This window comes from Neobacillus pocheonensis, assembly GCF_050477905.1.
Taxonomy (GTDB): Bacteria; Bacillota; Bacilli; order Bacillales; family Cytobacillaceae; genus Neobacillus; species Neobacillus pocheonensis_A.
Map to the genome: position 1 here is coordinate 1 of NZ_JBCNAD010000013.1, position 57671 is coordinate 57671.

Genomic DNA, 57671 nt, shown 5'->3' on the forward strand with positions numbered 1-57671 from the left:
GGGAATGAAACCTCAAATAAAATAGTCTGGTAATTATGGCGAGAAGGTCACACCCGTTCCCATACCGAACACGGAAGTTAAGCTTCTCAGCGCCAATGGTAGTTGGGGCAGGCGCCCCTGTGAGAGTAGGACGTTGCCAGGCTGTTTTATTTTTAAAACCATACATAAAAACTTATGCTGAGACATAAGATAATATGGTGGTCAAATAGTAATATTTTTACCGTCGCGGGGTGGAGCAACGAGCGTTGCTTCGATGAATAAACTGCGAGTTGTATCAATCGAGCTGCTGCTTGAATATGCATTCTGAGATTGATACAGTCCATGTTACTATGGGCATGAACAAAATAAAGTATTTTTTACCGTCGCGGGGTGGAGCAGTCTGGTAGCTCGTCGGGCTCATAACCCGAAGGTCGCAGGTTCAAATCCTGCCTCCGCAATCTTGGTCTGGTAGTTCAGTTGGTTAGAATGCCTGCCTGTCACGCAGGAGGTCGCGGGTTCGAGTCCCGTCCAGACCGCCATATTTTTAAGTAAGTACGAAACATTGGTTTCGTCTTTTTTTTATCCAAAAAACATGCTTTTTTGCTTAAATGGAAAAAATCATGTAAACTACATAAAGAATAGGCATCCTTAGGAGAGATCCTAAGGTTTTTTTGCATCTAAAATTAGGTAAAATGAAGATAGAGAGTAAACAGGTGATGGAATGAACCAATTTGAATTAAATACAACGAATTCCGATGAAACATCCCAATTTGCAGAAAGATTGGCATCCTTTTTACAACCAGGTGATGTGATTGCCCTTGAGGGAGATTTAGGTGCTGGAAAGACCACTTTTACCAAAGGTTTAGCAAGGGGCCTCGAAATTAAGAAAACAGTGAACAGCCCTACATTTACTATCATTAAGGAATATAGTGGAAAGTTTCCATTATATCATATGGATGTTTATCGTGTAGCGGATGCCTACGAAGATTTAGGCTTTGATGAATACTTTGAAGGTGATGGAGTTACAGTCGTGGAATGGGCTCATTTAATTGAAGAGCAATTACCGTCTGAGCTACTAACCATTTACTTGTATCATAAAGACCAGGATAAGAGAAAAATTGTCCTTCAGCCGAAGGGTCAAAGATATGAGCATTTATGTAAGGAGATTTTTGCATGACAATATTAGCAATCGATACTTCTAATTATGCTTTAGGAGTAGCGCTATTAGAAGAAAATCAAGTACTTGGCGAATATATCACTAATCTAAAAAAGAATCACTCCGTTCGAATCATGCCAGCCATTCAGACGTTAATGAAGGATTGTGAACTAGTGCCGTCCGATTTAACAAAAATTGTAGTGGCAAAGGGGCCAGGATCTTATACAGGTGTTAGAATTGGGGTCACAATTGCCAAAACCCTGGCATGGACCTTAAATATTCCCCTTGTAGGTATTTCAAGTTTAGAGGTTTTAGCATCCGGGACCGGACGGTACTTCGATGGGTATGTTTCTCCATTATTTGACGCTAGAAGAGGACAAGTTTACACAGGCCTGTATCAGTTTAAGGATGGTCGTCTTGAAGTAGTAGAACCGGATCAGTTAGTTATGGCAGTGGACTGGGCAGGAAAACTAGCAGAGTTGAGTAAGCCAGTTCTATTTGTCGGAAATGACTTGTTAATCCATCAACCTGCACTAGAAGAAATAGTAGGTTCTAAAGCTTTTTTTTCAAATGTCACAGAACATAATCCCCGTCCGTCTGAACTCGCATTGTTGGGACGGGATAAAGATGGGGAAGATATTCACAATTTTGTGCCGAATTATATTCGTTTGGCGGAAGCAGAGGCAAAGTGGTTAGAGGCTAAAGGAAAAATTTCAAATGGATAGGAATAGAGAAAAATGGTAGATTCTTATGTTTTTCGTTATATGAGGGAAGAGGATATTGACCAGGTTTTAGCCGTTGAACATGCTTCGTTTACAGTACCTTGGAGTCGTGAAGCGTTTTATAATGAATTGCACAATAATAAATTTGCCGTCTATATTGTGCTTGAGGAAGACAAGAAAATCATCGGATACTCTGGGACGTGGGTTGTAATTGATGAGGCGCATGTAACGAATGTGGCCATTATGCCGGGATATCGAGGTAGGCAGCTTGGGGAAACCATGATGCGGAAATTGATGTCTGTTGCAAGGGAAATGGGGGCGAAGAGCATGACCCTTGAAGTTCGGGTTACCAATCACGTGGCGCAATCCCTTTACCGAAAACTAGGCTTCCAAAACGGCGGAATTCGGAAAAATTATTATTCAGATAATCAGGAAGACGCATTAGTAATGTGGGTGAATTTATGATAAAAGATCAATGGATTTTAGGAATTGAAACGAGCTGTGACGAAACGGCAGTTGCGATTATTAAAAATGGCCGTGAAATTGCAGCAAATGTTGTGGCCTCACAAATCGAAAGCCATAAGCGCTTTGGCGGTGTGGTACCGGAAATTGCTTCACGCCATCATGTGGAACAAATGACAATCGTGATTGAAGAAGCATTAAATCAAGCAAACCTGACATTGTCAGAGATTGATGCTATCGCTGTTACTGAAGGGCCTGGGTTAGTTGGGGCTCTGTTAATTGGGGTAAATGCAGCAAAGGCGCTCGCTTTTGCTCATAATAAGCCGCTTGTACCCGTTCATCATATTGCTGGGCATATTTACGCTAACAGGCTTGTTGCTGAAATGAACTTCCCTCTGTTAGCCTTGGTCGTTTCTGGCGGGCATACAGAGCTTGTATACATGAAGGAGCATGGGCATTTTGAAGTAATCGGGGAGACCAGAGATGACGCCGCAGGAGAAGCTTATGACAAGGTAGCGAGGACGTTGAATATGCCGTACCCAGGAGGACCGCATATTGACCGTTTAGCACACGAAGGAAGCCCAACAATTGATTTACCGCGGGCATGGCTGGAGGAAGGCTCCTATGATTTTAGTTTTAGCGGGTTAAAATCGGCTGTTATAAATACTGTGCATAATGCGGAGCAACGGGGTGAGACGATTACACCTGAGGATCTTGCTGCCAGCTTTCAAGCAAGTGTTATTGAAGTGCTGGTGAAAAAGACGGAAAAGGCTGTAGCTGAATATGGCGTGAAACAGCTATTAGTCGCAGGCGGTGTAGCAGCCAATAAAGGTCTTCGTAGTGAATTACAAAGAACTTTTTCGGAAAAAGATGAGGTTGAATTGGTGATTCCGCCATTATCGTTATGTACCGATAACGCCGCTATGATTGCTGCTGCTGGAAGTGTGATGTTTGAAAAAGGAATTAGAGCTGGGCTTTCGCTTAATGCCAATCCAGGACTGGATATCGAAATTTATAATAAATAACCCTTCCTTTTTGGAAGGGTTTTTTAGCTAATTTAAGCTAATCAAACGATTGATTAAATGAGGCTTAGGCCATGATAAGGCTAAGTTTAGAATACTAACTAAACGATTGATTAGTATAACAACAAAACTAATCAATCGTTTGATTAATAAAGATGGAGCCAATGGAATATAGCTTAATAAACTAATCAATCGATTGATTAACTGGGGGCAAACCTTGGTATGACTAAGTTAGAAAAACTAATCAAACGATTGATTAAAAGAGAATGCCTGATAAAAAGTACTTTTGAAATCATACCTTCAAATCATACCTTCAAATGAATGTTAGAAGTACTTTTGAATAGCATCCGGGGCATCTTGCCGATAAGCCAATTTCCAAACCTTTAAGATATTTTCTTTTGTTACTTTCATCGCTGGTACCACATAGAAAGGAGCTACTTCCTTACCAAGCAATGAATATCCAGCAATAATGGCTTGAGCCACTCCATTTTCATAAGGCAACTGTGCTCCAAGACCTTTTACATTTCCTCCAGACGCAATTTGAAGCGCGACATTTGTTCCTAAATCAACGGTAGTAATGACCAAATCATTTTTCCCCGCTTTGCGGGACGCAGCAAGCACTCCTTCCGCCGGCTCATCCCAAATCGCAAAGATACCTTCTAAATCCGAATTGCTTGCTAACATGTCAGCGGCGGCTTTTTCCGCTTCTTTTGGAGTAGTTATCCCAGATCGTGCGACAATTTCTATATATGGATATTTTTCTTTAATCGTCGTTTCGAATGCTTCGACCCGCTGATTATTGACAAAGAAATCTCCATTGTGAAAAATTACCCCAATTCTGCCTTTCCCTTTCAGTGCGTCCCCCATAACCTCACCGGCAAAGATGCCATTTCCATAGTTATCTGAAGTTACAACACTTACATAATCTTCGCCAAATTCAAATTCCTTCGGCATGCTGTCCATAAAGATTAGTTTGATACCTGCTTCCGAAGCCTTTTTAAAAGCTGGAGCAGTTGCAATGGGATCGACCGGCAAACTAACAATGACATCTGGCTTCTTGGCGATAATGGTTTCGATATCTGAAATTTGTTTTTCAGCCTTAAATTCTGCATCCATAACAGCTACAACTTCAATCCCCATTTTCTCGAAGGTATCCTTTAAACCATTGATGGTTGCGGTTGAAAAATCATTTTCCGTATAGTGCATAGCAATGGCTGCTTTATAATTCTTTTCCTTCAGTTTTTTTAGGTCTTTCAATGATAACTGAAGCGTTTTGGCAGAAACAGCCTCCTCTCCATGAGGCCCTGTACTTAAAATTTTATCTTCTGGTATATTTTGATTAATCGTACTATGCAGGGTCTCTTTTATGATGGTTAAAAACTCTTTTACATTGAAGGGTTTCGTCACATAATTATCGAAGCCAAGGTCTAATGTATACTGAATATCTTGTGGAATAGCATTTGCACTTACTGCTATAATCACGATATCCTTTGTTTTTTCACAGGTTTTTAAACGTTCAAAAACATCGTAGCCGTGAGAATCTGGTAGATTGAGATCAAGCAGTATCAAGTCCACCTTTTCGCTGGCTGCCATTTCCAAGCCTTCTGTTCCAGTCCGGGCGGATAAAAGTGTATAGGAAGACTGCGATTTTATGATGTTCTTAACTAAGTTCAAGTTCGATTCGTTATCTTCGATATACAGCAAACAGTAATGATCTTCCTTTCGGCCATTTCCACCAGTAAGTTCAACTTCTTCCCCCCATCTTACAGCAGTCTTTAAATCATGGGGGAGTGGAAGGCTAAAGGAAAAATCACTTCCGACTCCTCGTTTGCTTGTCACACTAATATTTCCCCCCATTTGCTGGACGAGCTGTTTCACTAATGACAAACCAATGCCTGTCCCTTCCTCCTGTGTCCCTTCAATCCGATAAAAAGGAACAAAGACCTTCTGGTATTCTTCAGCGGAAAGTCCGATGCCAGTATCTACGATGTGCACGAGCTGCTCATTTCTTTTCACATAAGAGAAAATCATGACTTTGCCGCCTTCGTGGTTATATTTAATTGCATTATCGAGAAGATTCAGAAGAATTTGTTTAAGGCGTTTGGGATCGGCAAGCACGAACAGGTTTTTCCATTGGTCCATTTGGTTATGGATACTAATGCTTTTCCTTTTGGCAATAGGTTGTACGAAGTTGATACATTCATTGACCACGCCAAGTAAATCAATCTCTTCTATCGAAACCTTTAATTGGCCTGTCTCAATACGTGATAAATCTAAAATATCGTTTATTAAACTTAATAAATGCCTCCCACCGCTTAATATTTCCTGGACAAAATCCTGCTGTTCCTCATGTAAGTTTTCATCTATTTCCAATAGCTGAGCAAAACCGAGGATCCCATTCAGGGGTGTGCGGAGTTCATGACTCATTTTGGAAAGAAAATCCGATTTGGCCATATTGGCTTTTTCCGCCTCTTCTTTTGCTTCAATAAGAGCGTTTTCCATTTTTTTTCGTTCGGTGATATCGGAAATCGTCACAAGGGCTGCCTGCCCGCCGTCCATTTTAAGTGGTGTTGAATTAATGGAAAGCCATTTCAAGTTGTGATTTAGATACTTTCCACCCACTATAAAATCTTTAAAAGGAATACCGTGTTCAAGGGTGAGGACACTAGGCAGCTCGGAATAAGGTAAATCGTTACCGTCTTCTCGAAAAAATTCAAATTGTCTTAGGGTAGATTCTGTTAAAAATTCCTCTGTAACTCCTAGTATTTTTTCAACATTATCATTCAGGACGACCATATTTCCCGATTTTTCATGGATAATCACGCATTCTGACATCGTCCGAAGCACTTCTTTATATAAGTTGAGATCCATTTTCCTCCCTGCCTTTTTACATGCGTATTTTTAGCTTTATTATAGTCTAGTGGTTCATGTCTAAATCAATTTTTTTAAAAGACTTTCTATGCAGGATAAACTGCCTTATACTGTTTGTAATGAATTTTCTATGCGTTTTCAAAAAGCAGGCTTTGGGGGATATCTTATGAGAGTTTTGATTGCAGATGACAATGCATCATCCAGGAAATTGTTGAAGCATTTGATTAAAACGATTCCAAACCTTCAAGTTGTTGGAGAATCAGCAAATGGAGAAGAGTTAATCAGCAAGGTTATGATAGAAAGGCCGGATATCGCTTTAGTCGATATTAAAATGCCATTATTGAATGGTATGGAAGCCGTGAAATCATGTAAAAAAATTGTCCCTTCTTTGCAGGTGATTTTTATTACAGGACATGATGAATATGCATTAGAGGCTTTTGATGTAAATGCAATCGATTACATAGTCAAGCCAATCGACCGTACCAGGCTGTATGCGGCGCTTGAACGAGCCGCCGCATTTTCGAAGCCGCCCGCCGCCCGGCAGCCGCCATCAATGAAAAAGGATCTAATGATTAAACAACACAATCAGTATTCCTTTATCCCTTTGGATGAGATTATTTTTATTGAAAGAGCTGACCGGAAAGCGGTTATCCATACGATGGAACAAAAAATCGAGGTAAACGAGGCGTTAACGAATCTAGAGGAAATTCTTGATTCACGATTTGTGGCCTCGCATCGATCCTTTATAATCAACTTGCAGCATTTAAAAAAGATTGAAGCATCCGGTCAGTCCTATAAAGCCTATTTTAAAAATTACGACGAGACGGCGAAGGTTTCCAAGAATAAGCTAGCAGAATTACAAAAAAATAAATCATTATGAGGTCCAGTTTAACTGGGTCTCTTTTTTTATTTTTTGAAAATTTATGAATATTTTGTCTGAATGAATAAAAGGGTCGTGCAATTGAATAGAAAGCGGTTCCGAATGAACGAAACCCTTGTCCGAAGCACGTTAGACGACAATTTTGTAATCGATTACAATTCGGTTATAGAGATCAGAAAGGAAACGAGAAAGATGGTTGGGATTGTCGATGTAGCAAAAATGGCCAAGGTTTCAACAGCTACCGTTTCGAGAGTTTTATCAAACAACATGAACGTGACTTCAAAAACACGTGACAAGGTTTTAAAGGCCATTAACCAACTGGAATATAAGCCAAACCGGCTGGCGAGTAACCTAAGGAAAATGTCTTCAAAAACCGTAATGGCAGTCGTACCCGATATCACCAATCCCTTTTTCTCAAGTATTCTTCAAGGGTTTAAGGATGTTGCCTTAGAGAATGGCTACCATGTGCTGCTAGGCGATACTGGTAATAGTCTTGAACAGGAAAGGGATTATATCAATCTGGTAAAAGAGCGTGTGGTCGACGGTTTGATCTTAGCAACGGCAAGATTATCAAAAGAAGAAATTCTGGCAGCGAGCCAGGAAATCCCGGTGGTTTTAGCATGTGAATATATGGATGGTTTTGATATACCAACTGTTGCGATTGATAATGTCAGCGCAGCTCGGGAAGCAGTAGAGCACTTAATCCGTCTTGGTCATCGGCGGATTGGAATGATTACCGGACCTCTAGACGTCATACTGAGCAAGGATCGAGTGAAGGGTTATTATCAGGCATTGAATTTAAATGATATCCCAATAGTGGGAGTGTTGATTCAAGAAGGTAATTTTTCGGTAACCTCGGGATATGAAACGATGCTAAAGCTCCTGGCGTTAAAGGATCCGCCTACAGCAGTATTCGCAACAAATGATGAAATGGCTGTTGGTGCAATGAAGGCGATTAAACAAAGAGGACTGCAAGTTCCAAACGATATATCGGTTATCGGATTTGACGATATTCCACTGTGCGGGTTGGTCGAACCGGAACTGACATCTGTTTCTCAGCCGAGGTATGACATGGGTTATCAGGCTATGCAAATGCTGCTGTCAATTATTAAAAAAGAAGAGTTGACTCGCAACCAAATTGTATTACCTCATCGCTTGATGCTTAGAGACACATGCTGTAAGAGGTCATCACCCATGTTGTAAATGAATTTCGCAAATAACAATTGTTTTTAAGGAGGTGGTTCCTGGAGTTTTCCGCCATTATGATTCCTTTATAAAATGAGCACATTATTTGAAGTTTGTTGTATTCGATTACAATAAGGAAATTAAATCAAATAATTTGCCTAATTATCCAAAGCATTTTATAAGATCGGGACCCATTACTGCTGGAAAAGACGATCTGGGTCTATGAAAAAACCTATAACGGAGAGGAAGAAGTTTATGAAAAAAAATTCAAAGTTCTTTTTAATATGCCTCATCGCAGCTATTTTTAGTATTTTTGCTGTCGGATGTTCTGCAAAGGAATCTCAATCTACTTCAAGTTCGTCGAATTCATCTAGTAGCAAATCTTCAAATGATAAGCAAATTACAATTGGATTTTCAGTTGGTATGAATATGGTTAAGCACTGGAATCTTGAAGTAAAAGGTGCCGAAATGGCTGCCAAAGATAATGGAGCAAAACTAATTTGGAAAAGTGCTGATTTAAACCAACAATCCCAAGTTGCTGATATCGAAAATATGACACAGTCTGGTGTAAAAGCCCTAATCGTAGCACCAGTCGATTCACAGGGGATCGTCCCAACTGTAAATGAAGTAAAAGGTAAAAATATACCTGTATTTACTAGTGATATCGGTGTAAGCGGAACAGACGTTCAAGCACATGTCTCTTCTGATAACGTTAAGATCGGAGAAATGGCAGCAGATGAATTAGCAAAATTAATGGGCGAGAAAGGTGATATCGGAGTTATTACTTGGACGACTGTTTCTGCTACCAAAGACAGGGAAAAAGGCTTTTTAGACGGACTTAAAAAATATCCTAATATCCACGTCGTTGCTTCACAAGACAGTGGCGGTGACAGAAACCAAGCACTTTCAGTTACTGAAAATATGATCCAAAAGCATCCTAAACTTGATGGTATTTTTGGAGTAAATGCATCTGCTGCAATGGGAGCTTATGGTGCAACTACAGCTGCAAATATGAAACTTCCGATTATGGGCGTTGACTCTGATGAGGATTTACTTAAAGCCATTAAATCAGGTGGAAACTTAAAAGCGACTATCGCTCAAAACCCATATGAAATGGGCTATACCGTAGTAAAAACAGCACTTGCGGCACTTAAGGGTGAAAAAGTAGAACCTAAAATTGCCATTCCTGCAGAGTTGGTAACAAAGGAAAATGTCGACAAGATACTTGAGCGTGATAATGGATTTTTAGCAAAAAAATAATTGCTTAGAACCCATAATATGTCTGGTATTCAAAAGATACCAGACATATTAATCGGTGTGTGAAGGGAGGCAATCCACTTTGAGTGAAGAAGTTTTAAAAATGCAAAAAATATCGAAGAGTTTTTCTAGTGTTAAGATTTTGGAAAAAGTCAATTTTGACCTTAACAAAGGTGAAGTTCATGTATTAATTGGTGAAAATGGGGCTGGAAAGTCTACTTTAATGAAAATATTGACAGGTGTTTATCCTAAGGATGAAGGTGAAATTCTCCTGAAAAATAAAGAAAGCGGCCAGCTTGAACCCATTGATATTCCTAATCCTAATGCTGCCATACAGCTTGGAATCAATATGGTTTTTCAGGAAACGAACTTACTAGAAGAAATGACAGTAGCTGAAAATATCTTCATAGGATATGAACCAACCAAAAACGGTTTCCTTGATAAAAAGGCTATGTTCAATCAAACAGTGGAGTTGCTAAAAAGAGTTCATTTAAACATTTCACCAAATATCTTAGTTAGCAGTTTAACTGCAGCACAACGACAATCAGTAGAAATTGCCAAAAGTCTTTCCCATAACGGAAGGATTCTGATTCTGGATGAACCTACATCCAGTTTAAGTGAAAGAGAAGTCCGCACACTATTTGCAATTATTGCCGACTTAAAGGCACAAGGAGTTAGTATTGTTTATATTTCCCACCGGATGGAAGAATTATTTGAAATTGGGGATCGCATCACTGTTTTGCGGGATGGGACTTTCGTGGGAACACTCAATGTACATGAAACAAATGAAGAAGAAATCGTAAATATGATGATTGGAAGAAAACTGGAGGATACCCAAAATAACTCTAATCGTGGAAAAAGAATCAATTACTCGAAAGTCGCCTTTGAATGTAAGAATGTTACGATAGGAGATTTTAAAGACACAGTAGATTTGAAGATTCATAGTGGGGAAATTGTAGGCGTATATGGCCTTGTTGGTTCCGGACGGTCAGAATTAGCGCAAATTTTTTACGGCATTGATCCTATTCGGAAGGGTACTGTGGAAAAGGCAGGCAAAAAAATCTCCATACGTAATCCGGAACAAGCAATCAAACATGGAATTGCATTATTATCCGAAGATCGAAAAAAATATGGCTTTATTACAGGGAAAAGTATCCGAGATAATATTGTCTTAATGAAATTAAGAGAATTGTCGTATTACCGCCCTTCTTTAAAAGAAGAGACTGATATCGCCGTAAAATATATGAATGATTTAAAGGTTGCTGCATCAAGTGAACATCAATCGATTTCCAGTCTTAGTGGGGGAAATCAACAAAAAGTAGTTTTATCAAAAATCCTGGCTATGAATCCCGATATACTCATCCTTGATGAGCCAACGCGTGGAGTCGATGTCGGCGCCAAAGCTGAAATTTACGACATTATCTATGGACTTGCTGAATCCGGGAAAGCCATATTAATGATTTCTTCTGATTTGCCCGAAATATTGAGAGTTAGTGACCGGGTAGTTGTAATGCATGATGGAAGTATCAAAATGGATGAACCAAATGTTGATCTTAGTCAAGAAAAAATTCTGCAGGCTGCATTAAGCTAATTTTATAAGGTGGTGGTTTCTAAATGGCTCAACAAGTTTTAGCGAATAAAATAAATGAGATAATCGATATTAGCAGTGAACAAGCCAAGTTAACAAAAAAGAATAAGAGAAAGGAAATATTACGACAGTTTTCGCTTCTCTCTATTCTTGTACTACTAATCATTTTATTCTCTGTCACAACAGCTAGCTTTTTTTCAGTGGACAACTTTACAAATATTTTGAGGCAAGTGGCGGTGACAACCATAGCCGCAATTGGTGTTTTTATGATTATCTTGTTAGGGGACATCGACTTATCGGTGGGGTCGTTATATGCATTAATTGGCGTTATGGCGGCCTTCGTTTGGCAAGGAACCGGAAATACCGTTTTAACACTATTAACAGCACTGGCTGCTGGAGCCATCATTGGATTCGGAAATGGATTTATTACCGCTAAAGGAAAAATTCCCGCATTCGTCACAACGCTTGCTACTATGGGGATTGCTAGAGGAATTGCCTATATCGTAACAAATGGATCCCCAATTGGTATTGTAGAACCTGGATTTACGATCTTTGGAACAGGTTATGTTGGCGGCATTATCCCAGTGCCAGTTGTGATCATGATTATTGTATTCATTTTGGGATATATCTTCATTAATAATACGAGATTTGGTCGATATATTTATGCAGTTGGTGGGAATGCCCAAGCCAGTCACTGGTCTGGTCTTAATACTAATAAAATACGAATTATCGTATTTACCATCGCAGGTTTGTTATATGGGTTAAGCTCTATTATTCTTGCAGGCCGTTTAGGCGGTGCCTTACCAACTGCAGGACAAGGCGCAGAAATGGATGCCATTACAGCAGTCATTCTTGGTGGTACTAGTTTATCTGGAGGTAAAGGTAAAATAAGCGGCGTCCTAATTGGCTGTTTAATCATTGGTGTTTTAAACAATGGTCTGGATTTAATCGGACTTTCATCTTATTGGCAACAAGTTATTAAAGGAATCATTATTATTGCTGCTGTACTTTATGATACAAAATCAAAAAATAAAAATTGATTTTGGATTTTAAATGTAGAATTTATTGAAGCAAAAGCAATAAAGAAATAAGTCTTATTACACTTTTTAAAGAAAATAGGGTGATAGAGAAATGAAAAAAATTAAAGTAGGAATAATCGGGACAGGTTTTATCGGCCCTACACATATAGAAGCTATCCGACGGCTTGGCTTTGTAGAAGTAGTGGCATTGGCTGAAACTAGCCAGGAAGCTGCTGAAAAAAAAGCAGCCGATCTTGGTATCCCAAAAGCCTATGGCGATTACCGTGAGATGCTGAAGGACAACGATATCCAAGTGGTGCACAATTGTACTCCAAATCACCTTCACTTTGCGATTAATAGAGAAATTATTTTAGCAGGAAAGCATGTCGTTTCCGAGAAACCGCTGGCAATTAACAGTCTAGAATCGGCTAAATTGCTGAAGCTTGCTGATAAACACGACGTGATCCATGCGGTGAACTTTAATTACCGTCAGCATGCCAGTGTACAAAACTTACAGGCAATGGTGGCCAAAGGCGACCTCGGAAAAGTGAATCTGGTTCATGGAAGCTACTTGCAGGACTGGTTATTGTATGAAACCGACTTTAACTGGAGACTAGCTCCCGAAGTGGGAGGCAAATCCCGTGCGGTTGCTGACATTGGTTCACATTGGTGTGATACCGTTCAATACGTAACTGGGAAGCGGATTGTCGAAGTGTTTGCTGATTTAGCAACGGTTATCCCAGAAAGAAAGAAAGCGAAAAATACAATTGCTACGTTTAGTACACAGAATGCAGAAGAACTAGAATATGAAGTTGTTCCAATTAATACAGAAGATTATGCATCTGTTCTTGTCCGTTTTGAGGATGGCTCAAGAGGAGTCTTTACGGTATCGCAAGTAAGTGCCGGTCGCAAGAATAGATTAAGCTTTGAAATTAACGGCAGCAAGAGCTCTGTTTTCTGGAATCAAGAGGAACCGGAAAAATTGTGGATCGGACACCGAGATAAAGCGAATGAAGTTCTATTAGCAGATCCTGGCTTATTCTTATCGGAGGCAAGAAACGCCATCCATCATCCAGGAGGCCATAATGAGGGCTGGCCGGATGCATTAAAAAATATGATGCTGAACTTCTACTCATTCGTTCGCGAAGGCAAGAGCCTGAAAACAGACAAGCCGAAGTTCGCGACATTTGAAGATGGACATGTCTCAATGAGCATTACAGACGCCATCTTAGAAAGCCACAAGCAGCAAAAGTGGGTGAAGGTTCAGGCTGTTAAGGAGGTACTTGCATGAAACTAGGTGTATTTACCCCACTGTATCAAAACCTGTCATTTGAAGAAATGCTCGATAAGTTAGCAGGTATGGGTGTTGAGGCGGTTGAATTAGGGACTGGTAACTACCCTGGCAACCATCATTGTAATCCTGATGAATTATTGGAGTCTCCGGAGAAAGCGAAAGCTTTTCTCCGTGCAATTGAAAGCAGAGGGTTAACGATCAGTGGTTTAAGCTGCCATGGCAATCCGCTGCATCCCAACGTGCAAGTGGCAAAAGAGTCACACGATGTTTGGCGTAAAACAGTTTTGCTTGCTGAATTGTTAGAGGTACCTGTTATCAATGGCTTTTCCGGCTGTCCGGGTGATCATATCAGTGCCAAAAATCCAAACTGGGTGACCTGTTCTTGGCCGCCTGAATATTTAGATGTCCTGAATTGGCAATGGAACGAGGTTGTGATTCCGTATTGGAAAGAGGAAGCAAAATTCGCTAAATTGCACGGCATCAATCAAATCGCCTTTGAAATGCACCCTGGATTTGTTGTCTATAATCCTGAGACCTTGCTGAAGTTAAGGGAACAAGCCGGAGAAAACATCGGCGCAAATTTTGATCCTAGCCACTTGATCTGGCAAGGAATTGACCCTGTCGAAGCGATTAAAAAGTTGGGCCGTGAAAAAGCGATTTTCCATTTCCATGCGAAAGACACCTATATGGATCAAGCCAATATTAAGATCAATGGTGTTTTAGATACTAAGCATTATAGCCAAATTTTAGACCGCTCATGGACATTTAGATCCGTCGGTTATGGCTCGGACGAAAAAATGTGGAAAGACATTGTAAGTGCCCTAAGAGCTGTCGGATATGATTATGTGATTTCCATTGAACATGAAGACATGCTTGCTTCGACTGATGAGGGATTAAGTAAAGCGATTTCTTTATTAAAAGGGGCTATGTTCAAGGAAAAGATCACCCAGATGTGGTGGGCTTAAAACTGCTATTTATCGAACCCAGGGGATGGGATTTCATAGATCAACACATGGGGTATTAAAAAATTGTGTAAAGGGAGATGTTCTAATGATTAAGTTCTCTTACAACACGCTAGTTTATGCTGGAGAAGACATCGAAGCAGGTATTGCTAGATTGGCTAAATTTGGTTATGACGGTGTTGAGTTCGTCGGTGAACCAGAGAAAATGGATACTAACCGCATTAAGGAATTGTTAGATCAATATAATATTGAAGCCTCAACGATTTGTGCGATTTACAACGCTGAAAGAGATCTCGTTTCAAGTAACGAAAATATTAGAAAAAATGCCGTTGAATATATTAAAAGCTGTGTAGATTTTGCAAGCACAATCGGTGCAAAGGGTATTTCTTTAACTCCAACAGCGTGCATGAAAATCTATGGAGAAGCTGATCGGGAAACTGAGCTAAATTGGGCAGTTGAAGGAATAAGAGAAGCTGGTCTTTATGCGGGAGAACATGGTGTCCGCTTGACAGTAGAAGCATGGAATCGCTACGAAAACTATCTTATCAATCGATTAGAGCAAGCACTTGAGCTTGTAAATCGTGTGAATCTGCCAAACGTAGGAGTTATGGGCGATACGTATCATATGAATATTGAAGAAGTAGATATTGCGGACACAATCAGAATGGTTGGAGATAAACTATATCACCTTCATATAGCTGATAGCAACAGAGCAGCACCAGGCAGAGGACATATCGACTTTGAACCAATCGTTCAAGCTTTACGTGATATTAACTACAGAGGATTCTTAACGATGGAGCTATTGCCTCCGTTTGCAGATCCATTTAATGGTTCGAAGTGTGAAGAGTTTTATGATCAATATAGCGAAGAATCTATTACTTTCTTAAAAAACTTATTTAAGGAGGAAAAATAAAATGGCACAAAATACAGTAGTAAACAATCAGGGTTTAGGAGCAGAGTTTGATCAAAAAGTAATGAAAGCTGCTGTGTTGTATGGTAAAGAGGATTTAAGATTAGAAGAAGTACCGGTTCCTGAACTTGGGCCTACAGATGTATTAATAAAAGTGAAGTATACCGCAGTATGTGGTACTGACCCTCATATTTATGAAGGTCGTTTTCCAGCGAAGCTTCCACTCATCTTAGGTCATGAATTTTCCGGTGAAGTGGCAAAGGTTGGTTCTCAAGTTAGCTTTGTAAAGCCTGGTGACCGTGTTACAGCTGATATCAATATTGCTTGTGGTACATGCTATTATTGCCGTCATGGCCAAAAATTACATTGTGAAAAAATTACTCAATTAGGGGTACATGTTAACGGAGCGTTTGCAGAGTATGTTAGAGTTACAGAGAACAATATTCATAAACTGCCTGAGTCTATGTCTTGGATCCATGGAGCTTATATTGAGCCGCTTGCATGTGCAATCAGCGGACAGGATAAGGCCAATGTTCAATACGGTGACACAGTTGTCATCATTGGCGGGGGCCCTATGGGTATCGCCCATGCATTACTTGCACAACTCAAAGGCGCAAGCAAAGTAATCCTTTCGGAACTAAATCCCGCCAGAATTGAATCAGCCAAAAATATCGGTGTAGAATATGTCATCAATGCAGGTGAAGAGGATCCAGTTGAAGCTGTTAAAGGATTAACAGACGGACGTGGTGCTGACATTGTTATTGAAGCTGTAGGCTCTGCCTATACTTACGCGCAAACGTTTAAATTAGTAAGAAAAGGCGGAAAAATCCTTGTTTATGGAGCAGCGCCTGCAGATGTAACGATTCCAGTAAGTCCATTTGAAATTTATAGCCGCGAATTGACCATTGTCTCCTCCTATGCAGGAACATATGATACATTCTCTAAAGCTATTGATTTAATTGCAAGCAAACGTTTTGATCCAACTCCAATCATTACAAATCATTTTGAATTTGCAGATGTGAAACTAGGAATTGAAACTGCAGAGCATAATAAGGATATTCTTAAAACTGTAGTTAAAATTTCCGAATAATTTAGCGGTAAACAGAGTTCTTTGCGTTTTCTATGGGAACTCTGATTTTTTCATAATCTAAGAGGTGAATATAAATGTATAAATACAGTGCTACACAATGGATTTTCGGAAATGAAAGTCTCGAAGAAAGTTTAAAAAGGCTGAAAAAATATGGTTATCAGGGTGTTGAACTAGCCGGAGAGCCTGACTCCATTGATGTTGAGGAAACTAAGGAACTTTTAAAACAGTATGAAATGGAATGCAGCTCGATTTGTGGAATTTATACGCCTGAAAGAGATCTTTCCTCATCAAACGTTGAAATTAGAAAAAACGCTGTGGAATACGTAAAAAAATCGGTTGATTTAGCGAAAGCTCTAAATGCCGCTACCCTTATTGTAGTTCCTACATGTGTTGGTAAATTAGCCCCAGAAACGAATCTTGAGGAAGAATGGCATAATGCAGTTTTGAGCGTGGAAGAGGCGGCGCTATACGCAAAAGAACAAGGAATCACACTGGCAATTGAAGCATTAAATCGTTATGAGACGTACCTAGTTAATAATCTCACTTTAGCTTTGCGTTTTGTTGAGGAAGTGAATGTAGAAGGCTTAGGAATTATGGCTGATTTGTTCCACATGAGCATTGAGGAAAGAAGTATGACTGAATCAATCAAGAAAATTTCACGTTTTCTTGCCCATGTACACATCGCTGATAACACAAGGGAAGCAGCAGGACTAGGGCAAACGGATTTTGGACCAGTGATTTCCCTGCTTAAAGAGCAGGATTATAAGGGCTATATTACGATGGAGTTCCTGCCACCGGTGTCAAATCCTTACGCGGCTTCAGCTTTTCAAGGTGAATCTAATATTTTTGATGAATTCACGAAGCAATCTATCGAACATATGAAAGAACTCGTTTAATAAATTAAAAAAATAATAAGGCAAAGAAGATAAATCTAAGAGAGACAAATCCAAAATAATGTATACTATTTCGATTTGAAATAAATTACTTAGATTTATTTATATCTTAGTTAGTCCTTAACGATGCCAAGTTGACAAAAATCTGCTTGGTTTTTTTGATTAGGTGGTTATTCCTAGTGTAACGATAAACTCAATACTTAGAAAAATCTTGTTTTTGTAATTGGGTATAAGATTAATTTAAAAAACTTGTATTTAAGATTCTCTATCTTGGCGAATAGGATAGTATTGTCCAAAATCATATGATTGTTTGATAGGTTTAATTAAAAGAACCTAATTTTGCTAAAGGAAGGAGAATATATAATGGTGGTTTTGCAAAGTCCGTTACAAAAAGATCTAATGATTAAACAACAAAACAATATTTCATTTATTCCATTGGATGATATCCTTTTCATTGAAAGAGTAGATCGTAAAGCAGTTATTCATACATTTAACAAAAAAATTCAATTTAATGAGTCATTAACTAGTCTGGAAAGTAAACTTGATTCTAGATTTTTTACACCACACCGGTCATATATTATTAATTTACAATATTTAACTCGAATTGAAGCCATTGGACAAATGTATAAAGCACATTTTAAAAATTATGAAGAGACAGCTAAGGTTTCAAAGCATAAATTAGTAGAGTTACAAAAATATAAATCATTGTAAATTATATTAGATTTGCCTAGTAATTTATTGCTAGGTTTTTTTGTTTTTATTTTTAAAAAATTGTGATTTTTTTGTTTATTAGGACAAATAATCTGCGCGAGAGAAATGTAAACGATTGCAAGTGGTTCAAAAGCTTGTCTAAGGGTGGTTAGACAACATTTATGTTAACGTTTACACTTTGTTTATAGTAATTAGAAAGGAAACACATACATGGTAGGAATTGTGGATGTCGCAAAAAAGGCAAATGTATCTACCGCTACAGTTTCAAGAGTAATAAGTAAACCCGAAACAGTAAAAGAAGCAACTACTAAAAAAGTGTTAAAAGCGATTGAAGATTTGAAATACCAGCCCAATATACTTGCTCGCCAGTTGAGAAGGCTTGAAACAAAAACCGTAATGGTAGTTGTACCTGACATAACAAATCCATTTTTTTCAAATGTATTAAGAGGAATAGAATCGGTAGCTGTTTCTAAAGGATATCAGGTACTGCTTGGGGATACGGAAAATAATATCGACAGAGAGAATGGCTATTTAAATAATCTCAAGCAAAAGAAGGCAGATGGAATGGTGTTATTAACAGCCAGAATGAATTCATTTGTAGTAGAGGAAGCGGCTGATCACTTTCCAGTTGTACTCGCATGTGAATATATTGAAGGATCAAACATTCCTACTGTTTCTATCGATAATATTAGTGGAGCCCGAAAAGCGACAGAATATTTGATTAATTTAGGTCATAAAAGGATTGGTTGTATAACTGGACCTCTTAGTATCGTTTTAGGAAGAGACCGGTTAAGGGGATATAACCAAGCAATGGCTCAATATAATCTGCCAATGGATCATAATTGGGTGCAAGAGGGTGATTTTACTTATGAAAGTGGTTTTAACTTGATGAAGAAATTACTAGCTCTTCAAAAATCCCCAACAGCCATCTTTGCTGCAAATGATGAAATGGCAATCGGAGCAATAAAAGCAATAAACTCAAAAGGGTTGAAGGTACCAGATGATTTTTCTGTAATTGGTTTTGATGATATAAAAATATCGTCAATCTTTGAGCCACCATTAACAACCATAGCTCAGCCTGCCTTCCAGATTGGCTTAAGAGCCATGGAATTATTGATTAAGTTAATGAATAAAGAGCAGCTCAACAAAGACCAATTTATTTTAGAAGACCATCTTATTATTCGGAAAACATGTAAAGAATATTTTTGAAATATTCTAAATTTACAAATCGAAATGTAAAGGGTTACATATTAATGGCGAATATTTTTTTGTCAATAAATGTAATCCGTTACATAGGGAGGTGATTAATAAAGAATAGGCTTATTAATTTAGTAATCTAAATTATTTTAAGAAGCAATAGAAAAAATTATTATTTGGAGGGTCAAAAAATGAGGCACAAGAAGGTAAAGTTATTTAGTCTTATTGCCATTATTTTAGTTAGTGTGGCACTTGCAGGATGTGGGGTAAAAGTTCCTGGGAAAAATGAAAGTGTTTCCGGCGAAAAAGCTTCATCTAAGAAGGAAGACGGAAAATATACAATCGCTTTTATTCCTAAACTCGTAGGGTTTCCGTATTTCACCTCAATGAATGAAGGTGCTCAAAAAGCAGCAAAAGAATTTGGAGTTAACGTTATATACCAAGGATCTACAACTGCGGATGTTTCGGAACAATCTAAAATTATTAGTGGATTAATAGACCAGGGTGTAGATGCAATAGGGGTTGCCGCTAATAGCCCTACAGCTTTAAATCAACTGGTTTCAAAAGCTAAACAAAAAGGCATTATGTTTTATACTACTGATTCAAATGTAGACAGTTCGGATAATTCATTGTTTGTTCAACAAGCATCAGATAAAGATCTTGGGTATGCTATGGCGGATAGCATTGCTGAGCAAATTGGTGGAGCGGGAGATATTGCTCTACTATCTGGGGGTTCAACTGCTACCAATTTAAATGCATGGATTTCTTTTATTAAAGAACGCTTAAGTGCAAATCATCCAAAAATCAAAATTATTGATGTTCGTTATGCTGGAGAAGATACTAATGCTTCAACACAAATGGCGGCTCAAGTGATTGCAGCAAATCCGGGTCTAAAAGGATTTATCGGTGTTTCTGCAGCTAATACCCCTGGTATAGCTGAAGCAGTTAAACAAGCGGGAAAAACAGGGAAAATTGCAGTTACAGGTATCGCACTTCCTAACGTAGTTAAACCATATATTCTTTCTGGTGTAGTTAAGGAAGCTATTTTATGGGATCCTGTAAAGCTAGGTTACCTTACTGTCTGGGGAGTTCTTCAAGAGTTAGAGGGTAAGCAACTCGCGGAAGAGAACGAAGTACCAGGTGTAGGCAAAGTACACTACGATAGTAATACAAAAACATTACTTTTAGGTCCGCCGCTTATATTTGATGCATCAAATATTAAAAAATATAATTTCTAAGCATTATTAATTGGTTGGTAAAATTCGAGTTTGCTCTATAAAACATTATTGAATTTAGTAGGAAAGTTTAGTAGAGCAAACTCTGATCTTTATTAAAGTAAAAAAGGAGCCTATTCAATGACAGAATTGTTGAAATTGGTGAATATATCAAAATCATTCGGGGGTACTCATGCGCTAAAAAGTGTCAACTTAACACTTGAAGCAGGAAAACTTCATGCAATCGTTGGTGAGAATGGTGCAGGCAAATCAACGCTGATTAAAACTATTATGGGAGTGCATCAGCCAGATACAGGACAAATTATTGTTGAAGGAAAACAGGAAGTTATTGGTAATCCATCGATTGCAAAGAATCTTGGTTTTTCAGCTGTTTTTCAAGATCCATTAATTTATCCACATTTAAGTGTACTAGAAAATATTTTTTTGAATGGGCCAATTCTCAATCGATTCGGGAATTTAGATTTCCGACAAATGGAAAATAAAATCACCCCTTTTTGTGAGGAATTGGGATTTGATACGAAGTTATTACGTAAACCGATGAGTAGTTTACGTTTAGGTCATAGACAACTTGCAATGATCCTTAAAGCACTTGTTGAAGATGCAAGACTTATTATCTTTGATGAACCTACTGCAATTCTATCTGCAGGAGAAATAGAAAATCTTTTTAATATTATTAGTTATTTAAAAAGATCAAATAAAGCAGTTGTTTATATATCACATCGTCTTGAAGAGCTTATGAGAATTGCCGATGAAGCAACTATTCTTACTGATGGTAAAGTAGTTGGTTATCAAAAGAAAGAAGAACTTAATGTAGATACTCTCATATCAATGATGTCAGGAAAAGAAGAACGGGAATATCAGCATGACGTGAAGCTTTATCAACCTGATGTAAAAAATACTCCCGTTGTTGAAATAAATAACATGTGCAAAGAGGGTACTTACGAAAATATTTCTTTAAAGATATGGCCTGGTGAAGTTCTAGGAATATATGGCCAGGTTGGAGCTGGACGAAGTGAAGTTGCATTAAGTTTATTTGGATCGAATCCAGCCGATTCCGGAGAGATTTATGTTGATGGTAAGAAAGCTAATATCCAAAAACCATGGGACGCAATAAGACAAGGGATTGGATATCTGCCTGAAGATCGGAAATCACAAGGTGTTTTTTCATTTCAATCAATAGAAAATAACTTAATTAGTGTTATTTTTAAAAAACTAAAAGGTCCGTTATCATCATTAAGCAGAAAAAAATCAAGTGATCTTATTACAAAGTATCAAAAAATCTTAAATATAAAATATGGAGATCCTTCCAATCCTATATCAAGTCTATCTGGTGGGAATCAGCAAAAAGTAATCTTTGGGCGTTGGATGGCTGAAGATCTAAAATTGCTGATCTTAGATGAGCCGACTCAAGGAATCGATATAATAACCAAACGACAAATTCATGAACTTATTCATTCTCTTGCTAAAAAAGAAGGATTGGCTGTACTTGTTATAACATCTGATTTGCCAGAATTATTGTCTGTGAGCTCCCGAATACTGGTCATGAATCGAGGACAAATTGTCGCCGAATATGATGAAGCTCAAGAAAATTTAGCAGAGAAATTATTACGAAATGCAGTTGGAATAGGGGGGAAATAGATTGCCTGAATCAATTTTAAGTCCGAATTCCAGTCAGGTTCAGAGTACGAAAGTAAATGCAGTAAAAGGAAATATATTTTTGAAGTATGAGGTGATACTTTCGCTCCTTATTGTCGCGATTGTTATCAGTATGACAATTGCGGATCCTCAAGGATTTTGGAGCCAAAGTAACATTAACAGTCTACTAGTAAGTATATCAATAGTTGGTATCGCAGCTATTGGAGCAACCCTTGTTATTTTGACCGGTGGAATCGATATTTCAGCAGGATCAGTACTAGGTTTAGTTTGTACTGTCGTTGCAGTGTGTGGTCAATACAATTTACCTTTATTTTTAATTATCATTTTGGCTTTAGCTACTGGTTGTATAGCGGGTTTACTTAATGGATATTTAGTTGCTTTCATAAAACTTCCCGCTGTAATTGTTACGTTAGGTACTCTTAGTATATGGAGGGCGGGAGTATTCACCTTATTGGGAGGGCAATGGGGTACAAATATCCCTGATGAATTTTCGAAATGGTTCATTATGACAAAAATATTAGGGATTCCTTTATGTTTTTGGTTGGTAGTCATTTTGGTCCTAATCTTTGGGTATTTAATGCGTAATAGAAAATGGGGGCGTTATATCTATGCCCTTGGTAATAATGAAGAAGCAACAATATTTTTTGGCTTGCCAACAAAAAGAATTTTGCTCTTAGTATATTTCCTTTCTGGTTTATTAGTTTCGATTGCAGCCTTCTTTTCATTAGGGCAATCACCCACAGTACAGCCTTCAACTGGCCAGGGTTTTGAACTTTCAACCATTGCGGCTGTTGTAATTGGTGGAACAGCTATAACTGGAGGACGCGGAAGTATTATTGGAGGATTACTAGGTGCAATATTAGTAGAATTGGTAAAAGATGCGATAATCCTTTTTCATATTCAACCGTTCTGGACAGGGGTAGCGATTGGCACGATGATTATAGTTGCGGTGTTGGCGAGTCTGTCTACGAAAAAAGGAGGAGCAAATTAGAAATGCGATTTCGACCCTTTTTTAAAAACTTAAATCAATATAGTTCATTGATAGGACTAATCATTTTAATAGTAGTTGTTTCTAATATTGTATTTCCTGGAGCTACATCCTTAGAAAATATTGCCTCCATGAGTATGTTCGGGGTAGAAGTTGGGCTTATTGCATTAGGGTCGGCTTTAATCATATTAGGTGGTAATGGAGGAATTGATTTATCCGTAGGAGCCATATATGCACTGACACAAATTATTGTAGCCCAGCTAATGGTACATGGAGTAAATATGTGGTTGTCAGTTTTAGTAGGGCTAATCGCTGGTTTATTACTAGGAGGGATAAACGGATATATAGTAACAAAAGTTGGGATCCCTGCTATCATTACAACATTAGCTACAATGTATGCGTATAACGGAATTGGCTTAATTTTTAGTAATGGTGTAAATATCTCTAATCTTCCTAAGGAATATGCGATTTTTGGCCAGGGAATTTTATGGGGTGTACCATTTCAATTAATAGCTGTATATTTGCCAGCTCTTTTGATTTTTTGGTATTTGATAAGCAGATCGGTCTATGGCTATCAATTATATTTAACAGGAACAAATGACTCGTCTGCAAGACTTTCCGGAATTAATACGGACAGAATTCGTTTGGCAGCTTATATGATAACAGGATTATTAAGTGGAATGGCTGGAATCATTGGAAGTTCTAGGCTGTTAACGGCTCGACCTGATGGCGGGGACATCCTTAATCTGCAGGCGATAACTATAGCGGTTCTTGGAGGAACAAGTATATTCGGAGGGCGAGGTACTGTAATAGGCACCTTTTTAGCAACCATTGTTATTACCATGATTTCCTACATTTATAATCTAGTTAACATCAATTCGGTAATTCAAACGGGAACAATTGGATTAATTCTAATTTTAGTAACATTAAGTCAAAATCGAATTAGTGAATGGGCAAAGCTTTTAAAAAAAATACCATCAAGAACATGAAAATTATCAGATTAAAGTCAGGGTAATTTAAAGTCTAAATTATCGTTCATTTTCTTATAATTCGCTTGTACCAGGGAGGTGTTTTAGTGAAAAGGAAGACTATTACTGGAACAGAATTAAATTGTTCTGTACTTTCACTTGGAAGTTTATATTTTGGCAGTAAGATTGATGAAGTGGACTCCTTTCGTTTATTAGATTCGTATTTCGATAGAGGTGGGAATTTTATTGATACTGCCCATTGTTATGCCAATTGGCTCCCGGTTGAATCAAGTATCAGTGAAAAAACGATTGGCAAATGGATGAAGCAAAGAAGAATTAGAAATCAAGTAGTAGTAGCAACAAAAGGTGCACATCCGAAATTTGAGTCTATGGATGTATCCCGAGTAAGACCGCAAGAGATTTTACAAGATTTGAATGAAAGTCTTCGCCATTTACAAGTTGATACGATTGACTTGTACTGGCTCCATCGAGATGACCCAACTTATCCTATCGAAGAGATATTAGGATTACTAAATGATCAGGTTAAGGCGGGGAAAATTCGATATTTTGGCTGTTCAAATTGGACAACAGAAAGGATTCGTCAAGCAACACAGTATGCTATAGACCATGGTATTCAGGGGTTTTGTGGGAATCAAATGATGTGGAGTCTCGCGGAAGTTGATCGAACAAAATTAGAAGATCATACATTAGTAACTATGGATGAAGATATGAAGCAATTCCATGAAAAGACACAGATGTCGGCTATTCCTTATTCTTCACAAGCTCAAGGAATGTTTACAAAGTGGGAAAATAAAGTTTATTCATTACATGATGAAAAAATTAATAGCATTTACCGTTCTCAAGAAAACTGGGAGCGATATGAGAGAGTACACAAGGTTAGTGAAGAACTCTCGTATTCTGTAACACAAGTTGTACTTGGATATTTACTATCACAATCTTTTAATACTTTTCCAATTATTGGATGCCGGTCACTGGAACAGCTGGAAGAAAGCTTAAAAGCCGTAGAGGTGAATTTAGATAATAGGCAACTTAGCTATTTAGAAAAGGGGGTGGTTTCTAGCATTTAAAAATTTAGGACAAATTAAACATGGTGATGAATGTTTTAATAATTATTATAAAAAAAATCTTGAAAATGATTATTACAATTTTGGGAGGAATAATATGTTTAAGTACAGTTTTTGTAATCTCGTTTGGTTTAAGGAAGAATTATCAAAAAGTGTCGATCGCTTGGCTCGATTTGGGTATGATGCAATTGATTTGTATGGGGAACCAAGTGCATATAAAAATGATGAGGTAAGACAAATACTTAAAAATAATGGTTTGGTAGTTTCTTCAATTTGCGCTCTTTATTCAAATGAGAGAGATTTGGCACACCCAGATCCAAAAGTTCGTAAAAATGCACAAGAATACGTAAAAAGTGTCATAGATATGGCAGCTGAAGTCGGGGCTTTAACCTTGGGGATTGCTCCAACAGCCTGCATGAAAACGGAACCATTAGCTAGTCCTGAAGATGAATTGAAATGGGCAGTGGAAGGGATTCAGCAAGCAGCAGAACTTGCTGAAACACATGGAATTAAGCTGGTCTTTGAAGCTTGGAACCGTTATGAACATTACTGGTTAAATCGTGTCGATCAATGCCTAGAGCTTATGAAACAGGTAGATCGTAAGAATGTAGGAGTCATGGGGGATGTTTTCCACATGAATATTGAAGAGACCTCAGTGGCCGATGCACTTAGGAATGCTGGAAGCAATCTATTAAATATCCACTTAGCTGATAGTAATCGAGCAGCTCCAGGTGTTGGTCATTTTGACTTCGTTCCAGTCATGCAGGCATTAAAAGATATTAATTATCAAGGATATGTATCGTATGAAATTCTACCAGCAGCAGCAAATCCATTTGGTGTACTTGAAAAAGGTGTTGGAGAAGAATGGCTTGATCAATATGCAGAACAATGTATTACTCATATTAAAAATATCGAGAAATCTCTATTACAGAACACTTTAACTATTTAATTACTAGGAGGTAGTTTAATCATGACTAAACAAAAAACATTAAAAATTGTACAAGTTGGTATTGGTGCTTGGGGATATAGCTGGATAAAGGTCATTCAAGAATCTTCTGAATGGGAATTAGCAGGGATCGTTGATCTAAATAGTGCATTATTGGAGAAGGCATGTGCGGAGTATGGAGTTGATCCAAATACAACTTTTACTAGTCTATCAGAAGCAATTGAAAAACTTGATGCAGATGCTGTTCTTGTTACGACTCCGCCTGAATATCATGCCCCTGTCGTCAATGAAGCACTTGAAAAAGGCTTAAATTGTATTGTTGAAAAACCTTTGGCAGATACCGTTGAAGCTGCAAAGAGTATGGTGGAAACGGCAGAACGCACAGGGAAGAAATTAATGATCAGCCAAAACTATCGTTTTAAAAGAGCTCCTCGTACTGTAAAGGAAGTTCTAAAATCAGGTGTTGTTGGAGAAGTAGGAAACGTATTTATCAATTTCCATAAAGCTCCTGTGTTCGAAGGATACAGAAGCGAAATGGATGAACCACTTTTAACTGATATGGCCATCCATCACTTCGATCAAATTAGAAGTATTTTGGGAGTAGAGCCAGTAAGTGTTACTGCGACAAGCTGGAATCCAAAATGGAGCTGGTTCAAAGGAAATGCTGTAACACAGGTTAGATTTGATATGTCCAACGGATCAAAAATTATTTATAACGGTAACTGGGTTTCTACAGGTTCTACCACGACTTGGGATGGGGATTGGAATATTCAAGGTGATGGTGGAGAAGTTTACTGGTCAAACAATAAAGTTGTTGTCCGTACGAACGATCTGTACAAAACTGTATTTATGAAGGGCGCAGTTGAAGTAAACGGCGAGCTTCACTATGATCTCGTGAATCTTCCATCCGAAGAAAGATTAGGCAGCTTATATGAGTTTGCTTCCGCAATCAAGGAGGATCGCCAGCCGGAAACATCTGGAGCAGACAATATGAATAGTATTGCCATGGTTTTGGGTGCTCTTCTTTCTGTGAAAACTGGAAGAACAGTGACGATTGATGAAGTGTTAGGCAAGCCTGCTTTAACAACTGTTTAATAGATGTGATTTTTAATATGAATAAAAAAGGAACGTAGAAGCTGCTTCCAAGTTCCTTTTTTATTTGTCTATTTTTTAATAAGAGTTTTTGAATGTAGAATGGTGGAGCGCCGCAGGGATTGGGCGAATGAAATTTTGTTAGAAGATCCTTCTCTGTTTATTGTAGAAGCAAGATCTGCGATTTATCATCCGGGCGGACATAATGAAGGATGGCCGGATGCTTTGAAAAACATGATGCATGTTATTTATGGCTTTCTAAGATCTTTAATACACATAGAAATGTGTCCATCTATTAGGCTTGTCCGTTTTCAAGCTCCTGCAATTACGGACAAATAAGTATAAATTCAACCTCCGACTAAAAGGAAGATATTAAAGGAACATTTTAATTGTAAATACATCTATAATTTATCTTTTCTTTTAAATTTTTAAAGCATCATCAACAGAAGGGGGTGAGTGTAATGTCGTATGTATTGTATATACCAAAAAAATATATTTTGCCGCAAGAGCTGGTTATGAAAATGGTTGATGCTGCTATAAGTAAGGCTAAAGAGCTGGATATAAAAATATGCATTGCAATTGTTGATGACGGCGGGAATTTATCAGGATTTATTAAAATGAATGGAGCTAACATTCTTCCAGCTCAAATCGCCCAAACTAAAGCTTATGCAGCACTTGGGTTTGGACTGCCTACAGCTGATTGGTATCCAATGATTAAAGATAATCCGGCTGTATTACATGGACTAGTACAAGCTGACAGAATGACCTTTTTAGGAGGAGGTTTACCCATTTTTATAGAAGGCGAATTGGTTGGTGGTATTGGTGTTTCTGGTGGTACATCAGAACAGGACATTGAATGTGCACAAACAGCTCTTCAAGTAGTCAAAGATCATTAAGACCAAATCGGTGATACCAATATGTTTCGATAAATTTACCCGACAATCCATTAAACTTCTAAAAGAAATCGTTGAAAACGTTAAAAAGTTATTATACACAGATGACTTGGGGATTGTATCGAGGGAATCTGATATAATCCCCATTGGGAAAAATGATTATTGAATTCAACGATTCTTTCTCTCCTAAAACTTAGGAGCCTTCAACCCTTTAATAACTTGTTTTTGCACTTCTAGGACTTTCTCTGTATCTATTATATGATCCAGGAAGTTTCCAAAATTTGATTCCTTTTGGGTAACAATAACAGACTCTGTACATTTTGATAGGATGCCTAATGCCCGAGGATTACGTAAAGGAATCATCTTAAGCGGAAGATTTTTTTCCATAATCTCATCTACATTCCATACTGCAGCATCAGCTTCCCCGCGCTGCAGCATGAGGGGTATTTGCATATAGCTGACTTCTATGAATTCAACAGACAAATCGCTAAACTCAGCTTGGGTAAGTGAGAGCTGATCAATGGAATCTTTGTCTACACATACTTTAATTCCATCAGTAAAAGTATTTTCCGTATTTTCAGGGACTAACACGACATGGTTGGATACATGGCTTCCGCTTCCGAAACCACACCAAATCTCCAGATCCGGATCTTCTGAGCATAGTTTCTCTCCTGAAAATCTGGAACAGACCATAAAGTCAGTCCGGTTGTCTTTCAAGGATTGTGACCTTGACAGGACCCCACGCATGAACGCCAGGGCAAAGGGGATGTTTTGTTCATTAAAAACATGCTTAAGGCCTGTAGCAAGGCCAGAAAAACGGTTAGTGTAAGGCAGTGCCATTGCTCCGAATACTACTTCTCGTCCGGTAGCCTGCCAAAGTATTGGGTAATTGATTTCTGCAATATGAGTACCCTTATGTCCTTTGGCAGCCAATCGTAATGCTCCCATATCCGACAGGATTTGGAATGCAGCTTGAATTGTGCCATTTCCTACACCGAACTGAATGGAGTAATCGGTAATCCGGGGGATCCTGTCTCCTTCCTGAAACTTTAAGAATTCTTTTGCTAACTCCGCGGCGATTGCACCTTGCTTACTAAAAAGATATTTTGGCAATTTGGTCAAATAAGTCCCTCCTCTATGAAAAGTATACAACATTTACGTTTTTCTTAATTATAGGGTAAGAATCCTATCACAGGAATATTTGCAAACCAAAAGAAACCTAATAATGTAGACGATGGAAATTACCTGGTCAAGTTATTCTAAGTATTGCTTGTTTGCTTGTTAATATTTTCCGATTCTATCATAACACATTAACCAATATCCTGAAAATTGTAAATAAAAATTCTGATTTTTTAAAAAGTTATATTGACTCAGTAAACAGAATACTGTAAATTGGTTATATACCAAATGGAAGCGTTTTTTAGTCTTGTGGATGATTGATCCGTCAGACAATCAACGTGACCAAAATTAAGGAGGGAAAAAGTATGGAACACACATGGCCTATTTTTGGGCTGGAGCCAATGGCAGCAAAAATCTTATTTTGTGTAGTGTTTGGTGCATTCAGTGCGTACCTGATGAACAAGTCGATCGCAACTTTTCATGATGGTTTACGTCCAGTTTTACCGGAATTTATTGAAGGGCGTATGGGACGTGCACAGCTGACTAGTATTTCTCTTGCCATCGGTATTGGGTTTGTATTAGGATGGGCTCCATTTACACTGACTACTGGACTTATTCTTGTTGGTCTTATTCTTTTACCTGTAGACTCGATCGGAGCCGCATCTCCTAAATGGTGGATTGCCCTAATTGGTGGCGGTGCCTGGGGCGCCTTAATCGCTAGTAGTCTTGGAGGAATACAAGCAGCTTCGAAAATGCTTCCAGTGGATATCCTCGGTGCGCTTGCCGCTCTTGCAACTCCATTGGTCTTCGCTTTTGTTGCCTTTCCTGTGGTTGCGGTTGGGTTTCAATTCGGATGGAAGAAAGGTTTTATTGCACTGACGGTGGCTGTTGCAGCACGCCAGCTCCTAAGCGCTTTTGGAACCTTTACCTTGATGGGAAGTAAGATTTCACTCAGCCCTGACGGTGCAGCGATGTTGTTTGGTATGGGTATGTTAATTGTATTTGCTATTCAAAAAGATAGAAAGATTAATAGAACTGTACAGGCAGAAGTTGCAGCAGCTGCTGCCGAAATGGACGGAGCAGGAGAAGGATTCTTTGGTGAGCGTTCAGCAAGAATATTTAAGAGTCTCCCATTACTTGCTATTCAAGGAGCAATCATAGCTTTCGGTATCAGGGCAGGAATCATAGCCTGGCAGCCAACGGATGTCATGTCTGCTGCGGCAGGAAAAATGACTGAGTCAGGAATTCTCTCGTTGGCACTTGCATTTGGTTTCGTACCTCTCATTGCTACAACGGCTCTGACAACAGGCGTTTACGGAACTGTTGGTCTCTGTTTTGCAGTTGCCGCTGGATATTTTTCTCCAAACCCATATGTGGCATTGATTGCTGGTGCCGTGGTTGCCAGCTTGGAAGTTCTTTTACTTCGCCAAATCGGTAAGCTTCTTGATCAATATCAGACATTGCGTGAATCTGCAGAAAGTCTTCGGCTTTCTATGGATAAAGTTGTGACTTACGCACTTTTAGCCGGATCGATGGTGGCAGGAAACCAATTAATTCCTGGAGGAACAGGTTACTTCTTAGTCGCAGGTTTGTTTGTATTAAATGAATTCTGCGGACAAAAGTTAATGCCAATGGCAGCGGCTCCTGCAGCAGCTATTATTACAGGTATCCTTGCGAACGTTTTCATGCTTTTAGGATGGATGTAGCTGTAAATAAGGGGAATCTGTATATGAGATCTCTGATTCCCTAATTGTTATTAAATGAAAGATTCATAGATTATCAAAATCAGGAGATCATTTTGAAGTTTTATCATTCTATTTAACTAAAAAGGAGTGAAATGTATGTCTGAAATCAAAAAAATCCGTATTATGAGCACTGGTTTCGCCAAACAGGCTATTGCTGATGCTGCTAAAAAAGCAGGCGGTGAACTTGTGGAAATAGAGATCCATTCTGATATGGCTGGAGCACGCAAGGTGAAGAGCGGGGAAGCAGATTATTACATCGGTTCTTGCTGGAGTGGTCATGGTGGAGCACTTAGCATTGCAATCGGCGTTCTGGGGTACAGCAATTGTACAATGGTGACGACAGCGTCAGGGCATCCGACACCAGAACAAATTAAGAATAAAGTAAAGGAGAAAGACTGGAAAGCCTTCGGAATTAACGCAGGTCATGCACCAACGGCCGTTCCTCACATCATTGATGCTCTGTTAGAGAAGAATGGATTAAAGTAGTGAAATTACTAAACTATTTTTCTTGAAAAAAAATTGATTAATAAATTCCAAACGATGATTCATTCATTATAGACAACAACACATTAATTATGGTCAAACCTTAGGGGGAGAATAGGATGTTTTTAAATATGACAGTGCAGCGGAATCCTGATCTGATCCGTACGGCAGCGCTGTTACATCGGGAAGGTGAGATACCTGCCAATACTTATGTACTCGATGTGGATGCTATTTACGAAAATGCAGCTGCTATTAGGGAAGTGGCCGATGAGTATGGTGCTTCTCTTTACCAAATGACGAAACAACACGGTCGAAATCCAATAGCGGCTCTTGCAGCGGAAGCCGCTGGTATTAAAGGAGCCGTATGTGTGGATGTGGATGAAGCCCGGGCTTTGGCCTATTACGGCGTTACGATTGGCCACGTAGGCCATCTGCAGCAGATTCCAGACCATTCGATTGCAGATGTGCTTTCTTATAAGCCGGAAGTGTTTACGTGCTTTTCAGTAGAGAAGGCGATTCGTGTTGGCCAAGAGGCAGTTCGGCTCGGAAGGGAACAACAGGTGTTGCTTCGGGTTCGTGCAAACGAAATTGAGCAAGACGATTTTCACCCAGCACAGGAAGGTGGCATCCGCCTCGCTGATCTGGAACAGGCCGTTCGAACTCTTGACGGGATTCCCGGAGTGCGTCTGGTTGGGGTGACGACACACCCAAATTTTCTTTACCAAGCAAGCAGTGGGAAAGTTACTCCTACAAAAAATTTCGATACGCTGCTCCAAGCTGCAGAAATCCTGCGTCGGTGCGAAGTGGATGTCATACAGGTGAATGCGCCTGGCGTAACGTGCTGTGCAACTATACCCGAGGCAGCTTCGCAAGGTGTCACACATGTGGAACCGGGCAGTGCCCTGATTGGGAATACTCCACTTCACGCTATCAAGGATCAGCCTGAAATCCCAGCCATGTGCTATGTAACGGAAGTCAGTCATTTAGTGGAGGACAGCGCTTTAACGATCGGCTACGGATTTTATCCGCGCTCCCACTTAAAGGAGGCACTGGTCGGTTCTAATCCGGAGGTGCTCTTGGAACAAAGGTATCCAGCCAGCAAATATCCTGCAGAGGCAATCGATTACTACGGAAAACTAACGATCCCGTCAAATAGCCGGAAGCCAAAGGTAGGAGATACAGTCGTATACGCCTTCCGCTCCCAGGTTTTTGTCAGCAATTCCTTTGTGGCGCCCCTAGTAGGCTTAAGTGAGGGTAAACCGAGATTGGCAGGATTGTGGAATTCCGTTGGATATCCTGTCGACCGTCAAGGCCGTCCCCTCCCGTTAGAAGAAGGGGAGAAGATGATTATTCAAGCAGGATATAATTTTTCAAATACCAAAACATTAAGCCGGTAAGAAAACTGTTCTACAGTGAAGAAGGAGAGAAAGAAATTTTATGAACAAGCAAGAAATTAATATAAATGTCGAACAGCAGTACCGTACTAGATACCTTGAAGATGTATTGACCCAACCTCAAGCCCTTCGGGGTCTTATTAAAGACAACGGCACAATACAAGTGTCTATGGACAAGTGGGGAGATGAATGGGAGGAAACAGGTAAACCACTGATTGTCTTCACGGGTATGGGGGCATCCCTTTTTGCGGCGGAAATCGCTCAGTCCTACTTATCACAGAACGGAGTATTCTCCCTTGTGTTACCAACGTCAGACTTAGTCGACCGTCTATCGAGTATTCCGAAGGATGCTTTTTTGATCGCCATCTCGCAATCAGGGGAAAGCATTGAGATGAGAGAGTTAGTGGATATACTAGGGCCGCGTCGCCTTTATGCCGTAACCCGAGTGCCGGTCAGTTTTCTTGCCCAATCTGCACATGATGTTGTTTTGCTGGATCTGCTTCCAGATTTGTCTGTGGCGATTAAAACTTATACAGGTACACTAAGCCTGCTCATGCTGTTTGCTGCACGGCTAGTAGAGGGTAAGGACAATAAAATGTCAGAACGTATCCTCCAAGCTGCAGATATCATCGAAGATCAGCTTCCAGCATGGGAAAGTGAGGCCGTAAATCTTGCGAACAAGATGGGACGTCCTAAGTATACAAGTTTTCTTGGCCGCGGCATCGACCAATACTCGGCTAGGGGGGCAGCTCTGTTGTTTAAAGAAGGGGCTAAGCTTGCGGCAGAGGCCAGTTGCGGTGGTCAATTCCGTCATGGAGCAGTGGAGGTAGTTGACAGTGAGCATTTTACAATCTACTTTGTTCCTCCTAATACAGACCGACGTTATAAACGGGTTAAGGCTTCTGTGGAAGAACTCCTTAATTTGGCAGGCAGAGTAGTAACGGTTGGAACAAATGTGCCAATTCAACAAAATGAAAAATATTTATCCCATTTGTCCGTTCGCGATACAGAGGATCCAATTATAGCTGCCATTGCGGGAATCGTTCCTGTGCAGCTGCTGACTGCATATTTAGCTAAGCTAGCAGGATTGGAAGCTGGAGAATTCCGTAATACTACTCCCGTTATCAATCATGATGCATAAATGGCTCTGCATGAAATCGAGTGAAAAGCAATGAAAAAAAAGCACCAGCACGCATTTTTCAATGGTAAAGCTTTTTTGGCAAATATTCAAAGGCTAGTGATGGGAGTGAGGAAAATATGAAGGTGAAACTATCTCCTTCAATGGCGTGTGCCGATGTCAGTTCACTTGGCCAACAATTACTGGAATTGGCGGAGGCTGGCGCTGACTTGTTTCATTTCGATATTATGGATGGGCAGTTCGTGCCGAACTTCGGCTTCAGTATCGATATAATTCGAGCTCTTCGGCCGCTTACGCAGGTACCCTTTGAGGTGCACATGATGGTGGAAGATCCTGGGCGTTTCACAAGTGAAATCGTAAGGGCAGGGGCCGATATAGTTGTTGTACATGCAGAAGCCACTCGTCATTTGCACCGAACTTTACAAGAAATCCGTCATCATGGTGCGAAGGCAGGAGTGGCAATCAACCCGGCAACCCCATTGTCTTTCATTCAACATGTGCTGCCGTTGCTTGATGAGGTTGTCATTATGACGGTTAATCCAGGATTTGCGGGCCAGCCATTTGTACCTGAGGCAGTTCCAAAAATTACCGAACTGAAAGACATGATCAAATTTCAGCAGCACCATATTGACATTGAAGTGGATGGACACATCGGACCAAGTACAGTTTCAACACTCCTGGAAGCGGGAGCTAATGTATTCGTTTTAGGAACGGCGAGCATCTTTAAGTCTGGTTCCACTCCCGCCGAACTATTACCGAAATTTAGGAACATTATGGAGAAAACAGCTGCTGAAATAGTATGAGAGGGTACGGTGGAGTTACTAGGCATATGAATTTCTTCATCATGTATAAATTTGGTCACTAGATTTAAAACAATTTTTTTCTCATTATTCGAAGCTTCTTTTAGGCCATTGTATCTGATTCAATGGCCTATAATTATTAGCTATATTATCCGATGGAGGTTTGTAAATGGATAGAGTTGAGTTAAAAGAAAGGTTGGAACTGTTATTACCTGCTGGCGTCATTTCAGAAAAGGCCGCGGATATTACTACTAGGGCATTTGAAAACTTAGCATCCATTATGAATAAGACAGACATTTTACAAAGTGAGATGCTATTCACTCATCTTCCTTCCGCTCTTACACGATTGGAAAAAGGAGAGAAAATAGAAGGGCCTCCCGAAGCGTTTTTGGACGAAGTGAAAGAAGCGGGTTTTATGGATTTGGTCGAAAAAGAAATTAATTTTATTGAAAAAGAATTTGAGATGATTTTACCTATTGAAGAAAAGAACTATTTACTTCTCCATTACACATCCGTTTTTCAACAAAACTTGATTGGCACTAAAGCCTAATAAAACCGAGGCTCGAGGCTTGATGATTGCAAGTAATCGCCTCCCATGGTTATCCAGGTAATTCGCAATTAGGAGGATTTTAAATGAGCAATAAAATAAGAACAGTCACTGGCGATCTAACTCCGAAACAGTTTGGAGAAACGATGATCCATGAACATGTGGTATTAGACCTGTCTCATATTAGACAGGATGATGACCCAATCCTTGCAAATTCAGAAATGTTAGACAGGGAACTGGAGCGCCTAAAGGCTTCTGGCTGCGGTGGTATTGTCGAGGTCACAAACCACGGAATGGGTAGAGATGTGAAATCCTTACGTGATATTTCATTAAAACACCATATACCGATCGTTGCGGCTACAGGATATTACATAGAAAAATATTATCCTTCGGAAGTGTTTGAAAAAAGTGAAGATGAGATCGTGGAACTATTTGTTTCCGAAATAACGGATGGGGTTGGAAATTCGGACATTCGTGCTGGAATTATTTCAGAAATTGGAAGCAGCTTACATGAAATGACGAAAACAGAGGAAAAAGTGTTCCGGGCAGCCTGCCGGGCACAAATAAAAACAGGAGCACCTTTAAGCACCCATTGCGAGATGGGAACGATGGGTTCGGCGCAATTAAAAATTTTTAAGGAATTGGGTGCAGACCTTTCCAAAATATCTATAGGCCATCAAGATTTGAACGGGAACCGTGAAGAATATGAACATTTACTAAATTCCGGAGTCTATATCCAATTCGATACCATTGGAAAAAATACCTATCGTCCTGAGGAAGAACGATTATCCGATTTGCTTTATTTATTGGATAAAGGGTACGTAAAACAGTTAATGCTCTCATGTGATATTACAAAAAAATCTTATTTAAAAGTAAATGGTGGATTCGGATATGAATATTTATTCACTCACTTTATCCCAGTTTTAAAAGAAAAGGGGACCTCACAAGAGGAAATAACAACGATGATGGTCGATAATCCACGAAGGTTCTTATCTTTTTAGAGAAAGGATGTGTTAAAAATGAGGAAAAGGGCGATTGTATTAATTCTTGACAGCCTTGGTGTTGGCTATATGGAGGATGCCAAGAATATCCGGCCGAGGGATGTCGGTGCCAATACTTTCTACCATATTCTTGATCAAGCAAAAGAAATGGTCATCCCACAGTTTGAAAGATTGGGGGTGAAAAACATTGTGAATCATCCCCGCTTAGAGAAAAATGGCGGTTTTGCCAGTTATGGAAAGATAAACTTGAAACACTTTGGTGCTGATAGTTTCCAAGGCCATAACGAAATTATGGGAACAGACCCTAAAATTCCGTATACAATGTGTATCTCATCGGTGATCGATGAACTGAGAAAAGCCCTGGAATTCGAAGGATATCGGACTGAAATACCTAATCCTGAATTGCCGTATTTGCTGGTAAATGACTTAGTGATTGTAGCCAATAATATCGAAACCGACTTCGGACAGATTTATAATGTTACGGCTCCACTGGACTACATTTCATTTAATGAGGTTTTAAAAATTGGGAAAATCGTCAGAGCCAATGTGAAAGTCAACCGCGTGATCGCACTTGGCGGAGAAAATATTACTCCTCAGCAGCTTCAAGACTCCATTGAAAGGCGTAAAGACGGATTAGTTGGCTTAAACTCACCAAAATCGGGTGTTTATAAACAGGGTTATCAATGCCGTCATTTAGGATACGGCATCAATCCTGAGACTCAGGCAGCAAACATTTTGGTTCAAAAAGGCATAGATGTCACGTTAATCGGGAAAATGCAAGATGTCATTGATTGCGACGAAGCAACGAAAATTCCCGCAGTGGAAACGGATCTTGTTATGAATAGTGTGCTCGAAAGTATGGATCAGATGAATGAAGGATTGATTGCGGCAACGGTACAAGAAACCGATATTGCCGGACATTCACAAGATGTAGACCTTTATGCACAAAAAATCATGTTAGTCGATCAATATTTGAGTGTTTTGTTAGAAAAAATGACAGAGGAAGATTTACTGATCGTGAGTGCCGACCATGGTAATGACCCTACAATTGGACATAGCCAGCATACAAGAGAAAAAGCCCTATTGCTTGTATACGGAAAAAAATTCCGGCCAACAAATTTGGGTGAACGTGAAACCCTTTCAGATATTGCGGCAACAGTAACTGACTTTTTTGGAGCCAAGTCCCCAGAAAACGGAAAAAGCTTCTATCGACTATTACAGGTGCCTAGTAAAGTAAATAGGTCAAATAAATAGAAAAAGGCCACCGTTTTCATTGTAAAATGGAAGTACCTATCACAAAACTTCCGATATTCCCAAGGAGATGAAAACGATGGCATCTTCATTATTTAACCATATTCAAGGTAGCAAAAGGAGTCGATGGGCAGAGTTTGTAAGAGAGACTGGGACAGAAAATCTAATGTTGGTTGCGATCGATGCTGCAAAGTTTACACAAAAAGCACTGATTTGTACGATTTATGGGGACATTTTAGTGAAGCCCTTTGAGTTTGATGCGTCCATGACAGGTTTTAAATACCTTAAAAAGGTAATTCACACCGAAAAAGAAGTGAACGGACTTAAGGAAGTAGTGGTTGGGATTGAGACTACGGGTCATTTTTACGAGGATCTTGTTCGCCGATGCCAGTCAAATGGCTTCCATGTTCGAACTCTGAATGCAGTTAATACAGCCCAGGAAAGACAAGCCCTATTAAATTGGTCTAAGACAGATAACCTGGATTTAATGGCGATTGTTCAATAAATGAGCACGGCCGGGGGACATCTAATGAGTTAGCGTCAGGTTAGGTGATATTCAAAAACCCTACAAAAACAGTTCTTACAAACGAAAAAAACCAAGAAGACTTTGTGTTGTTGTTAAACTAAAGTTCACGGAAACAGAATGTTAAGATAAATGGGAGAGCATATGACTTATTATCGGATAAAATGATTGAAGAAAAAGTAATAGTTGAACCTTTTGGGGTTATGATATTAATCATATAAGTAAAGAAGTACTTGTTTACAATAATGTGTAATAAAATTAAAAGGACCAAGTAGTATAATAACTATGAGGTCCTTTATATTGAATGAAAGATTATATATATACGGTGATAAAAGCCTTAAAGAAAAATCTAGTATATAGACTTAAGTTGGAGATTAAAGACCTTATTTAATGCCAAAATTACCCCATCCTGATCATTATCCTCTGTAACAAAATCGGCTTTTTCTTTTACGCAATCAGGCGCATTCCCCATAGCAATGCCAAGTCCCGCCGCTTCTAACATCCCAATGTCATTTGCGCCGTTCCCAATCGTTACGACTTCTTCAGGGGATATTCCCAGGTGGGTGATGACCGGTAAAATCCCGGTCCATTTTGATCCCTTCGGAAATACTTCCAAGCGATCTCCTTCATCAAAAGGCGCTGCAGCATCCTTTGCTGTTTTCTGTAAAATGGCCCGCTGCATCTGGTTTACATAAAGTACTAACCGATGTGCATCACGATTTGTATCGTTTAATTCGGAAAGCTCCGCTTCTGGGAGCAAGTACTCGATTCCTTTTGCCGGACGATTAGAACAGGATGATCTGTAAGAGAAATGGATATAAGTATTACCCAATTCTTCCGTTGCGCTGCATAACTGATAGGCAAGGGCAGCAGGTATTTTCTCATCATGTATGATTTCTCCATTAATAAGAGAAAAACCGCCATTATAAGTGACGAAAATGGAAGTTCCGAGCTGCTCTCCATATTTTTTAGCACCATCATAAGATCGGCCTGTCGCTAATCCAACAATGATTCCCTTTTGCTGAAGTTGCTTTACGGTTTGCACCAGCTTCAAACTTAATTCTTCTTTGGAGTCCAGGATCGTTCCATCTATATCAAGAAACACTATGCGATACATCTTTTCACCTCGACGATCATATTTTTATTTCATACTCTATAATAATACAATATACTGATTTTTGTATATTAAAAAATACATTAAGTAAAAGATACAATAACTAGAAAAAATTTCTTTTAGAAAAGTATTGTAAACGGTTTAAATAGATGTTACATTATGAGTGTCGAAAGTACAGAAAATTGTACATTCACATTTAACACAACAACACCTTTCAAAACGCATTGAGCGATTTTATTTTTGCTAAATTATACAAAATACTGTACATTGAACGGATGGTGATCGATGGACCAGCTAGAAAACCTTTTTACGAAAAAGGGCATCATATTACAAAAGGTCGCCGAAGATCTATTATTCATTGAAGTGAATGAGCGTTTGCCGAAAGTTGGCGATTTTGCCGTTAAGTATCAAGTAGGTCGTGGCACTATTCAAGCTGTGTTAAAAAAATTAGAGGATGAAAGCTGTATTCGGTTAGAAGCAAGAGGACATCTTGGGACTTTCTTGCGAAACAAAAATATATCTAACTTATTAAGGTTTTCGGGGGCAAATCAAATTACCGGCGTCATGCCGCTTCCCTATTCCAAAAAGTATGAGGGACTCGCGACAGGAATTACGTCGCAGTTTGAACAATTAGGCATTTCTCTCAATATTGCGTTTATGAGGGGATCAAAACCAAGGCTTAATGGCGTTAAGGATGGGAGATATGATTTTGCGCTAGTATCCAAATTTTCAGCAATAGAAGAAATGAAAAAAGATCGTTCATTAAAAATTGCGTTAGAATTTGGCTCAAAGACCTATGTATCTGAACATGCCGTCATTTTTTCCGACCCGGACAAGAAAAACATTAGGGACGGAATGAAAGTTGGAATTGACAGTTTCTCGACCGACCAACAAATCCTGACAAATGCAGAAGTTCAGGGTTTAAACAACATTGAGTACCTTGAATTCAACTATATGCATTTACTTCAGCATTTAAAGGCACAAACGGTGGATGCGATGATTTGGAACGTGGATGAAATTGACCATTCGACATACAATATTCAGCCGCTGACCTCACCACTTGCGATTCAGTTTGAAAAACAGATGAATGAAGCGGTTTGCGTCATCCATTCGGAAAACCGAAAGATGGAATACATTCTTCACCTTCTATCTCTAACAAGAATAGTAGAAACGCAAAAGCAGGTCGTAAAAGGTGATGTCATTCCTAAATACTAATTTTTTTCACTCAATATACAAAAAATTGTACCTTAGTGGAGGTGGTTGTTTTCCATACTAATATTGGCAGATTCACTTATTCCAGGTTAAAAAAACTTTAAATCCACAAACTAATCGTAATCATATGGCTCAATATACAGTTTTCGATATATTGATATTCTGAAGAAGCAAAGGGAGGCATTAATAATAATGGATGCTACTTTAAAAGAGAGAATCGATCTTTTGCATGATACAAACCAAATCAATGATGAAATTTATAATCGGCTGCCTCATTTAATGGAAGAAGTTGAAAACTTCCTTGATGTAAAACTAACGGAAGAAAATGCCGGTTCTTTTACGAGCCACATTTCAGTGGCATTACAGAGAATTTCCAAAAACGAGCCTGTCACAGACATAGCGAGTGAATTGGAAACGCTTATCCGAGAAAACCCGGAATATTATCAATTTGCTAAAAATTTATTGAAAAATGACGAAACAAATATTGATGCTGAAGCAGCATTTATCACTTTATATTTCTGTTTGTTAACTGGAAAGGAGAATGCGTAATGTTACGAATCGTTGTTGGAGGTCTTAAAAAGGACGTTATTGAAAGAAGTGCAAAAACAGCAGGTGGAGAGAATGTAGTAGTAACTGTTACTTCCGATTTTGATGCAGCCAAAAAAGTGAAAGCTGGAGATGCTGACTATTATTTAGGTGCATGCAACAGCGGCGGCGGTGCAGCCCTTTCGGTTGCAATCGGTATTCTTGGCTATGGCAAATGTTCAACAGTTGCCAAAAACGGAAAAAAGCCAAATCCGCAAGAAATTGAAAAGTTGGTTCAGGACGGAAAAATCGCTTTTGGTATGGCTGTAGAGAGCATAGAAGAAGCTGTACCAGTAATTGTGAATAGCTTGCTTAAAAAACATAACCTTTGATAGGAGCTGGGGAAATGGATATCTTTCAAAACTTATCGTTCTTTGAAATAGCAGTTGTGGTTTTGCTGACTGCGTTGACTGGGTTAGCTGCTCATTTGGGAAAGGCGGTATTCCACGACGGAATTCGCCCGATCCTTCCCGAGTTTTTAGAAGGGCGAATGAAGCGTACCGAATTGGCTTCAATCTCCTTCGGTTTAAGTATCGGATTTATCGTGTCTGTCGGGATTTCGTTTGCCGTATCCTTTAAGATGCTAAACCCATGGCTGCTTTTCCTGCCAACGGATATTTTAGGGGTTATGGCAGCTAGCTGGTGGATGGCGGCAGGTCTTGGAGCTGTGTGGGGAGTTGTCGCGTTATTTGGACTTACAAGCGTTCAGACAGCTTTTTCCTTACTGCCAATTGATTTACTTGGCTCCTTAGGGGAATTATCCACACCAGTTCTTGTTGCATTTACGGCGTTTCCGATTATCGCGATTTTATATCAATTTGGCTGGGTAAGGGCCTTGTTTTCTGGCCTTGCAGCATTGGTTGTCCGTCAATTGCTTCCAATTGTCGGCGGCGTTTGGACGGATAAGGCAAATGCAAATTTGAAAGAAGCAAGTGAAATAGCTGGCGTTACATTCCCTGATAAGGCTGACTTCGCTGGTAAAGTGAAGGCGCTGAAGGACGCAGCTGAAAATAATCCACACGTACAAGATTTAATTTCACAAGCAACCAATAACTTTTCGTTGGGAAGTACAATTTCTGGTTTTACGATGCAAATTGCCGTATTGATGTTAATGGGTATGATTCTATTAATTATCTTTGCCGTCATGAAAGACGTGAAAAGTAAGGCTGAAATTACGGTCGATACAGAAGAAGAGAACATCTTTGAAGCACGTACGAAAAGGATTTATAAAGGTCTGCCAATCTTAGCAGCGATTGGTGCTTTACTTGCCGTTGCTACTAATCTCGGATTAATGAATGGTTCTGAGGTTGATGGTCCAATTCTGCAGCAAGCTTGGGCAGCAACTGGTGCTGAGCGAAGCAATCTTCTTCACAGTGCAGCGATTGCTGACATTATCAGGGGTATCAGTTTCATTCCATTGATTGCGACCACTGCTCTTGCAACTGGTGTTTATGGTGTTGTTGGTTTAACCTTTGTTTTTCCTATTGGTCTATTATTACCGAATCCAATTCTAGCTGGTATTGTCGGTGCACTGTGGGTTTGCTTAGAGGTTATTGCTCTTCGCGGAATCGGCCGTTTCTTACAGCGCTTTCCGTCATTGCGTGAAGCGTCCGATAATATTCGTTCATCCATGAACTCTATGATTGAATTGGCCTTATTTATCGGTGGAGCTTTCGCGGCGATGAAAATGGCACCAGATGCAGTTGGTTTATCGTTAACCGTTTATATTCTATTATTCGCTGCAAACGAAGGTCTCGGCCGTCCAGTTATGAAACTTGCAGCAGGTCCAGTAGCGATTATTTTAACAGGTATTATTCTGAACTTATTATATTTTCTTCATCTAATCTAAAACTTGAAAGGTAGGATTATCCTACCTTTCGCTATGGAGGTCCTTACGTTGAAAGTACATTCAGTTACAGGAACAGTAGATCCCAAGCTCGTCCAGAAGACCATGATTCATGAACATCTTGTGTTTGATCTTTCCGGGGTGCGCCAGGAAGTAGATAAGGATTCAAAACTCGAAGACACTCCAATTCTGGATCAGGAAATCCAATTGATTAAGGATTCAGGCTGCAACACGATCGTAGAGGTTTCCAATATGGGTATGGGCAGAGATGCAAAGGCACTTTATCACATTGCCAAAAAGCATGACTTAGTCATTGTGGCTTCCACAGGTTTTTATAAAGAATCCGTTTATCCTGCCTTTGTTTTTGAAAAATCCGCTGAAGAGCTGGCTGATATGATGATCCGCGAAATTACAGAGGGCATGGATGACACGGATATCAAAGCAGGTCTCATCTCTGAAATCGGCAGCAGCTTGAACGAAATCACTCCAACTGAACAAAAAGTATTTCAAGCTTCCATTATGGCCCATAAGATGACAGGGGCACCAATCAGCACACATTGTGAAATTGGAACGATGGGAAAAGGACAGCTGGAGATTTTCCAAAGAAATGAAGTCAATCTAAAACAGATTTCTTTCGGCCACCAGGATTTAAACACTGATCTGGAGGAACAATTGCTTCTATTGCAAAGCGGGGCATATATCCAATTTGATACCATCGGCAAAAACAGCTACCGAAAAGATTCTGATAAGGTTGATAACCTCCTTGTATTACTGGACCGCGGCTATCAGGATCAAATTATGCTATCTTGTGATATTACAAGAAACTCTCATTTGAAGGCTAACGGCGGACATGGTTATAACCATTTATTTGAAAGCTTCATTCCCGCGCTGTTAAAAAGCGGCGTGACAAATGAAATCATTGAAAAAATGCTCATTCATAACCCACGTAAATTTTTAGCATTTTAAAATGTTACGAATTATGAGAAGGAAGGGCAGGAAATGAGTCTTAAATATGAACGTTCTATTTTGAAGAATATGACGTTAGAAGAAGCAAAAAAGCTGCAGTTTCGGCTCTTGGATGAAGTAACGAAAGAGTTTTCGAATAATGAATTCTTTCAAATTGGCGATGTCGGTCTTCATCCTGACTATCACCGGCCGCTGACCACTGCAAGAGTCGAAAAGGTTATTTCCAATACCTTTGGTGCAGACGCTTGTGCTTTAGTGCGCGGGAGCGGGACAGGCGCGATCCGGGCGATACTAAGTGTATTGCTTGAACCAGGTGATCAATGTATCGTTCATTCGGCTCCAATGTATACGACAACAAAAGAAACATTTCGCTTGATGGGTTTAAAACAAAACAAAGTCAATTTTAATGATAAGCAAGCACTTGTAACATCGTTAGAAGCTGATAAAGAATCCAAGGTTTTTTATGTTCAGCACTCACGACAGCAGCCTGTCGATGAGTATGACTTAAAGGAAATCATCTCCTTGGTAAAAGAGTTGCGTCCTGACTTAGCGATTGTCGTGGATGACAATTATTGTGCGATGAAAACCCAGTTTATCGGTACGCAGTTAGGGGCGGACTTCTCCACTTTTTCTGGCTTTAAATTGTTAGGGCCAGAAGGGATTGGTGTGATTTTAGGCAAAAAGGACACAATTCAGCGGCTTCACCAGCGAAACTACTCCGGTGGAGGGCAAGTACAAGGTTTTGAGGCGCATGAACTGCTTCGAAGCTTGGCGTTTGCTCCTGTTATGATTGCCATCCAAAATGAGCAGGTTGAGGAATTGTGTTCCCGAATCCATCATGGCGAATTAGAAGGCATTAAAGATGCCTATATCACTAATTCACAATCCAAGAACGTGATCATTGAATTCGAGAAGCCAATTGCCGTTCAAGTAATTGAGCTTGCCTCCAAATATGGAGCAGCCACTTACCCGGTCGGTGCTGAATCACGTTATGAATTGATTCCAATGATTTACCGAGTATCTGGGAGCTTTCTTGAAAGCAGACCAGAACTGAAAATGCATGGGGTTCGAGTAAATCCTATGAAATCTTCTGCAACTACTGTGATAAGAATTTTACAAAATGTACTAGAAGAAATCTCTAGGGGGTGAATTGCCCATGTTTATCAATATGACAAAAAAACGAAATCCTGGACTCATCCAAGCGGCGGTAAAACTTCATCAGGAAGGAAAAATACCTGCCAATACGTATGTGATTGACGTGGATTCGTTGGAAGATAACGTAAGAAAACTTAGTCAAACTGCAAAAGAGCATGGACTTAATTTGTATTATATGTCAAAGCAAATCGGAAGAAGCGGATTTGTGGGCAAGATCATCGAGCAAAGTGGCATCGAGCGGGCTGTTGCCGTGGATATAGATGAAGCATTTGAACTTAAAAAACAAGATTGTCATATTGGCAATATTGGTCACATTGTTCAGCCAGGCAAATCCCAATGGGAAGAAGTATTGACAAAATTACAGCCGGAGGTTGTTACTCTTTTTTCAGTAGAAAAAGGTAGACAGCTTTCAGAGGCAGCTGAAAAATTGGGCCTAGTTCAGGATGTCATTCTGAGGGTGATTAGACAATCTGATATGGTTTATCCAGGTCAATTTGGCGGCTTCCTATTGGATCAGCTTGAAGATAGCTTGGACGAGCTGCTGCAGCTTAAAGGAATCCGTGTAATTGGAATTACAAGTTTTCCTGTACTGCAAATAAATGGAGAAAAAAATAATTTTGATTTTACCTCCAATATGGAAACGATCCAGCTGGCACGTAAAATCCTTGAAAATAAAGGAATTACCGTGACCCATGTGAATGCTCCAAGTGCGACAAGCTGCCACACGATACCAATGCTGAAAGAGTATGGTGTGACACATGGAGAACCAGGACATGCGCTAACTGGCACGACGCCATTACATGCCTACAAAGAGGATTTGCCAGAAGTGCCAGCCATGGTGTATGTATCGGAAATTTCCCATATGGATGAAAAACATGCGTACACGATTGCAGGCGGATTTTATCCGCGTTCCAATATGGAAAATGCACTATACGGAAGTAACGGAACAGAAACTTTGGAGCAACCCGCAAAAGTGGACTGTGTGTCACCTGAAAATATTGATTATTATGGATGTCTTAAGCGTGAGAAAAATATGAAGGTTGCGGATACAGTTGTTTACGCGTTTCGTACACAAATATTCGTAACCAGAGCCCATGTTGCCTTTGTTCGAAATGTGAATTCCGAACAGCCAGAGCTCATTTATTTTCAAAGAAGGGGGAATTAAGGTATGAGTAAAATCACGTTACTAGTGTTGGATGGATTTGGGGTCGGGGCAATGGAAGACTGCAAGGAACTAAAGATGGAGGACATCAATGCCCATACGTATAAACACATCAGAGAGAGCGTTGATTTAAATATTCCTACTTTGTATGACCTGGGATTGGGAAAAATCGTCGATCAGGCAGGGACTCCAACTGCTGCTTACGGAAAAAGCAACTTGGCCCATCCTGGTGCCGATACCTTTATGGGCCATCAGGAACTGATGGGAAGCAGACCGCAGGTTTCCAAAAAACGTTTAATGAAGGATATCAGAAATACCCTTAAACAGGCATTAGAAGAACAAGGATACACTGTGACCAATCCAATTGAAGAGTCTACTATTTTACTAGTGAATGGTGCCGTGGTGATTGGTGACAATCTCGAGTCTCAGCTTGGCAATATTATTAACGTTGTCGGGGATTTGAGACAGTTATCGTTCGAGGAAGTTATTAAAATAGGTAAAGTGGTACGGGCAAATGTCGATACAAGCCGCGTGATTATTTTTGGCAATGAAAAGTCTGATATCGAAACGATTCTTTCTGTTGTGAAAGAGAAACATCCTGGGCAATGGGGTGTGGATGCTCCGAAAGCGAATGTTTATGGAGAGGGATACCGGGTACTTCATTTAGGGTACGGAGTCGAATTTGAGAAGCAATTTGCGCATATTGCCGAGTTAAATGAGATTCCTGTTTATCGGATTGGTAAAACAGCGGATGTGATTCAAGCAAATGGATACAGTGATCCAGTTGTGAATACAAAGGATGTTCTTGAAACCTATGCCAAGCTTTATCGCGAAAGTGAAGAAAATGCCGTCTTCTTGGTGAATGTACAGGAAACAGACCTTGCTGGTCATAAAGAGGACAGCGAGTGGTATAAAGAAGTATTAGAAACATCGGACGCGTTTTTAGCATCCTTCATTCCGGAATTAGGCGAAGGAGATGTGCTGATCATTACGGCTGACCATGGGAACGATCCAACCATCGGCCATTCAAATCACACAAGAGAACAAACGCCTATCTTGGTTGTCGGCCAACATGTGAAGCCGGTTTCCATTGGTACTAGAGAGACAATGGCAGATATCGCAGCAACGATGGCGGAATTTGTCGGAATTGAAAGGCCGGAGTTCGGCGAAAGCTTTTTAAACGAGATCTTGTAAATTTTTAAGAGTTTTATCTTTTTAACGAGAGGAGTGAAGATATGAAACTAGTTAAAGTTCGCGATCATGAAGAAATGAGTGCATTTGCGGCCAAATTTATTCTTGATAAAATAAAGTCTAACAAAAAAGTGGCACTTGGCCTGGCAACAGGAGGCACTCCCGTTCGAACGTATGAAATGTTGATCGAGGATTATCAAAAAAATTATACTTCTTATCAGAATGTGTTTACGTACAATTTGGACGAGTATGAAGGAATTGCACCGGATGACCCAAACAGTTATCATGCCTTTATGTTTAAACATTTATTTGATCATATCAACATTCCCAAGAAAAATGTTCATATTCCAAATGGACTTTCGAATGATATTTTACTGGAAGCCATAAACTATGAAGCGATGATTGATGAAATTGGCGGCGTGGATTTGCAGCTATTAGGGATTGGCCAAAACGGACATATTGGCTTTAACGAACCAGGCACCCCGTTCGACAGGGAAACACATGTCGTCACCTTAACGGAATCGACCCGAAAGGCCAACTCCCGCTATTTTGAAAGTAACGATCAGGTTCCAAAGAAAGCTATTACGATGGGGATCGCCACGATTTTAAAAAGCAAGGAAATTTTGCTGCTCGCTTCAGGAGAATCAAAAGCTAAAGCGATTTGCCGGATGTTTACTGGCGAACCTGGTACGGACTGTCCTGCTTCGGTTTTAAAAAATCATCCAAATGTAGTGGTGGTCGCAGATGAAAAGGCTGTTTCTAAATTAGAAGCGACAATGAATGTTGAGCTTTTACTAAGATAATGAAGAACATAATAGAAGAAGTCGTGGTCTATTATTAGATGCGGCTTCTTTTGCTACATAAATATGTAATTAATTGATCAATTGAGCGATTTCGGGTTAAATCCTGCCATGATTTAAAAAATGCACTTTACGACAAAGGTGAAAATTGTTATATTCAAGATACTGAATATAGTATTTTGAAATCAAAGGCAGATGAAAATGAAATGTGGGAAAACTTGTATTCTAAAAATGGATTAGCCGCAAAAAAAATAGCCTTAGAGCTATTAGAAATTCAAAACGGTCAAAAAATTCCTACAGTCACAGATTTTTGTGAAAGTCTTGAATTAGGGCGAGGGACAGTCCAGGGTGCGATCAAACTGCTTGAAATGTTAGGAGCTATTGAATTAGAAGCAAGAGGCCATTTAGGGACTTTTTTGTTAAATAAGGATGTAAGCGTTTTATTGGATATTTCCGGCACTGGCCCTTTGGTTGGAGCAATGCCCTTGCCATATTCGAAAAAATATGAAGGATTGGCTACAGGTATTGTAGATGGCTTTAATTATCTTAACAAGCGAATTAGTTTGGCTTATATGCGAGGAGCAAGTAATCGCCTGGAGGCTCTCAAAACACGACGTTATGATTTTGCGATTGTTTCACGGCTGGCTGCCGAGGAGAGTATTAAATCTCATAAAGGTCTGGAAATTGTTAAATCATTCGGAGCTGGTACTTACGTATCTGAACATAAGATTTTCTTGACGGATCCAACGAAGACCAAAATTGAGTCTGGTATGAGAATTGGAATTGACCGCTTGTCACCTGATCAATCCACTATCACACTCCTTGAATGCGAAGGGCTTGATGTGAAATTTGTTGATTTAAACTATATGCAGCTATTTCAAATGTTAAAAGAAAACCAAATTGACGCAGCGGTTTGGAATATTGACGAAGTTCGCTCAGTTGAGACTTTTTATACTGTAGACTTTCAATCAGAAGAAGCAAAAAAGTTAACAAGGTTAACTTCTGAAGCGACAATTGTTGTCGAAGCCGGCAGAATTGAAGTGAAGAAACAAATTTCTTTACTAAACAAAGAAATTGTTCTAAATGTACAAAGAATGGTGGAAGCAGGCGAAAGGTTTCCCCAATATTAAATAGTTAGTGACTATGAGTGTTGGTTAATGAAAATAGTAAATGAAATTCAGAAGGCTTCCCCTTAATGATTTTTTAACAAAAGGTGAGAACTTTCTGACTTCTATAATACTAAATACTGTATTTTGGAGGTTCATAAATGAATAAAAAAGAATTAATGGAACGATTATCCATTCTTCAACAATCGGATTCGATTACCGCTCAAGCTGCAAAGGTAACAGAAAAGGCTTTTGATTATTTAAGAATCACACTTTGTAAAGACGACATCGAACAAGGTGAAATGCTGTTTACCCATCTTCCTTTCGCGATGACGAGGCTGTCAGCAGGGGAGATCATTGAAGGACCATCTGAAGCCATTATTAATGAAGCAAAAAGTACAAGATATGCAGAAAGAATCAATACAGAAATTTTTTATTTAGAAACACAGTGGGGAAAGGAATTACCTCAAGCTGAAAAAGACTATTTATTTATTCATTATAGTTTGATCTATCAGGTGAATTTAGGGGGTGAATCGAAATGACTTGCTAAATAATATTTTAAATGAACTGAAAATTAAATCTACTGAAATAAAGGAGTGTTTTTCATGATTAAATTTGCAATTGGCGGCCAGCTAAACAAAATGGAAATTAAAGAACTTGTTGAAAGAGAAGGCGGTGAAGAGTTTAGTGCAGTCATATTCAGCGATACTGAAGCTGCATTGAAAGTGAAAACGGGTGAATTTGATTATTATCTCGGGGCATGTCAAAGCGGGGCTGGCGGGGCCTTGGGAATGGCTTATGGAATTTTGGGAAGAGATAAATGCGCAACGATAGCCATGGCAGGCAGAGCTCCAAAAGAACTGCAGGTTAGTGATTCCATTACTAGAGGGGCAAAAGCATTTGGATTTACTGCTGACCAAGCCGCAGCCTCCGTTTCGCTGTTAGTAAAATTATTATCAGGCAAATAAAACAAGTCATGCTTAGAGAAAGATAGACAACGCTTTAAAAGAAAAAAATACTAGGGGGGTAAGGTAATGGAAACAAAAGAGATTATTAAATTAATCATTTTTGCAATTATGAGCGGGTATGCGACATTTTTGGCCAATCGCGCCATCGCTGTTTATCACGATGGACTTAGACCGATTTTACCTGAATACTTAAATGGCAATATGTCGAGGCGTGAACTGGCGGGTGTTTCTTTTGCTATTAGTATTGGATTTATTACGGGTTTTGCGATGCCTATAACCATAGCATCGGGAATTATTGTTATTCATATCGTACTTTTGTCAGCAGATATCATTGGAACTTCTATTAAAAATACATTTATTTCCGTATTTATTGGTGTGATTTATGGGGCCGTAGTCCCACTTACTTTAAATGCTATTATTAAAGGTTTTAAATATCTTCCAATAAACTTTTTAGATGCTTTGGCCTCTGTTGGCGATCCGATTATTTACGCTTTCGTTGCTTTTCCTTCGATAGCAGTTGGATATCAGTTCGGTAAAGGAAAAGGGTTAATCACATTTTTGCTGTCTGCACTAGGCTGGATTATTACGGAAAGAATTAATCCCATCCATATTGCGGGTGAAAAAGTTTTCTTAAGCACACAGGGTATTGCGATGTTAGTCGGAATGATTTGTTTGATTATATTTGCTTCACGTAATAAAACACGATTAGAAGATATTGGCGAAGGTTTATTTACCGAAAATGTAAAGAGGATCAGGAAAAATATTTATTACTTGATGCCTATGGGTGCGATACTTGCGATTGCTGCCAATTATCATTGGATTGCTGGAGAACCGATTGCGGCGGCATTATTAGGTAAGGGTGAGGTCACGTCGGCAGCATTAGTTGCATTTGTCCAGGCGCTGGCATTTATGCCTTTAATTATTACTACTGCACTTGTTAGCGGCGTGTATGCAACTGAAGGATATTGTGATTGGATTTTAGGTTTAGGTTATGTATCTGCGAACCCTCTTATGGCCGGGGTGTTAGGTGCCGGAGCAATGGGACTGGAAGTTTTAAGTCTTGGAAAAGTTGGCGGATTTTTAAATAAATTTCCTTCATTAAAAATGTCGGGAGATAATATCAGAACGGCTATGCTGCAAATTTTGGAGCTTGCTTTATTAATAGGCGGTGTAAATGCAGCAAACCAAATTTGGGCAGGTACAGGTATGTTTATTGTCATAGCGCTTTATATTTTAAATGAGATTGCCGGTAAACCGATTATCCGCTTGGCGGCAGGACCTATTGCAGCCATTATCGTCGGAATTTTAGCCAACGTTTTGGCATTAGTAGGATTACATGTTGTCTAAATAGTTTCAGTTGATTCTAGTTTACTAGTTAAGTAACATTTTGGAGTGAGGAACATGCTTGAAACATTATTAACTACCATGAGCATCGACGAAGCAAAGAAAAAGCAATTTGAGCTGACAAAAGCAATTGCTGATGAGTTTAGAGGCAATGAGTTTTTTAACCAGGGAGATCTTGGAGTGGTTCCTGGGCTTGGAAGGCCACACCAAACAAAGAAGGTTGAAAATGTGCTGGCAAAATTTTTTGGCACCGAGTCCTGTGCCTTGATTAGAGGGGCAGGGACAGGTTCTATTCGATATACGCTTTCTGCGTTACTGGATCCAGGTGATCGGTTGTTTATGCATAAAAGCCCTTTGTATACAACAACTAAGGAAACAGTGCGGATGTTAGGATTGAATCCGGTTTTTGTTGATTTTAATGATGATGAATCTATCAAGCGGGCGTTAAATGAACACCAGGATTGCAAGGTTTTTTATGCGCAGCATTCCCGGCAAATGCCTGATGATACGTATAGCTTATCAAATGTCATCCATTTGGTGAAAAAAATCCGCCCCGATTTGCCAATAGTCGTTGATGATAACTATACCGTTTTCAAGGTACCTGAAATTGGAGTAGAACTAGGCGCTTCCTACTCTTGCTTCTCAGGCTTTAAATTGTTAGGCCCTCCAGGAATTGGCGTGATTGTAGGAGAGGAAAGAGCCATCAATACTATCATTGAACGCAATTATTCGGGAGGCGGCCAGGTTCAGGGATATGAGGCAATGGATCTGCTTCGATCTTTAGTGCTTGCTCCTGTTACGATGGCTGTTCAAAACGAGGAAACGCATCAATTGGCAGACATTTTAAATGCAGGTGAAATCCCTGAAGTGGACCATGCAATCGTTGCGAACGCACAAGAAAAGAACGTCATTGTTAAGCTTAAAATGCCTATTGCTCAGAAGGTCATTGCCACAAGCGAAAAATACGGGGCTGCCATTTATCCAGTTGGAGCAGAATCCCGTTTTGAAGTTCTTCCGATGATCTATCGAGTTTCTGGATCATTTTTGGAGGCAAACCCAAGTTTAATCGAAACAGGTATAAGGATCAACCTGATGAGAAGTGGAGCCGATTTAGCTATCAATATATTAAAACATGCCATACCTGATGCCATGGGTATGAAAGACTAAATAAATAATTACCTTTCGATCTAGACGCACCATAAAGGTGCTTTTTTTTGTTGTGTGCCAGGCATGGCAACTATCTAGGTGGATGGATCTCAATATTATCTAGTGAATTTAATAGTTTTTTGTGGATAAAGTTTTTGTGCAATCGATCCAAAAAATCAAAATGTGGATAAGTACGTGTGTTCTTGTTGATAATGTGGATAAAATTAAGATTTACCGTGGATAATGTGGAAAAGTTTAATAACTGTTTGGAAATATACCATTTAATATGTGAATAACATTGTGGGAAATGAGGATATCTAAACAAAATGTTGATATCCCTCGAAAATTTTTTGAAAATTATCCACAACCAAAAAACATCTAGGAAAATCATGAAAAAACCGGACCAATAAGACCGGTTTTTTCCCAAGCTATTCCGCCAGCTCGGCCCATTCTTCCATCAAATGCTCGAGCTCTGCTTTGGCTTTTTCACTTTTTATGTTGATTTCCAATACTTTTTCGTGATCTTGAAAAATATCCGGCTCACATAATAACTGTTCAAATTCCTGGATTTCTTCTTCAAGCTCCTCAATCCTTAATTCGATCTCTTCTAATTTCCGTTTGCGCTGGCGTTCAAGCTTCTTGCTTTCTTTATCCTGTTGATAACTATTTCTTTCAACAGTATCCACTTGAGTCAATTTTTTAGCAGATTCGGCAAGGGCTAATGCAGCCAATTCTTCCTGCTCTAGCTTTTTCTCCAAATAATAATCATAATCCCCAAGATATTCACAGCTGCCCTGACGGCTTAACTCCAACACCTTTGTCGCGATACGGTTAATGAAGTATCGGTCATGGGAAACAAACAAGATGGTGCCTGGGTAATCGATTAAGGCATTCTCAAGAATTTCCTTACTATCAAGGTCAAGGTGGTTTGTAGGCTCATCCAAGATTAAGACATTTGCCTTCTCAAGCATTAGTTTTGCTAGGGCGAGGCGTGCCTTCTCGCCTCCGCTTAGGGTAGAAACCGTCTTTAACACATCATCACCAGAAAATAAGAAATTACCAAGGACCGTTCGGATTTCTTTCTCACTTTTCAACGGATATTCATCCCATAACTCATTTAATACCCGTTTATTGGACTTCAATTCTGCCTGTTCTTGGTCGTAATAGCCAATCGAGAGGTTTGTCCCATATTGAATCGTCCCGCTAAGCGCAGGGAGTTTTTTTATGATTGTCTTTAAAAGAGTCGATTTGCCAATCCCATTTGGTCCGACTAAGGCAATGCTTTCGCCTTTAAAGGCACGGAATGAGATATTCTCAGAAATCCTTTCACCATCATAACCAACTGAAAGAGATTCGACCAAAAGAACATCATTCCCGCTTTGTCTCTCAATATCGAATGAAAAGTTAGCAGATTTTTCGTCTCCTAATGGGCGGTCCATGACATCCATCTTCTCAAGCTTTTTCCGTCTGATTTGCGCCCGTTTTGTCGTTGAGGCTCGGGCCAAATTGCGCTGAATAAAGTCTTGTAGGTTAGCAATTTCCTGCTGCTGCTTTTCATACAGCTTCATTTCACGCTCATAATTGGCTGCTTTCTGATCAAGATATGAGCTATAATTCCCACTATACCGCTGGATTTGCTTGCGGGATACCTCATACACCTGTGTGACGACTTTATCTAAAAAATAGCGGTCATGGGAGACGATTAGGATGGCTCCATCATAACTCTGCAGGTATTGCTCGAGCCAGGAGAGAGTATCAATATCCAGGTGGTTCGTCGGCTCGTCCAGTATTAAGATATCAGGCTTGGTTAACAGCAGCTTTCCTAATGCGAGACGAGTTTTTTGTCCTCCGCTTAAACTGGAGATCATGACAGAAGAATCATGAAAATTTAGCCCATGCAGGACAGAGCGAATATCGGCCTCGTATTGATAGCCGCCCTGCTCTTTAAATTTTACTTGGAGACTGTCATATTCTTTTAATATTCTTTCGTATCGACTTTGGTCTTCGAAAATACTTGGATCCGCCATTTGTTTTTCAAGCCTGCGCAGCGATTGCTCCATCTGACGAAGTTCCTCAAAAACGGTCAGCATTTCTTCCAAAATAGACAATTTGGACTCTAACCCAGTATTTTGCGCTAGATAGCCGATGGTCACATCTTTTGGTTTGATGATTTCTCCGCCATCATGTGACAGATGGCCGGCAATAATCTTTAACAACGTTGATTTGCCGGCTCCATTGCGTCCAACTAGGGCAACGCGGTCTCTCGTTTGTAATTCTAGTTTTATATTCGATAAAATAAGGTCAGCACCATAATATTTTTGTAGTTGATTAACCTGCAATAAAATCATTAAAATTCACCTCTATTACTATAAATAGTTTACCGTATTCCTATAGGTCCGGCAATAAAGCGAGGCAGGTTATCAGGACTATTAATACTTTAATGCCAAAAAATTGTACGATTAGTTCAAAGTTTCACAGACATATAAAGAAAAATAGTGTATGATTTAAACGGAGGATTGTTTATATGGCAGAATTTACTCATTTTAATGAAGAAGGCAGAGCCAAGATGGTCGACGTTAGCGATAAGCCTGAAACGGCACGTACGGCGCTTGCTCATTCCAGTATTACGGTCAGCAAAGAAATTTTTGAAAAAATAACAAATAATGAAATGAAAAAAGGCGATGTCTTAGCGGTAGCTCAGGTGGCAGCCGTTATGGCGGCGAAAAAGACATGGGATCTCATTCCAATGTGTCACCCGATTCCATTAACGGGAGTAAATATCTCCTTCTCATGGGAACAGGACATTAACGATAACTATCAATTACATATTGCTGCTTATGTTAAAACAAAGGGAAATACAGGTGTTGAAATGGAAGCGCTAACAGCAGCATCCGCCTGTGCTTTAACTGTTTATGATATGTGTAAAGCGGTTGACAAAGGAATGGTCATCGGGCCAACCTATTTAGTAGAGAAAACTGGCGGTAAAAATGGCGACTTTAAGCGGACAGAACGAGTTAAATAAAACAATTGATGCGGGGGGTAGGAGATTATGAGCAATGAAACGATGAAAATACCACAGGCGACAGCCAAACGGCTGCCCCTTTATTATCGATTTTTAAAAAACCTGCATTCTTCGGGTAAACAAAGGGTTTCATCAGCAGAATTAAGTGAAGCGGTGAAGGTTGATTCGGCTACCATTCGGAGGGACTTCTCCTACTTCGGGGCTTTAGGGAAAAAGGGTTATGGATACAATGTGAATTATTTATTATCCTTCTTTAGGAAAACATTGGACCAAGATGAACTAACCAAGGTTGCCTTAATCGGGGTTGGTAATCTCGGTACGGCTTTTTTAAACTATAACTTTTTGAAAAATAATAATACCAAAATAGAATGTGCTTTTGATGTGGATCCTGCAAAAATGGGAACAATGATTCGCGAAGTACCGGTTTATCATATGGATGAATTGGAAAAGGTGTTAACGGACCACAGTATATCAGTGGCGATTTTAACGGTACCGGCACAGGTTGCTCAAATGATTACGGATCGACTGGTTAAAGCGAATGTAAAAGGGATTTTAAATTTCACCCCTGCCAGGTTAAATCTTCCGCCAGCAATTCGTGTTCATCACATCGACTTGGCTGTCGAGCTGCAATCACTTATTTACTTTTTAAAGCACTACCCAACGGATGAAATTGAAGAATAAAGAGATAGAGGGCTTTTCGCAAACCTGCGGAAGGCCCTTTTTTTATCGGACGAAACAAACGTATCTTTACAACGTAACAGTGTTATGTTACATTATTACACAGAAAGGGGTTTTCAAAATGAGCGAGGAGTTAATTTCCAAGAAGGAATTATTAGAGCTGGCGGGAATATCCTATGGACAGTTGTATAGATGGAAGCGAAAGGATCTCATCCCGGAGGAATGGTTTGTACGGAAATCCACGTTTACGGGGCAGGAAACATTCTTTCCAAAAGAAAAAATCCTAGAAAGAATCAACAAAATTCAAACAATGAAAGAAAACTTATCACTAGATGAACTTGCTGATATGTTTTCTCCTAGCCTAAGTGATTTACAACTTGAAAAAGACGAGTTAATAAAACGTAACATTGTTTCGGGTGCGGTAATGAATTTCTACTTAGAAAATGACCAAGACGGTCCAAAATTTAATTTTTCCAGAATGCTTGAAGTTTATGTTTTAGAAAAACTACTGCAGTCTGGAGAAATCAATTTGGATGAGGGGAAAATGCTGCTGCAAGTATTAAAGGATAACTCAGGGTTAATTAAGCAAAAAAGCTGCGAGCTTTTGATTACCAGAAAGCTAGGTGTGTCATCGTGTCTTTTATTGATTAATACCGAAGAGATCCATTTTGAGCGGGGTACAAAGGTCGTGGTACATGTTTCCTTGATGACCTGTATGGAAGAAATTAAATCGAAACTACTATAAAGGAGAATCGGGATGGAATTGAAAAATAGAGGGGACTTAGTCATTAATGGTTTGGGTTCGTCAAACGGCGGCCAATTTAATGTTGTTACATTAAATGGCAGAGGGACGATTAATAATGATTTAGAATGCCATGAGTTTGATTGTAACGGCTCAGGGGTGATCAATGGGAACCTAAGGGCTGCTGAGGCAAGGGTAAATGGAAATGCCAAGTTTAAGGGTACGGTCGAGACCGGTAAATTGAAGGTTGACGGGACGGCGAAATTTGAAAAAAACCTGCTTGTAAAAGATTTGAGGGTTTCAGGTAAAGTTTCTGTTGGCGGAAGTGTAAGGTCCGAGGATATCAAATTACGCGGATTTCTTACAGTCGGTGAGGATTGTGAGGCTGAGATTTTTAAAGGAGAATACCGGTTTACGATTGGCGGGCTTTTAAACGCTGATGAGGTAGATATTAAGATTTATGGGGAATGCAAAGCAAAAGAAATTGGTGGGCAAACCATTACGGTAAGGCAGCATAAAGGGTCGTTTATCGGCGCTTTATTCAAACCCATTTTCAAAGCGCAATTAGAAAC

Annotated in this window: 56 protein-coding genes, 2 tRNA genes and 1 rRNA gene (1 of these 59 running past the window's edge); 55 read left to right on the forward strand and 4 right to left on the reverse strand. The window is 39.5% G+C overall.

Going from position 1 to position 57671, the window contains the following annotated elements; translation table 11 throughout:
• Nucleotides 1–25 precede the first annotated feature (25 nt).
• The 7 genes from rrf (at nt 26) to tsaD (ending at nt 3344) form a co-directional block, all read left to right on the forward strand.
• Nucleotides 26–142 (forward strand): 5S ribosomal RNA (gene rrf, locus ABES02_RS07125).
• 221 nt (nt 143–363) lie between these two features.
• A tRNA-Met gene (locus tag ABES02_RS07130) sits at nt 364–437 on the forward strand.
• A gap of 4 nt (nt 438–441) precedes the next feature.
• A tRNA-Asp gene (locus tag ABES02_RS07135) sits at nt 442–518 on the forward strand.
• 182 nt (nt 519–700) lie between these two features.
• A complete protein-coding gene (tsaE, locus tag ABES02_RS07140) occupies nt 701–1156 on the forward strand; it encodes a tRNA (adenosine(37)-N6)-threonylcarbamoyltransferase complex ATPase subunit type 1 TsaE (RefSeq protein WP_430132565.1) in 456 nt (151 codons plus the stop codon).
• A complete protein-coding gene (tsaB, locus tag ABES02_RS07145; RefSeq protein ID WP_430132567.1) occupies nt 1153–1860 on the forward strand; it encodes a tRNA (adenosine(37)-N6)-threonylcarbamoyltransferase complex dimerization subunit type 1 TsaB in 708 nt (235 codons plus the stop codon). The genes tsaE and tsaB overlap by 4 nt, the downstream gene beginning before the upstream one ends.
• Before the next feature lie 12 nt (nt 1861–1872).
• Nucleotides 1873–2322 carry a ribosomal protein S18-alanine N-acetyltransferase gene (rimI, locus tag ABES02_RS07150; protein WP_430132569.1) on the forward strand — a complete coding sequence of 150 codons (450 nt, stop codon included), beginning with the start codon at nt 1873–1875 and terminating at the stop codon, nt 2320–2322.
• Nucleotides 2319–3344: a tRNA (adenosine(37)-N6)-threonylcarbamoyltransferase complex transferase subunit TsaD gene (gene tsaD / locus ABES02_RS07155; RefSeq protein ID WP_430132571.1), complete on the forward strand. Its 1026-nt coding sequence runs from the start codon at nt 2319–2321 to the stop codon at nt 3342–3344. Before rimI ends, tsaD begins: the two co-directional genes overlap by 4 nt.
• Nucleotides 3345–3665: 321 nt before the next feature.
• Here tsaD and ABES02_RS07160 read toward each other — a convergent pair whose 3' ends face one another.
• A complete protein-coding gene (locus tag ABES02_RS07160; protein ID WP_430132573.1) occupies nt 3666–6212 on the reverse strand; it encodes a substrate-binding domain-containing protein in 2547 nt (848 codons plus the stop codon).
• 166 nt (nt 6213–6378) lie between these two features.
• On the opposite strand from ABES02_RS07160, the gene ABES02_RS07165 reads away from it, so the two are divergent.
• From ABES02_RS07165 to ABES02_RS07265, 21 genes are all read left to right on the forward strand, one after another.
• Complete coding sequence (locus tag ABES02_RS07165) at nt 6379–7092, forward strand: LytR/AlgR family response regulator transcription factor (protein WP_430132575.1); 714 nt, start codon at nt 6379–6381, stop codon at nt 7090–7092.
• Nucleotides 7093–7284: 192 nt separating this feature from the next.
• Entirely contained in the window at nt 7285–8295 is a 1011-nt protein-coding gene (locus tag ABES02_RS07170; protein ID WP_430132713.1) for a LacI family DNA-binding transcriptional regulator, read from the forward strand.
• A gap of 237 nt (nt 8296–8532) precedes the next feature.
• The gene (locus ABES02_RS07175) at nt 8533–9537 is read left to right on the forward strand and encodes a sugar ABC transporter substrate-binding protein (protein ID WP_430132578.1); all 1005 of its coding nucleotides are present in this window, start codon (nt 8533–8535) and stop codon (nt 9535–9537) included.
• Nucleotides 9538–9616: 79 nt separating this feature from the next.
• Nucleotides 9617–11125, forward strand: coding sequence for a sugar ABC transporter ATP-binding protein (locus tag ABES02_RS07180; RefSeq protein ID WP_430132580.1), 1509 nt, complete (start codon nt 9617–9619; stop codon nt 11123–11125).
• Between the two features lie 23 nt (nt 11126–11148).
• The gene (locus ABES02_RS07185) at nt 11149–12162 is read left to right on the forward strand and encodes an ABC transporter permease (RefSeq protein ID WP_430132582.1); all 1014 of its coding nucleotides are present in this window, start codon (nt 11149–11151) and stop codon (nt 12160–12162) included.
• Between the two features lie 91 nt (nt 12163–12253).
• The gene (locus ABES02_RS07190; RefSeq protein ID WP_430132584.1) at nt 12254–13432 is read left to right on the forward strand and encodes a Gfo/Idh/MocA family protein; all 1179 of its coding nucleotides are present in this window, start codon (nt 12254–12256) and stop codon (nt 13430–13432) included.
• Nucleotides 13429–14400, forward strand: a complete 972-nt coding sequence (locus tag ABES02_RS07195; RefSeq protein ID WP_430132586.1) for a sugar phosphate isomerase/epimerase family protein — start codon at nt 13429–13431, stop codon at nt 14398–14400. Before ABES02_RS07190 ends, ABES02_RS07195 begins: the two co-directional genes overlap by 4 nt.
• Nucleotides 14401–14485: 85 nt before the next feature.
• Nucleotides 14486–15310 (forward strand): TIM barrel protein, encoded by an 825-nt coding sequence (locus ABES02_RS07200; protein WP_430132588.1) that lies wholly within the window; start codon nt 14486–14488, stop codon nt 15308–15310.
• 1 nt (nt 15311) lies between these two features.
• The gene (locus ABES02_RS07205; RefSeq protein ID WP_430132590.1) at nt 15312–16397 is read left to right on the forward strand and encodes a zinc-dependent alcohol dehydrogenase; all 1086 of its coding nucleotides are present in this window, start codon (nt 15312–15314) and stop codon (nt 16395–16397) included.
• A 74-nt stretch (nt 16398–16471) separates the two neighbouring features.
• Nucleotides 16472–17293, forward strand: a complete 822-nt coding sequence (locus tag ABES02_RS07210) for a TIM barrel protein (RefSeq protein WP_430132592.1) — start codon at nt 16472–16474, stop codon at nt 17291–17293.
• 360 nt (nt 17294–17653) lie between these two features.
• A complete protein-coding gene (locus tag ABES02_RS07215) occupies nt 17654–18001 on the forward strand; it encodes a LytR/AlgR family response regulator transcription factor (RefSeq protein WP_430132594.1) in 348 nt (115 codons plus the stop codon).
• A 210-nt stretch (nt 18002–18211) separates the two neighbouring features.
• A complete protein-coding gene (locus tag ABES02_RS07220) occupies nt 18212–19210 on the forward strand; it encodes a LacI family DNA-binding transcriptional regulator (protein WP_430132596.1) in 999 nt (332 codons plus the stop codon).
• A 179-nt stretch (nt 19211–19389) separates the two neighbouring features.
• Complete coding sequence (locus ABES02_RS07225; RefSeq protein ID WP_430132598.1) at nt 19390–20436, forward strand: autoinducer 2 ABC transporter substrate-binding protein; 1047 nt, start codon at nt 19390–19392, stop codon at nt 20434–20436.
• A gap of 117 nt (nt 20437–20553) precedes the next feature.
• Nucleotides 20554–22071 carry a sugar ABC transporter ATP-binding protein gene (locus tag ABES02_RS07230; protein ID WP_430132600.1) on the forward strand — a complete coding sequence of 506 codons (1518 nt, stop codon included), beginning with the start codon at nt 20554–20556 and terminating at the stop codon, nt 22069–22071.
• A 1-nt stretch (nt 22072) separates the two neighbouring features.
• Nucleotides 22073–23080, forward strand: coding sequence for an ABC transporter permease (locus tag ABES02_RS07235; protein WP_430132602.1), 1008 nt, complete (start codon nt 22073–22075; stop codon nt 23078–23080).
• A gap of 2 nt (nt 23081–23082) precedes the next feature.
• Nucleotides 23083–24066: an ABC transporter permease gene (locus ABES02_RS07240; protein WP_430132604.1), complete on the forward strand. Its 984-nt coding sequence runs from the start codon at nt 23083–23085 to the stop codon at nt 24064–24066.
• Nucleotides 24067–24152: 86 nt separating this feature from the next.
• Nucleotides 24153–25133, forward strand: a complete 981-nt coding sequence (locus ABES02_RS07245; protein WP_430132606.1) for an aldo/keto reductase — start codon at nt 24153–24155, stop codon at nt 25131–25133.
• A 94-nt stretch (nt 25134–25227) separates the two neighbouring features.
• Nucleotides 25228–26079 (forward strand): TIM barrel protein, encoded by an 852-nt coding sequence (locus ABES02_RS07250; RefSeq protein ID WP_430132608.1) that lies wholly within the window; start codon nt 25228–25230, stop codon nt 26077–26079.
• A 21-nt stretch (nt 26080–26100) separates the two neighbouring features.
• Nucleotides 26101–27171 carry a Gfo/Idh/MocA family protein gene (locus tag ABES02_RS07255; RefSeq protein WP_430132610.1) on the forward strand — a complete coding sequence of 357 codons (1071 nt, stop codon included), beginning with the start codon at nt 26101–26103 and terminating at the stop codon, nt 27169–27171.
• A gap of 99 nt (nt 27172–27270) precedes the next feature.
• Nucleotides 27271–27507 (forward strand): hypothetical protein, encoded by a 237-nt coding sequence (locus tag ABES02_RS07260; protein WP_430132612.1) that lies wholly within the window; start codon nt 27271–27273, stop codon nt 27505–27507.
• A gap of 122 nt (nt 27508–27629) precedes the next feature.
• On the forward strand, nt 27630–28064 hold the full coding sequence (locus ABES02_RS07265; RefSeq protein ID WP_430132614.1) for a GlcG/HbpS family heme-binding protein: 435 nt from the start codon (nt 27630–27632) through the stop codon (nt 28062–28064).
• Between the two features lie 183 nt (nt 28065–28247).
• Here the strand turns inward: ABES02_RS07265 and yhfZ (ABES02_RS07270) are convergent, their stop codons facing one another.
• Nucleotides 28248–29183 (reverse strand): GntR family transcriptional regulator YhfZ, encoded by a 936-nt coding sequence (gene yhfZ / locus ABES02_RS07270; protein WP_430132616.1) that lies wholly within the window; start codon nt 29181–29183, stop codon nt 28248–28250.
• A 362-nt stretch (nt 29184–29545) separates the two neighbouring features.
• On the opposite strand from yhfZ (ABES02_RS07270), the gene ABES02_RS07275 reads away from it, so the two are divergent.
• The 9 genes from ABES02_RS07275 (at nt 29546) to ABES02_RS07315 (ending at nt 38044) form a co-directional block, all read left to right on the forward strand.
• On the forward strand, nt 29546–30886 hold the full coding sequence (locus ABES02_RS07275; protein ID WP_430132618.1) for a YhfT family protein: 1341 nt from the start codon (nt 29546–29548) through the stop codon (nt 30884–30886).
• Between the two features lie 135 nt (nt 30887–31021).
• The gene (locus tag ABES02_RS07280; protein WP_430132620.1) at nt 31022–31411 is read left to right on the forward strand and encodes a DUF2620 family protein; all 390 of its coding nucleotides are present in this window, start codon (nt 31022–31024) and stop codon (nt 31409–31411) included.
• A 116-nt stretch (nt 31412–31527) separates the two neighbouring features.
• The gene (locus ABES02_RS07285) at nt 31528–32805 is read left to right on the forward strand and encodes an alanine racemase (RefSeq protein ID WP_430132622.1); all 1278 of its coding nucleotides are present in this window, start codon (nt 31528–31530) and stop codon (nt 32803–32805) included.
• Nucleotides 32806–32845: 40 nt separating this feature from the next.
• Nucleotides 32846–33943 (forward strand): SIS domain-containing protein, encoded by a 1098-nt coding sequence (locus ABES02_RS07290; protein WP_430132624.1) that lies wholly within the window; start codon nt 32846–32848, stop codon nt 33941–33943.
• A gap of 116 nt (nt 33944–34059) precedes the next feature.
• Nucleotides 34060–34743, forward strand: a complete 684-nt coding sequence (gene rpe, locus ABES02_RS07295) for a ribulose-phosphate 3-epimerase (protein WP_430132626.1) — start codon at nt 34060–34062, stop codon at nt 34741–34743.
• Between the two features lie 166 nt (nt 34744–34909).
• A complete protein-coding gene (locus ABES02_RS07300) occupies nt 34910–35290 on the forward strand; it encodes a PRD domain-containing protein (RefSeq protein ID WP_430132628.1) in 381 nt (126 codons plus the stop codon).
• A gap of 83 nt (nt 35291–35373) precedes the next feature.
• On the forward strand, nt 35374–36288 hold the full coding sequence (locus tag ABES02_RS07305) for a phosphotriesterase family protein (RefSeq protein WP_430132630.1): 915 nt from the start codon (nt 35374–35376) through the stop codon (nt 36286–36288).
• Between the two features lie 18 nt (nt 36289–36306).
• Nucleotides 36307–37542 carry a phosphopentomutase gene (locus tag ABES02_RS07310; protein ID WP_430132632.1) on the forward strand — a complete coding sequence of 412 codons (1236 nt, stop codon included), beginning with the start codon at nt 36307–36309 and terminating at the stop codon, nt 37540–37542.
• A gap of 76 nt (nt 37543–37618) precedes the next feature.
• Nucleotides 37619–38044, forward strand: a complete 426-nt coding sequence (locus tag ABES02_RS07315) for an IS110 family transposase (protein WP_430132634.1) — start codon at nt 37619–37621, stop codon at nt 38042–38044.
• Between the two features lie 367 nt (nt 38045–38411).
• Here the strand turns inward: ABES02_RS07315 and ABES02_RS07320 are convergent, their stop codons facing one another.
• Nucleotides 38412–39179, reverse strand: a complete 768-nt coding sequence (locus tag ABES02_RS07320) for an HAD family hydrolase (protein ID WP_430132636.1) — start codon at nt 39177–39179, stop codon at nt 38412–38414.
• Between the two features lie 282 nt (nt 39180–39461).
• Between ABES02_RS07320 and yhfZ (ABES02_RS07325) the strand changes: the two genes are divergently transcribed.
• The 14 genes from yhfZ (ABES02_RS07325) to ABES02_RS07390 all read left to right on the forward strand — a co-directional run bounded on the left by yhfZ (ABES02_RS07325) (nt 39462) and on the right by ABES02_RS07390 (nt 52678).
• The gene (yhfZ, locus tag ABES02_RS07325; protein ID WP_430132638.1) at nt 39462–40391 is read left to right on the forward strand and encodes a GntR family transcriptional regulator YhfZ; all 930 of its coding nucleotides are present in this window, start codon (nt 39462–39464) and stop codon (nt 40389–40391) included.
• A gap of 189 nt (nt 40392–40580) precedes the next feature.
• Complete coding sequence (locus tag ABES02_RS07330) at nt 40581–40937, forward strand: PRD domain-containing protein (RefSeq protein WP_430132640.1); 357 nt, start codon at nt 40581–40583, stop codon at nt 40935–40937.
• Nucleotides 40937–41305, forward strand: coding sequence for a DUF2620 domain-containing protein (locus ABES02_RS07335; protein ID WP_430132642.1), 369 nt, complete (start codon nt 40937–40939; stop codon nt 41303–41305). The genes ABES02_RS07330 and ABES02_RS07335 overlap by 1 nt, the downstream gene beginning before the upstream one ends.
• A 14-nt stretch (nt 41306–41319) precedes the next feature.
• On the forward strand, nt 41320–42822 hold the full coding sequence (locus ABES02_RS07340) for a YhfT family protein (RefSeq protein ID WP_430132644.1): 1503 nt from the start codon (nt 41320–41322) through the stop codon (nt 42820–42822).
• Nucleotides 42823–42870: 48 nt separating this feature from the next.
• Nucleotides 42871–43785 (forward strand): phosphotriesterase family protein, encoded by a 915-nt coding sequence (locus ABES02_RS07345; RefSeq protein ID WP_430132646.1) that lies wholly within the window; start codon nt 42871–42873, stop codon nt 43783–43785.
• Between the two features lie 33 nt (nt 43786–43818).
• The gene (locus ABES02_RS07350) at nt 43819–44934 is read left to right on the forward strand and encodes an aminotransferase class V-fold PLP-dependent enzyme (protein WP_430132648.1); all 1116 of its coding nucleotides are present in this window, start codon (nt 43819–43821) and stop codon (nt 44932–44934) included.
• Between the two features lie 7 nt (nt 44935–44941).
• Nucleotides 44942–46105, forward strand: coding sequence for a YhfX family PLP-dependent enzyme (locus tag ABES02_RS07355; RefSeq protein WP_430132650.1), 1164 nt, complete (start codon nt 44942–44944; stop codon nt 46103–46105).
• A gap of 3 nt (nt 46106–46108) precedes the next feature.
• Nucleotides 46109–47296, forward strand: coding sequence for a phosphopentomutase (locus tag ABES02_RS07360; protein ID WP_430132652.1), 1188 nt, complete (start codon nt 46109–46111; stop codon nt 47294–47296).
• 41 nt (nt 47297–47337) lie between these two features.
• Nucleotides 47338–48096 carry a glucosamine-6-phosphate deaminase gene (gene nagB / locus ABES02_RS07365; protein ID WP_430132654.1) on the forward strand — a complete coding sequence of 253 codons (759 nt, stop codon included), beginning with the start codon at nt 47338–47340 and terminating at the stop codon, nt 48094–48096.
• Between the two features lie 176 nt (nt 48097–48272).
• The gene (gene yhfZ, locus ABES02_RS07370) at nt 48273–49223 is read left to right on the forward strand and encodes a GntR family transcriptional regulator YhfZ (protein ID WP_430132656.1); all 951 of its coding nucleotides are present in this window, start codon (nt 48273–48275) and stop codon (nt 49221–49223) included.
• Between the two features lie 137 nt (nt 49224–49360).
• Nucleotides 49361–49741, forward strand: coding sequence for a PRD domain-containing protein (locus ABES02_RS07375; RefSeq protein WP_430132658.1), 381 nt, complete (start codon nt 49361–49363; stop codon nt 49739–49741).
• 63 nt (nt 49742–49804) lie between these two features.
• Nucleotides 49805–50167: a DUF2620 family protein gene (locus tag ABES02_RS07380; RefSeq protein ID WP_430132660.1), complete on the forward strand. Its 363-nt coding sequence runs from the start codon at nt 49805–49807 to the stop codon at nt 50165–50167.
• A 66-nt stretch (nt 50168–50233) separates the two neighbouring features.
• Complete coding sequence (locus tag ABES02_RS07385) at nt 50234–51514, forward strand: YhfT family protein (protein WP_430132661.1); 1281 nt, start codon at nt 50234–50236, stop codon at nt 51512–51514.
• 54 nt (nt 51515–51568) lie between these two features.
• Nucleotides 51569–52678, forward strand: a complete 1110-nt coding sequence (locus ABES02_RS07390) for an aminotransferase class V-fold PLP-dependent enzyme (protein WP_430132663.1) — start codon at nt 51569–51571, stop codon at nt 52676–52678.
• A gap of 407 nt (nt 52679–53085) precedes the next feature.
• On the opposite strand, the gene ABES02_RS07395 is transcribed toward ABES02_RS07390, so the two are convergent.
• Nucleotides 53086–55005 (reverse strand): ABC-F family ATP-binding cassette domain-containing protein, encoded by a 1920-nt coding sequence (locus tag ABES02_RS07395; protein WP_430132664.1) that lies wholly within the window; start codon nt 55003–55005, stop codon nt 53086–53088.
• A gap of 176 nt (nt 55006–55181) precedes the next feature.
• Here ABES02_RS07395 and moaC point away from each other — a divergent pair, with 176 nt between their 5' ends.
• From moaC to ABES02_RS07415, 4 genes are all read left to right on the forward strand, one after another.
• Nucleotides 55182–55679 carry a cyclic pyranopterin monophosphate synthase MoaC gene (moaC, locus tag ABES02_RS07400; protein ID WP_430132666.1) on the forward strand — a complete coding sequence of 166 codons (498 nt, stop codon included), beginning with the start codon at nt 55182–55184 and terminating at the stop codon, nt 55677–55679.
• Between the two features lie 27 nt (nt 55680–55706).
• Nucleotides 55707–56360 (forward strand): redox-sensing transcriptional repressor Rex, encoded by a 654-nt coding sequence (locus tag ABES02_RS07405; protein ID WP_430132668.1) that lies wholly within the window; start codon nt 55707–55709, stop codon nt 56358–56360.
• Nucleotides 56361–56478: 118 nt separating this feature from the next.
• A complete protein-coding gene (locus ABES02_RS07410) occupies nt 56479–57102 on the forward strand; it encodes a YhbD family protein (protein WP_430132669.1) in 624 nt (207 codons plus the stop codon).
• A gap of 12 nt (nt 57103–57114) precedes the next feature.
• Nucleotides 57115–57671, forward strand: the 5' portion of a protein-coding gene (locus ABES02_RS07415; RefSeq protein WP_430132671.1) for a polymer-forming cytoskeletal protein. Its footprint extends 166 nt past the window's final position; the window shows 557 of its 723 coding nt (coding positions 1–557); its start codon is at nt 57115–57117; its stop codon lies beyond the right edge, outside the window.

Bases quoted from the DNA above. Each gene is read 5' to 3' on its own strand.
- ABES02_RS07315 (WP_430132634.1), top strand. From the start codon at position 37,619: ATGGCATCTTCATTATTTAACCATATTCAAGGTAGCAAAAGGAGTCGA.
- ABES02_RS07220 (WP_430132596.1), top strand. From the start codon at position 18,212: ATGGTAGGAATTGTGGATGTCGCAAAAAAGGCAAATGTATCTACCGCT.
- moaC (WP_430132666.1), top strand. From the start codon at position 55,182: ATGGCAGAATTTACTCATTTTAATGAAGAAGGCAGAGCCAAGATGGTC.
- ABES02_RS07385 (WP_430132661.1), top strand. From the start codon at position 50,234: ATGGAAACAAAAGAGATTATTAAATTAATCATTTTTGCAATTATGAGC.
- ABES02_RS07205 (WP_430132590.1), top strand. From the start codon at position 15,312: ATGGCACAAAATACAGTAGTAAACAATCAGGGTTTAGGAGCAGAGTTT.
- ABES02_RS07165 (WP_430132575.1), top strand. From the start codon at position 6,379: ATGAGAGTTTTGATTGCAGATGACAATGCATCATCCAGGAAATTGTTG.
- ABES02_RS07255 (WP_430132610.1), top strand. From the start codon at position 26,101: ATGACTAAACAAAAAACATTAAAAATTGTACAAGTTGGTATTGGTGCT.
- tsaE (WP_430132565.1), top strand. From the start codon at position 701: ATGAACCAATTTGAATTAAATACAACGAATTCCGATGAAACATCCCAA.
- ABES02_RS07330 (WP_430132640.1), top strand. From the start codon at position 40,581: ATGGATGCTACTTTAAAAGAGAGAATCGATCTTTTGCATGATACAAAC.
- ABES02_RS07355 (WP_430132650.1), top strand. From the start codon at position 44,942: ATGTTTATCAATATGACAAAAAAACGAAATCCTGGACTCATCCAAGCG.
- ABES02_RS07185 (WP_430132582.1), top strand. From the start codon at position 11,149: ATGGCTCAACAAGTTTTAGCGAATAAAATAAATGAGATAATCGATATT.
- ABES02_RS07380 (WP_430132660.1), top strand. From the start codon at position 49,805: ATGATTAAATTTGCAATTGGCGGCCAGCTAAACAAAATGGAAATTAAA.
- ABES02_RS07350 (WP_430132648.1), top strand. From the start codon at position 43,819: ATGAGTCTTAAATATGAACGTTCTATTTTGAAGAATATGACGTTAGAA.
- ABES02_RS07395 (WP_430132664.1), bottom strand. From the start codon at position 55,005: ATGATTTTATTGCAGGTTAATCAACTACAAAAATATTATGGTGCTGAC.
- ABES02_RS07360 (WP_430132652.1), top strand. From the start codon at position 46,109: ATGAGTAAAATCACGTTACTAGTGTTGGATGGATTTGGGGTCGGGGCA.
- ABES02_RS07190 (WP_430132584.1), top strand. From the start codon at position 12,254: ATGAAAAAAATTAAAGTAGGAATAATCGGGACAGGTTTTATCGGCCCT.
- yhfZ (WP_430132638.1), top strand. From the start codon at position 39,462: ATGGACCAGCTAGAAAACCTTTTTACGAAAAAGGGCATCATATTACAA.
- ABES02_RS07265 (WP_430132614.1), top strand. From the start codon at position 27,630: ATGTCGTATGTATTGTATATACCAAAAAAATATATTTTGCCGCAAGAG.
- ABES02_RS07305 (WP_430132630.1), top strand. From the start codon at position 35,374: ATGAGCAATAAAATAAGAACAGTCACTGGCGATCTAACTCCGAAACAG.
- ABES02_RS07320 (WP_430132636.1), bottom strand. From the start codon at position 39,179: ATGTATCGCATAGTGTTTCTTGATATAGATGGAACGATCCTGGACTCC.
- ABES02_RS07215 (WP_430132594.1), top strand. From the start codon at position 17,654: ATGGTGGTTTTGCAAAGTCCGTTACAAAAAGATCTAATGATTAAACAA.
- ABES02_RS07225 (WP_430132598.1), top strand. From the start codon at position 19,390: ATGAGGCACAAGAAGGTAAAGTTATTTAGTCTTATTGCCATTATTTTA.
- ABES02_RS07410 (WP_430132669.1), top strand. From the start codon at position 56,479: ATGAGCGAGGAGTTAATTTCCAAGAAGGAATTATTAGAGCTGGCGGGA.
- nagB (WP_430132654.1), top strand. From the start codon at position 47,338: ATGAAACTAGTTAAAGTTCGCGATCATGAAGAAATGAGTGCATTTGCG.
- ABES02_RS07230 (WP_430132600.1), top strand. From the start codon at position 20,554: ATGACAGAATTGTTGAAATTGGTGAATATATCAAAATCATTCGGGGGT.
- ABES02_RS07405 (WP_430132668.1), top strand. From the start codon at position 55,707: ATGAGCAATGAAACGATGAAAATACCACAGGCGACAGCCAAACGGCTG.
- ABES02_RS07280 (WP_430132620.1), top strand. From the start codon at position 31,022: ATGTCTGAAATCAAAAAAATCCGTATTATGAGCACTGGTTTCGCCAAA.
- tsaD (WP_430132571.1), top strand. From the start codon at position 2,319: ATGATAAAAGATCAATGGATTTTAGGAATTGAAACGAGCTGTGACGAA.
- rimI (WP_430132569.1), top strand. From the start codon at position 1,873: ATGGTAGATTCTTATGTTTTTCGTTATATGAGGGAAGAGGATATTGAC.
- ABES02_RS07200 (WP_430132588.1), top strand. From the start codon at position 14,486: ATGATTAAGTTCTCTTACAACACGCTAGTTTATGCTGGAGAAGACATC.
- ABES02_RS07275 (WP_430132618.1), top strand. From the start codon at position 29,546: ATGGAACACACATGGCCTATTTTTGGGCTGGAGCCAATGGCAGCAAAA.
- rpe (WP_430132626.1), top strand. From the start codon at position 34,060: ATGAAGGTGAAACTATCTCCTTCAATGGCGTGTGCCGATGTCAGTTCA.
- ABES02_RS07310 (WP_430132632.1), top strand. From the start codon at position 36,307: ATGAGGAAAAGGGCGATTGTATTAATTCTTGACAGCCTTGGTGTTGGC.
- ABES02_RS07340 (WP_430132644.1), top strand. From the start codon at position 41,320: ATGGATATCTTTCAAAACTTATCGTTCTTTGAAATAGCAGTTGTGGTT.
- ABES02_RS07300 (WP_430132628.1), top strand. From the start codon at position 34,910: ATGGATAGAGTTGAGTTAAAAGAAAGGTTGGAACTGTTATTACCTGCT.
- ABES02_RS07375 (WP_430132658.1), top strand. From the start codon at position 49,361: ATGAATAAAAAAGAATTAATGGAACGATTATCCATTCTTCAACAATCG.
- ABES02_RS07390 (WP_430132663.1), top strand. From the start codon at position 51,569: ATGCTTGAAACATTATTAACTACCATGAGCATCGACGAAGCAAAGAAA.
- ABES02_RS07210 (WP_430132592.1), top strand. From the start codon at position 16,472: ATGTATAAATACAGTGCTACACAATGGATTTTCGGAAATGAAAGTCTC.
- ABES02_RS07195 (WP_430132586.1), top strand. From the start codon at position 13,429: ATGAAACTAGGTGTATTTACCCCACTGTATCAAAACCTGTCATTTGAA.
- ABES02_RS07250 (WP_430132608.1), top strand. From the start codon at position 25,228: ATGTTTAAGTACAGTTTTTGTAATCTCGTTTGGTTTAAGGAAGAATTA.
- ABES02_RS07240 (WP_430132604.1), top strand. From the start codon at position 23,083: ATGCGATTTCGACCCTTTTTTAAAAACTTAAATCAATATAGTTCATTG.
- tsaB (WP_430132567.1), top strand. From the start codon at position 1,153: ATGACAATATTAGCAATCGATACTTCTAATTATGCTTTAGGAGTAGCG.
- ABES02_RS07285 (WP_430132622.1), top strand. From the start codon at position 31,528: ATGTTTTTAAATATGACAGTGCAGCGGAATCCTGATCTGATCCGTACG.
- ABES02_RS07175 (WP_430132578.1), top strand. From the start codon at position 8,533: ATGAAAAAAAATTCAAAGTTCTTTTTAATATGCCTCATCGCAGCTATT.
- ABES02_RS07260 (WP_430132612.1), top strand. From the start codon at position 27,271: ATGGTGGAGCGCCGCAGGGATTGGGCGAATGAAATTTTGTTAGAAGAT.
- ABES02_RS07160 (WP_430132573.1), bottom strand. From the start codon at position 6,212: ATGGATCTCAACTTATATAAAGAAGTGCTTCGGACGATGTCAGAATGC.
- ABES02_RS07335 (WP_430132642.1), top strand. From the start codon at position 40,937: ATGTTACGAATCGTTGTTGGAGGTCTTAAAAAGGACGTTATTGAAAGA.
- ABES02_RS07290 (WP_430132624.1), top strand. From the start codon at position 32,846: ATGAACAAGCAAGAAATTAATATAAATGTCGAACAGCAGTACCGTACT.
- ABES02_RS07170 (WP_430132713.1), top strand. From the start codon at position 7,285: ATGGTTGGGATTGTCGATGTAGCAAAAATGGCCAAGGTTTCAACAGCT.